At 61.6% G+C, this 56,489-nt stretch carries 52 protein-coding genes (1 of these 52 running past the window's edge); 13 read left to right on the top strand and 39 right to left on the bottom strand.

What is annotated here, in order from left to right; translation table 11 throughout:
- The 5 genes in view from JL39_RS00745 to JL39_RS00725 are tightly spaced (at most 54 nt apart) and all read right to left on the bottom strand, a layout consistent with a single transcriptional unit that may run on beyond the window.
- On the bottom strand, positions 1–738 hold the 5' portion of the coding sequence (locus tag JL39_RS00745; protein WP_037145261.1) for a carnitinyl-CoA dehydratase. The gene continues 48 nt to the left of window position 1, outside the view; 738 of the gene's 786 nt are visible here — the first part of the coding sequence; the start codon lies at positions 736–738; its stop codon lies beyond the left edge, outside the window.
- On the bottom strand, positions 735–2,792 hold the full coding sequence (locus JL39_RS00740) for an acetate--CoA ligase family protein (RefSeq protein WP_037145259.1): 2,058 nt from the start codon (positions 2,790–2,792) through the stop codon (positions 735–737). The genes JL39_RS00745 and JL39_RS00740 overlap by 4 nt, the downstream gene beginning before the upstream one ends.
- Before the next feature lie 2 nt (positions 2,793–2,794).
- Positions 2,795–3,955 carry an acyl-CoA dehydrogenase family protein gene (locus JL39_RS00735; RefSeq protein WP_037145256.1) on the bottom strand — a complete coding sequence of 387 codons (1,161 nt, stop codon included), beginning with the start codon at positions 3,953–3,955 and terminating at the stop codon, positions 2,795–2,797.
- A 54-nt stretch (positions 3,956–4,009) separates the two neighbouring features.
- Positions 4,010–5,500, bottom strand: coding sequence for a carnitine 3-dehydrogenase (locus JL39_RS00730; protein WP_037145253.1), 1,491 nt, complete (start codon positions 5,498–5,500; stop codon positions 4,010–4,012).
- A gap of 4 nt (positions 5,501–5,504) precedes the next feature.
- Positions 5,505–6,407: a 3-keto-5-aminohexanoate cleavage protein gene (locus JL39_RS00725; RefSeq protein WP_037145250.1), complete on the bottom strand. Its 903-nt coding sequence runs from the start codon at positions 6,405–6,407 to the stop codon at positions 5,505–5,507.
- Here JL39_RS00725 and JL39_RS00720 point away from each other — a divergent pair.
- Positions 6,376–7,482 carry a GlxA family transcriptional regulator gene (locus tag JL39_RS00720; RefSeq protein WP_200883898.1) on the top strand — a complete coding sequence of 369 codons (1,107 nt, stop codon included), beginning with the start codon at positions 6,376–6,378 and terminating at the stop codon, positions 7,480–7,482. The two genes, JL39_RS00725 and JL39_RS00720, sit on opposite strands and share 32 nt — an antisense overlap.
- On the opposite strand, the gene JL39_RS00715 is transcribed toward JL39_RS00720, so the two are convergent.
- From JL39_RS00715 to JL39_RS30370, 8 genes are all read right to left on the bottom strand, one after another.
- The gene (locus tag JL39_RS00715; RefSeq protein ID WP_037145247.1) at positions 7,475–8,677 is read right to left on the bottom strand and encodes an acyl-CoA dehydrogenase family protein; all 1,203 of its coding nucleotides are present in this window, start codon (positions 8,675–8,677) and stop codon (positions 7,475–7,477) included. The genes JL39_RS00720 and JL39_RS00715 overlap by 8 nt on opposite strands.
- A 10-nt stretch (positions 8,678–8,687) precedes the next feature.
- Complete coding sequence (locus tag JL39_RS00710; protein WP_037145244.1) at positions 8,688–9,842, bottom strand: acyl-CoA dehydrogenase; 1,155 nt, start codon at positions 9,840–9,842, stop codon at positions 8,688–8,690.
- Positions 9,843–10,002: 160 nt separating this feature from the next.
- Entirely contained in the window at positions 10,003–10,845 is an 843-nt protein-coding gene (locus JL39_RS00705) for a p-hydroxycinnamoyl CoA hydratase/lyase (RefSeq protein ID WP_037145241.1), read from the bottom strand.
- Between the two features lie 29 nt (positions 10,846–10,874).
- A complete protein-coding gene (locus JL39_RS00700) occupies positions 10,875–12,317 on the bottom strand; it encodes an NAD-dependent succinate-semialdehyde dehydrogenase (protein ID WP_037145238.1) in 1,443 nt (480 codons plus the stop codon).
- 217 nt (positions 12,318–12,534) lie between these two features.
- Positions 12,535–14,655, bottom strand: coding sequence for an acetate--CoA ligase family protein (locus JL39_RS00695; RefSeq protein WP_052182564.1), 2,121 nt, complete (start codon positions 14,653–14,655; stop codon positions 12,535–12,537).
- Positions 14,656–14,665: 10 nt separating this feature from the next.
- Entirely contained in the window at positions 14,666–15,529 is an 864-nt protein-coding gene (locus JL39_RS00690) for a p-hydroxycinnamoyl CoA hydratase/lyase (protein WP_081952632.1), read from the bottom strand.
- Positions 15,530–15,643: 114 nt separating this feature from the next.
- Entirely contained in the window at positions 15,644–16,372 is a 729-nt protein-coding gene (locus JL39_RS00685; protein WP_052182563.1) for an SDR family oxidoreductase, read from the bottom strand.
- 29 nt (positions 16,373–16,401) lie between these two features.
- A complete protein-coding gene (locus JL39_RS30370) occupies positions 16,402–17,193 on the bottom strand; it encodes a LuxR C-terminal-related transcriptional regulator (RefSeq protein ID WP_052182562.1) in 792 nt (263 codons plus the stop codon).
- Positions 17,194–17,332: 139 nt separating this feature from the next.
- Between JL39_RS30370 and JL39_RS00675 the strand changes: the two genes are divergently transcribed.
- Complete coding sequence (locus JL39_RS00675; RefSeq protein WP_037145236.1) at positions 17,333–17,866, top strand: VOC family protein; 534 nt, start codon at positions 17,333–17,335, stop codon at positions 17,864–17,866.
- Between the two features lie 371 nt (positions 17,867–18,237).
- On the opposite strand, the gene JL39_RS00670 is transcribed toward JL39_RS00675, so the two are convergent.
- Both JL39_RS00670 and JL39_RS00665 read right to left on the bottom strand, forming a co-directional pair.
- A complete protein-coding gene (locus tag JL39_RS00670) occupies positions 18,238–19,416 on the bottom strand; it encodes an alpha/beta hydrolase (protein ID WP_037145233.1) in 1,179 nt (392 codons plus the stop codon).
- 84 nt (positions 19,417–19,500) lie between these two features.
- Positions 19,501–20,721, bottom strand: coding sequence for an FAD-dependent monooxygenase (locus JL39_RS00665; RefSeq protein ID WP_037145231.1), 1,221 nt, complete (start codon positions 20,719–20,721; stop codon positions 19,501–19,503).
- Positions 20,722–21,177: 456 nt separating this feature from the next.
- Here JL39_RS00665 and JL39_RS00660 point away from each other — a divergent pair, with 456 nt between their 5' ends.
- The 5 genes from JL39_RS00660 to JL39_RS00640 all read left to right on the top strand — a co-directional run bounded on the left by JL39_RS00660 (position 21,178) and on the right by JL39_RS00640 (position 26,285).
- Positions 21,178–21,624 (top strand): tripartite tricarboxylate transporter TctB family protein, encoded by a 447-nt coding sequence (locus JL39_RS00660; RefSeq protein WP_037145228.1) that lies wholly within the window; start codon positions 21,178–21,180, stop codon positions 21,622–21,624.
- 3 nt (positions 21,625–21,627) lie between these two features.
- Complete coding sequence (locus JL39_RS00655) at positions 21,628–23,133, top strand: tripartite tricarboxylate transporter permease (RefSeq protein WP_037145226.1); 1,506 nt, start codon at positions 21,628–21,630, stop codon at positions 23,131–23,133.
- A 32-nt stretch (positions 23,134–23,165) separates the two neighbouring features.
- Entirely contained in the window at positions 23,166–24,152 is a 987-nt protein-coding gene (locus tag JL39_RS00650) for a tripartite tricarboxylate transporter substrate binding protein (RefSeq protein ID WP_037145223.1), read from the top strand.
- 85 nt (positions 24,153–24,237) lie between these two features.
- Positions 24,238–25,218, top strand: coding sequence for a tripartite tricarboxylate transporter substrate binding protein (locus JL39_RS00645; RefSeq protein WP_037145220.1), 981 nt, complete (start codon positions 24,238–24,240; stop codon positions 25,216–25,218).
- An 83-nt stretch (positions 25,219–25,301) separates the two neighbouring features.
- Positions 25,302–26,285 carry a tripartite tricarboxylate transporter substrate binding protein gene (locus tag JL39_RS00640; RefSeq protein WP_037145217.1) on the top strand — a complete coding sequence of 328 codons (984 nt, stop codon included), beginning with the start codon at positions 25,302–25,304 and terminating at the stop codon, positions 26,283–26,285.
- Positions 26,286–26,447: 162 nt separating this feature from the next.
- On the opposite strand, the gene JL39_RS00635 is transcribed toward JL39_RS00640, so the two are convergent.
- Genes JL39_RS00635 through JL39_RS00620 form a run of 4 tightly spaced genes read right to left on the bottom strand, consistent with a single transcriptional unit; the run spans position 26,448 to position 30,029 of the window.
- Complete coding sequence (locus JL39_RS00635; protein WP_037145214.1) at positions 26,448–28,046, bottom strand: thiamine pyrophosphate-dependent enzyme; 1,599 nt, start codon at positions 28,044–28,046, stop codon at positions 26,448–26,450.
- 29 nt (positions 28,047–28,075) lie between these two features.
- Positions 28,076–29,305 (bottom strand): amidohydrolase family protein, encoded by a 1,230-nt coding sequence (locus JL39_RS00630; RefSeq protein WP_037145212.1) that lies wholly within the window; start codon positions 29,303–29,305, stop codon positions 28,076–28,078.
- Between the two features lie 39 nt (positions 29,306–29,344).
- Positions 29,345–29,680, bottom strand: a complete 336-nt coding sequence (locus tag JL39_RS00625; RefSeq protein WP_037145209.1) for a hypothetical protein — start codon at positions 29,678–29,680, stop codon at positions 29,345–29,347.
- Positions 29,667–30,029 (bottom strand): Rieske 2Fe-2S domain-containing protein, encoded by a 363-nt coding sequence (locus JL39_RS00620; protein WP_037145206.1) that lies wholly within the window; start codon positions 30,027–30,029, stop codon positions 29,667–29,669. Before JL39_RS00620 ends, JL39_RS00625 begins: the two co-directional genes overlap by 14 nt.
- Positions 30,030–30,124: 95 nt before the next feature.
- On the opposite strand from JL39_RS00620, the gene JL39_RS00615 reads away from it, so the two are divergent.
- Together JL39_RS00615 and JL39_RS00610 are read left to right on the top strand one after the other, a co-directional pair.
- Positions 30,125–30,916 carry an IclR family transcriptional regulator gene (locus JL39_RS00615; protein WP_081952631.1) on the top strand — a complete coding sequence of 264 codons (792 nt, stop codon included), beginning with the start codon at positions 30,125–30,127 and terminating at the stop codon, positions 30,914–30,916.
- Positions 30,917–31,005: 89 nt separating this feature from the next.
- Entirely contained in the window at positions 31,006–31,497 is a 492-nt protein-coding gene (locus JL39_RS00610; RefSeq protein WP_037145202.1) for a MarR family transcriptional regulator, read from the top strand.
- A 224-nt stretch (positions 31,498–31,721) separates the two neighbouring features.
- Here JL39_RS00610 and JL39_RS00605 read toward each other — a convergent pair whose 3' ends face one another.
- On the bottom strand, positions 31,722–32,237 hold the full coding sequence (locus tag JL39_RS00605; RefSeq protein ID WP_037145197.1) for an RES domain-containing protein: 516 nt from the start codon (positions 32,235–32,237) through the stop codon (positions 31,722–31,724).
- Positions 32,230–32,601, bottom strand: coding sequence for an antitoxin Xre/MbcA/ParS toxin-binding domain-containing protein (locus JL39_RS00600; RefSeq protein ID WP_037145195.1), 372 nt, complete (start codon positions 32,599–32,601; stop codon positions 32,230–32,232). The genes JL39_RS00605 and JL39_RS00600 overlap by 8 nt, the downstream gene beginning before the upstream one ends.
- Before the next feature lie 110 nt (positions 32,602–32,711).
- Between JL39_RS00600 and JL39_RS00595 the strand changes: the two genes are divergently transcribed.
- Positions 32,712–34,313, top strand: coding sequence for a carboxypeptidase (locus JL39_RS00595; protein WP_244446805.1), 1,602 nt, complete (start codon positions 32,712–32,714; stop codon positions 34,311–34,313).
- A gap of 95 nt (positions 34,314–34,408) precedes the next feature.
- Positions 34,409–34,792, top strand: coding sequence for a VOC family protein (locus tag JL39_RS00590; RefSeq protein WP_037145192.1), 384 nt, complete (start codon positions 34,409–34,411; stop codon positions 34,790–34,792).
- Positions 34,793–34,937: 145 nt separating this feature from the next.
- On the opposite strand, the gene JL39_RS00585 is transcribed toward JL39_RS00590, so the two are convergent.
- The 13 genes from JL39_RS00585 to JL39_RS00525 all read right to left on the bottom strand — a co-directional run bounded on the left by JL39_RS00585 (position 34,938) and on the right by JL39_RS00525 (position 46,910).
- Positions 34,938–35,852, bottom strand: a complete 915-nt coding sequence (locus tag JL39_RS00585) for a DUF6282 family protein (RefSeq protein WP_037145189.1) — start codon at positions 35,850–35,852, stop codon at positions 34,938–34,940.
- 25 nt (positions 35,853–35,877) lie between these two features.
- Positions 35,878–36,792: a hypothetical protein gene (locus tag JL39_RS00580; protein WP_037145959.1), complete on the bottom strand. Its 915-nt coding sequence runs from the start codon at positions 36,790–36,792 to the stop codon at positions 35,878–35,880.
- A 20-nt stretch (positions 36,793–36,812) separates the two neighbouring features.
- Positions 36,813–37,580 (bottom strand): aldolase/citrate lyase family protein, encoded by a 768-nt coding sequence (locus JL39_RS00575; protein ID WP_037145187.1) that lies wholly within the window; start codon positions 37,578–37,580, stop codon positions 36,813–36,815.
- A 115-nt stretch (positions 37,581–37,695) separates the two neighbouring features.
- Complete coding sequence (locus JL39_RS00570) at positions 37,696–38,160, bottom strand: PaaI family thioesterase (RefSeq protein WP_052182560.1); 465 nt, start codon at positions 38,158–38,160, stop codon at positions 37,696–37,698.
- Positions 38,160–39,041: a 3-keto-5-aminohexanoate cleavage protein gene (locus JL39_RS00565; RefSeq protein WP_037145184.1), complete on the bottom strand. Its 882-nt coding sequence runs from the start codon at positions 39,039–39,041 to the stop codon at positions 38,160–38,162. The genes JL39_RS00570 and JL39_RS00565 overlap by 1 nt, the downstream gene beginning before the upstream one ends.
- Before the next feature lie 87 nt (positions 39,042–39,128).
- Positions 39,129–40,013, bottom strand: a complete 885-nt coding sequence (locus JL39_RS30365) for a helix-turn-helix domain-containing protein (RefSeq protein ID WP_052182559.1) — start codon at positions 40,011–40,013, stop codon at positions 39,129–39,131.
- A gap of 124 nt (positions 40,014–40,137) precedes the next feature.
- The gene (locus JL39_RS00555) at positions 40,138–41,361 is read right to left on the bottom strand and encodes an MFS transporter (protein ID WP_152600997.1); all 1,224 of its coding nucleotides are present in this window, start codon (positions 41,359–41,361) and stop codon (positions 40,138–40,140) included.
- A 210-nt stretch (positions 41,362–41,571) separates the two neighbouring features.
- Positions 41,572–43,083: a tripartite tricarboxylate transporter permease gene (locus JL39_RS00550; protein ID WP_037145179.1), complete on the bottom strand. Its 1,512-nt coding sequence runs from the start codon at positions 43,081–43,083 to the stop codon at positions 41,572–41,574.
- 7 nt (positions 43,084–43,090) lie between these two features.
- The gene (locus JL39_RS00545) at positions 43,091–43,576 is read right to left on the bottom strand and encodes a tripartite tricarboxylate transporter TctB family protein (RefSeq protein ID WP_037145176.1); all 486 of its coding nucleotides are present in this window, start codon (positions 43,574–43,576) and stop codon (positions 43,091–43,093) included.
- A gap of 43 nt (positions 43,577–43,619) precedes the next feature.
- Entirely contained in the window at positions 43,620–44,114 is a 495-nt protein-coding gene (locus tag JL39_RS00540) for a nuclear transport factor 2 family protein (protein ID WP_037145173.1), read from the bottom strand.
- A 15-nt stretch (positions 44,115–44,129) separates the two neighbouring features.
- Positions 44,130–44,942 (bottom strand): amidohydrolase family protein, encoded by an 813-nt coding sequence (locus JL39_RS00535; RefSeq protein WP_037145171.1) that lies wholly within the window; start codon positions 44,940–44,942, stop codon positions 44,130–44,132.
- A complete protein-coding gene (locus JL39_RS30360) occupies positions 44,935–45,786 on the bottom strand; it encodes a DUF6282 family protein (RefSeq protein ID WP_152600996.1) in 852 nt (283 codons plus the stop codon). The genes JL39_RS00535 and JL39_RS30360 overlap by 8 nt, the downstream gene beginning before the upstream one ends.
- A gap of 143 nt (positions 45,787–45,929) precedes the next feature.
- A complete protein-coding gene (locus tag JL39_RS00525; RefSeq protein ID WP_037145168.1) occupies positions 45,930–46,910 on the bottom strand; it encodes a tripartite tricarboxylate transporter substrate binding protein in 981 nt (326 codons plus the stop codon).
- A 202-nt stretch (positions 46,911–47,112) separates the two neighbouring features.
- On the opposite strand from JL39_RS00525, the gene JL39_RS00520 reads away from it, so the two are divergent.
- Positions 47,113–48,012 carry a DUF6282 family protein gene (locus JL39_RS00520; RefSeq protein ID WP_037145148.1) on the top strand — a complete coding sequence of 300 codons (900 nt, stop codon included), beginning with the start codon at positions 47,113–47,115 and terminating at the stop codon, positions 48,010–48,012.
- Between the two features lie 81 nt (positions 48,013–48,093).
- Here JL39_RS00520 and JL39_RS00515 read toward each other — a convergent pair whose 3' ends face one another.
- Positions 48,094–49,317 (bottom strand): MFS transporter, encoded by a 1,224-nt coding sequence (locus JL39_RS00515; protein WP_037145146.1) that lies wholly within the window; start codon positions 49,315–49,317, stop codon positions 48,094–48,096.
- Positions 49,318–49,854: 537 nt separating this feature from the next.
- Here JL39_RS00515 and JL39_RS00510 point away from each other — a divergent pair.
- Entirely contained in the window at positions 49,855–50,796 is a 942-nt protein-coding gene (locus JL39_RS00510; RefSeq protein ID WP_037145142.1) for a LysR family transcriptional regulator, read from the top strand.
- Positions 50,797–50,802: 6 nt separating this feature from the next.
- Here the strand turns inward: JL39_RS00510 and JL39_RS00505 are convergent, their stop codons facing one another.
- The 4 genes from JL39_RS00505 to JL39_RS00490 form a co-directional block, all read right to left on the bottom strand.
- Positions 50,803–52,041 carry a Xaa-Pro peptidase family protein gene (locus JL39_RS00505; RefSeq protein ID WP_037145950.1) on the bottom strand — a complete coding sequence of 413 codons (1,239 nt, stop codon included), beginning with the start codon at positions 52,039–52,041 and terminating at the stop codon, positions 50,803–50,805.
- Between the two features lie 70 nt (positions 52,042–52,111).
- Entirely contained in the window at positions 52,112–53,707 is a 1,596-nt protein-coding gene (locus JL39_RS00500) for an ABC transporter substrate-binding protein (protein WP_200883897.1), read from the bottom strand.
- Between the two features lie 69 nt (positions 53,708–53,776).
- On the bottom strand, positions 53,777–55,450 hold the full coding sequence (locus tag JL39_RS00495) for a hydantoinase B/oxoprolinase family protein (protein WP_037145947.1): 1,674 nt from the start codon (positions 55,448–55,450) through the stop codon (positions 53,777–53,779).
- A gap of 67 nt (positions 55,451–55,517) precedes the next feature.
- Positions 55,518–56,489, bottom strand: a 972-nt coding sequence (locus JL39_RS00490; RefSeq protein ID WP_161784725.1) for a hydantoinase B/oxoprolinase family protein, incomplete at its 5' end; no start/stop codon positions are given.

The raw sequence follows: 56,489 nt of genomic DNA, 5'->3' as shown, positions 1-56,489 counted from the left end.
GCCTTCCAGCTGGTCCTCGCTGGAATAGAGGACATCGACAGTCCTCAGCTGACGACGGGTGATGCGGTTCATCGTTGTCTGGAACTTCTCGCCTTCCGCCTCGCGCACCACTTCCTTGATCGCCGCGTAGACGAGCGGAGGGCCGCTTTCCAGCAGCCGCGCCAGCTCCCAGGCGCGCGCCATCAGCTTGTCGGCCGGCAGGATTTCATTGACGAAGCCCCAGCGATGCGCCTCCTCAACATCGAGCCAGCGGCCGGTGAGCAACATGTCCATGGCGATATGATAGGGAATGCGCTTCGGCAGCTTGATCGAGGCGGCATCGGCCACCGTGCCGGAACGGATTTCCGGCAGCGCGAAGGTAGCATGTTCGGCGGCGAGGATGAGGTCTGTCGCGAGCGCGATCTCCAGTCCTCCGCCGCAGCAGATACCGTTGACGGCGCAGATGATCGGCTTGTTGAGGTCCCGCAGTTCCTGCATGCCGCCGAACCCGCCGACGCCATAGTCGCCATCCACCGCGTCACCGGCGGCCGCAGCTTTCAGGTCCCAGCCTGGGCAGAAGAACTTTTCGCCGGCGCCGGTAATGATCGCAACGCGCAACGCCTCGTCATCGCGAAAATCGCGGAAGATTTCGCCCATGATCCGCGAAGTCTTCAAGTCGATGGCATTCGCCTTCGGCCGGTTGATGGTGACTTCGAGAATGCCGCCCTCGCGATGGGTCCTGATGGGTTGGTCGGTCATGCTATTCTCCTCCGCACCAGCGCATCCACGGCAACGACGCCCTCGCCTTCCGACAGCACCATGACCGGATTGATGTCCAACTCTTCGACGTCCGCCGCATTGGCAACCAGATAGGCTGCGACGGCGGCGACCGCCTGTTCCAGCGCGGCGATATCGCCCTTCGGCCCGCCACGATAGCCGTCAAGCAACGTCTTTATCTTGAGGCCGGATATGGCCGCGGAAATGGCCTCCGGTGACGTGGGCAAGGTGATAAGCGCGGAATCATCCAGCAGTTCGACCAGAATACCACCCGCCCCGACAGTCAGGACCGGGCCCGCAATGGGATCGCGCATCGCGCCGATGATGATCTCCGCCACCGGCTTGGCGGCCATCTTCTCGACCAGATAGCCGTTCGCGACACCCGCCATGGCGTGGGCAGCAGCGACCACCTCTTCGCGGTTTCCGAGGGTAAGCCTCACCGCGCCGGCCTCTGTCTTGTGGGCAACGCCACGACCCTTGAGCGCCACCGGAAAACCGAGCCTTTCGGCCGCATGCCCCGCCTCTTGCGGATCCATGACCACGAGCCCGTGCGGAACGGTCAAGCCGAAGGCGGAAAGCTCACGCTTCGCCTCGTCCTCGTTGAGCGTGACCGTCTCGCCCGCTCCGGCGGGAACCTTGAGCAGGGGCACAGGCGCGGGCTGCCTCCACGCCGCACCGATAAACGCAGCGGTCTCCGCCGCGGCCAGCGCCTCCTCGATGCCGAAGAACGGTACGACGCGGTCATGCCTCAGCCGTTCGGCCACGGCTTCCGGAAGGTTCTCGCCCATGCTGGCGACGACGCCGGCATTCGCCCCGGTTGCGGTCCGCGCCGCCACCACCGCGTTGACGGTTGTCAACCAGTCGGTCGCATCGCAGCGATCAAGCCGCGGGATGTCCAGCACCACGAGGTTCATCGCATAGCCACCCTGCATCATCGCGGTAAAGGCGGCCGTCTGCTTCTCCTGATTGCCCCAGACGAAGGTGTGGTAGTCGAGCGGATTGGCGAGCGCCACCATCAGCCCGAGCGTCTCGCGGAGCGGTTCGAGTTGCTCATTTCGGAGTGGCCGATAGGAAATCCTTCGCTTCATGCCGGCATCGGCCATCAGTGAGGCCTCGCCGCCCGAACAGCTCATCGAGGAAATGTCGGCGCTTTCCAGTGGTCCGTAAAGATGCAGGAGCTTCAACGTTTCCAGGAGTTCCGGCAGCGTCTGAACCCGGCCGATGCCGAGCCGTTGCAGCAGCGCAGAGGAGACGCGGTCATTGCCGGCGAGCGAAGCGGTGTGGGAGACGGCGGCGAGGCGCGCAGCCTCCGATCTGCCGACCTTCAGCATGGCGACCGGCTTCTTCAGCTCCCGCGACAGGCCGGCCAGCCGCTCCAGCGTTTCGAGACTGTCGAAGCCTTCCACATGCAGGCCGATGGCGGTGACGCGCGGGTCCTTGATGACAGTGCAGGCGAGTTCGGCAAGCCCTGTTTGCGCCTGGTTGCCGGCAGTCATCAGATAGGCAAGCGGCAATCCCCGCTGTTGCATGGAAATGTTGCAGGCGATGTTGGACGACTGGGTGAGCACCGCCACCCCTTGCTCGACCCTGAGCATGCCGTGCTGATCCGGCCAGAGGAGCGCCCCGTCCAGCATGTTGATGAAACCGTAGCAGTTCGGCCCAAGGATCGGCATGTCGCCGGCCGCCTCGACCAGCGCCTTCTGCAGGTCATCGCCATCGGCAAGCTCGCTTGCCGCCTCGCGGAAGCCGGACGCGTAACAGATTGCGCCGCCTGCGCCGCGGGCGGAAAGGTCGCGGACGATCTCTATGGTGAGTTGCCTGTTGACGCCGACAAAGGCCGCTTCCGGGGCGGCGGGCAGATCGGCCACCGATCGATAGCATCTGCGACCGAGGATTTCGTCACTCCTCGGGTGGACGGGCCAGATTTCGCCCGCAAAACCCATCTTGTGGCATTGCTCGATGACCCGCCGGGCCTCCTTGCCTCCGAACACGGCAATGGTTTTCGGTCGGGTTAGGCGGTCGAGGGAGCGGGTCATTCTCAAGCCCCTAGCGGCCGCAGAAGCTCGCGGCTGATGATGTGCCGCTGGATTTCCGACGTGCCGTCCCAGATGCGTTCGACACGGGCGTCACGCCAGAAGCGGGCAAGCGGCAGATCGTCCATCAGCCCCATGCCGCCAAAGATTTGGACCGCCTCGTCGGTGACCCGTGCCAGCATTTCCGTGGCAAACAATTTTGCCGAGGCAATTTCGCGATTTGACGGCAGGCCTTGGTCGAGCCGCCAGGCGGCCGAGAGTGTCAGGAGGTCAGCGGCGTCGATCTCGGTAATCATGTCGGCGAGCTTGAAGGAGACGCCCTGGTTGGCGCCGATCGGCCTGCCGAACTGTTTGCGCCCGGCAGCCTGGTTAAGCGCATAGTCGAAGGCTCGCCGCGCCCGGCCGACGCAGGTGGCGGCGACCGTCAACCGCGTGCCGTAGAGCCATTGGTTGGCGATGTCGAAGCCTTTGTGCACGTCGCCGAGGACCTGGGTCGGCGGCAATCGGCATTCGTCGAAGGTGAGGATGCAGTTCCGGTAGCCGCGATGCGAGACGGAACTGTAACCTTCGCGGATTTCGAAACCCGGCGTGTCGCGATCGACGAGGAAACAGGTGATGAGCTTCTTCGGTCCATGCGGGGTTTCCTCTTCACCGGTCGCGACGAAGACAATGACGAAATCAGCGATATCCGCATGCGAAATGAAGTGTTTCGTACCGTTGACGATCCAGTCGTCGCCGTCCCGTCGGGCGAAACATTTCATGCCGCGCATGTCCGAACCGGCATCCGGCTCCGTGATGGCAAGTGCATCGAACTTGTCGCCGCGCACGGCCGGCAGAAGATATTTTTCGCGCTGGTCTCCCTCGCAGGCCATGAGGATGCCGGAAGGCCGGCCGAAGAAGACTGTGAGCGCCATGGAGCCACGGCCGAGCTCCCGTTCGACCAGCGTGAACGACGTGTGGTCGAGACCGGCGCCACCCACCTCCTCCGGAAAATTGCAGCCGAAGAAGCCGATCTCCCGGCATTTTCGCGCGATTTCCCGACCGAGTTCGGGCGGCACGAAGCCGGTGCGCTCCACCTCGTTCTCATGCGGATAGATTTCCGTCTCGACGAAATCGCGGACGGTCTTGACGATCATCTCCTGTTCGCCGGTCAGTCCGAAATGCATGGGGTTTCTCCCTTTATTGATGGGGAGCGTAGCCGCCCCCCTTCTGCCCATGATCTACCTCTTCTGCCCCACCGAACGCCCGACGCCTTCCGGAATAGGTAATTTCGCATGCGCCTCGGCGATCGGCTTCAACTTCGCCAACACGTCGAAGGGCGCGGCAACCGATTTCCCGGCCTTCGAATCCACGTGCAGCATCAGTTGCTCGGCAGTGGCGAGCGCCTCGTTGGTCTCGGCATTGTAGATGGTCGTGAAGAACCGGAGGCGCTTGTCGTCGCTGGAGAGCACCTGCAGCGTCGAGTAAAGCTTCTGGCCGAGTTTTGCCTCACCAAGATGTCGGATATGCGTCTCGACCGTATAATAGCTGTGCCCGGCCTCGACATAGGCGAAATCGACCCCGATCAGCCGGAGTAGCATATCCGCCGTATCGGCGAAGACCTGCAGATAGCGGTACTCGGTCATATGGCCGTTGTAGTCCACCCAGGCGGCGCCGACCTTGGTGTCGAGCAGCCGGAGCGGAGCGGAAAAATCCGGTTCCTTCTTCGCTCCACCCCCCTGCGCCCAGAGATGTTTTTCGAACTCGGCAAGGATCTTGCCCGCCCCCCAGCCCTGTCCGCCGTCGCCGGCTTTCAGCGCCTGCATGATGCCGACGAGGTTTTCGTCGCGGATGCGTTCCAGCTCCCGGATGCCGCGGGCGCCGGACTGCGCATCCGATTGGGCAGCGATCTTGTCGATGAGCGCATCGTCGAGATCGACGACATCTGTGAGCTTCGTCCAGGGCCAGGAAAGGCAGGGGCCGAACTGCGCCAGGAAATGCCGCATGCCGGCCTCGCCGCCGGCGATGCGGTAGGTCTCGAACAGGCCCATCTGCGCCCAGCGCATGCCGAAGGAATAGCGGATCACGTCGTCCAGCGTTTCCGTGTCGCAGATGTCGTCATGGATCAGCCACAGGCCTTCGCGCCATACGGCCTCCAGCAGGCGGTCGCCGACGAAGGCCTCGATCTCCTTTTTGAGGATGACGCCTTTCATGCCGATCGGCGCGAGCTTTTCCTGCGCCGCCTTCAGCGTTTCCGGGGAGGTCTTCTGGCCGCCGACCAGTTCGGCAAGAGGCAGGAGATAAACGGGATTATAGGGATGGGCGACGAAGAAGCGCTCGGGATGTTTCATGTCCCGCTGCAGGTCGGTCGGCATCAGGCCGGAGGTGGAGGAGCCTATCAAGGCTTTCGGATCGGTGGCCGCATCAATCTGGGTGATGACGTTCCGCTTCAGCTCCAGCCGTTCCGGCACGCTTTCCTGAATCCAGTCGGCGCCCTCAACTGCTTCCTCGATGGACTTGCAGAAGGTGATTTTTCCCCTGGGCGGAAGCGGCGCCATGGTGAGCATGGCATAGGCGCGCGCTGCATTGCCCAGCACTTCGCCGACGATGCGTTCCGCTTCCGGATGCGGGTCGTACATGTCCACATCAATGCCGGCAAGGACGAAACGGGCCGCCCAGGCTCCGCCGATGACACCGCCGCCGATGCAGGCTGCTTTTTGGATGCTGCTCATGGGATCACCGCTTCATCAGCTTCAACTTCTCACGCACCTGCGCCGGCCCGATCACCTTCGCGCCCATGCCCTCGATCACGCAGGCGGCCTTTTCGACGAGCTGGGCATTGGTCGCCAACTGCCCCTTACCGACATAGAGATTGTCCTCCAGCCCGACGCGGACATTGCCGCCGGCAAGCACCGCCGCGGCCGGATAGGCGAGCGCGCTGCGGCCGATCGAGAAGGCGGAGAAGGTCCAGCTCTTCGGCACGTTGTTGACCATGGCCATGAAGGTATTGAGATCATCCGGCGCGCCCCAGGGAATGCCCATGCAGAGCTGGATCAGCACAGGGTCCTCGATCAGGCCTTCCTCGACAAGCTGCTTGGCGAACCAGAGATGGCCGGTATCGAAGGCCTCGATCTCCGGCCGTACGCCGAGTGCCGTCATCTGCCGTGCCATCTCGCGCAGCATGGAAGGGGTATTGGTCATCACGTAGTCGCCGAGCGAAAAGTTCATCGTGCCGCAATCGAGCGTGCAGATTTCCGGCAGGCATTCGGCGACGTGCGCGACGCGCTCGGTGGCGCCGGCCATGTCCGTGCCATTCGGATTGACCGGGAACGGTGCCTCGACATTGCCGAACACGAGGTCGCCGCCCATGCCGGCCGTAAGGTTGAGCACGACATCGACATCCGCCGAACGGATGCGGTCGGTGACTTCCTTGTAGAGCGCCCTGTTGCGGGCGGCGGCCCCCGTCTCCGGGTTGCGGACGTGGCAATGGACCACGGCGGCGCCGGCCTTGGCGGCGTCGATCGCCGAATCGGCGATCTGTTTCGGCGTGACCGGCACGTGGCTGGACTTCCCCACGGTATCGCCCGCGCCGGTGACGGCACAGGTGATGAAGACCTCGCGATTCATCTCGAGCGGCATGTTCCTCTCCTTGTTCGTTTTCACCATTACGAACCGGAAGAGAGGAGAATGCTTTTCATTTTCGGCGCCATTCTATACATTAGCGGAAGCGGAGGGCGATGATTGCGTGGCTGACGTTTTCTCGCGGGAGCAGCATTTCGACATTCTGGTGCTGCCGGAGATCAACCTTATTCTCGCGGCATCCGTGATCGAGCCCCTGCGCGCCGCAAACCGCATCGCCGGCCGGGAGCTTTACCGCTGGACGCTCTTTTCACCAGAGGGACAGCCGATCAATACGAAGGCGGGCATTCCCATTCCCGTCAGCAGAGCCTTCCGGCCCGGGCGGGAAAGCGATCCGCTCTTTGTTCTCGCCAGCTATAACTGGAAGCGGCATGCCACCCGTGAGCTGAAATTTCAGCTTTCCCAGACGGCGCGACACCGCACGCTGATCGCCGGCATCGAGGCCGGGTCGTTCATCCTCGCCGAGACCAGCCTTCTCGACGGTTTCTCCGCCACCACCCATTGGGAGGATTTCGAGGATTTTTCGACCGCCTATCCGCAGGTGAACATGATCCGCGAACGCTTCGTCATCGACGGCAAGCGCATCACCACCGGCGGTTCGCTGCCGACGCTTGATCTGATGCTGGAACTGATCCGCCGCGCACATGGCTATTCACTGGCGCTGGAAGTCTCGCGGCTCTTCATCTACGAGCAGGAGCGCATCCGTGGCGACCTGTTGCAGGTGCCGGCGATCGGCAATATGCGGATCGTCGACACCCGCGTTCAGACGGCAGTGAAGCTGATGGAGGAAACGGTGGAGGCACCGTTATCACTGGCTCGGCTGGCCAAACGCGCGGGCATCAGTGCCCGGCACCTGCAGGACCTTTTTCGCGACATCATGGGCGTTGCGCCACGCGAGCACTATCTCGCGCTTCGCCTCAACGCAGCCCGACGGAAGGTGATCGAGACGCGGGCGACCTTCGCGGATATCGCCGCAGCCACGGGCTTCAACTCTGCCTCCGCCTTCTCGCGCAGCTACCGCGCGCATTATCGGGAAAGCCCGAGCGACACGCGAAGGCGGTTGAAGGCTACCTGAGCAACGTCTTCGCGATGATCTCCAGCTGGATTTCATTGCTACCGCCGAAGATGCTCTGGGAGCGGGAGTTGAAATAGACGGCAGAGGCGACTTTGCGCTCTTCGTCAATCTCGCTCTCTTCCGGCAGTTCGTGCAGCGGCCGGTGTTCTTCCCAGCGCAATGCATCCGGGCCGAGGATCGAGGCGGCGAGTTCGGCGATCGACTGGCGGATGCGGCTGCGCTCGATCTTCATTGTCGACGACGGCACCGACCCCGGATTGCCGCCGGCCTGCACCTTGGACATGGCGGCCAGCTCCAGCATGTCGTTGGCGTCGACATCGGTGGCGATCTCGGTGAAGCGGGCCGCAAACAGCGGATCGTCGATCATTTTTCGTCCATCCGGCAGCGGTTCGCAAGCGAGTCGGTGGAGGCGTGTCAGCATCGCCCGCAGCACGCCGCCGGCGAAGGCCCCACCCCGCTCGAATTCCAGCAGGTATTTGGCGATGTCCCAGCCCTCGCCTTCCTCGCCGATCCGGTCGGAAACCGGCACTTTCACGTCATCGAAGAAGACCTGATTGAATTCATGCGTGCCGCAGATCGAGCGGATCGGCCGGATGGTGACGCCCGGCGATTTGAGGTCGATCAGGATGAAGGTGATGCCTTCCTGCTTCTTCCCGGTGTCGGCAGTACGCACCAGTGCGAACATGCGGGTGGCATGATGCGCCAGTGTGGACCAGATCTTCGATCCGTTGACGACATAGTGGTCGTCGTTCAGCATCGCCTTTGTCTTCAGCGATGCAAGGTCGGAGCCGGAGCCGGGTTCGGAATATCCCTGCGCCCAGACATCTTCGCCGTTCAGGATGCGCGGCAGGTAGAAGGCTTTCTGTTCGTCGGTGCCGTAGCGCATCAGGACAGGCGCGATCATCTTGATCGAGGCGCCGCGGAAATGCGGCTCGCCGGCCCGCTCGCATTCCTGATCGAAAATATAGCGTTCGGCGAGCGTCCAGCCGGTGCCACCGTATTGTTTCGGCCACGAGGGGGCGACCCAGCCCTGTTCGTTGAGCTTCGCCTGCCACTGCAGGCCTATATTCGGATCCGCGAGAAAACTTGGATTCAGCCGTTCGGCGCGTTTCAGATCGTCGTCAAGATGGGCTTCGAGAAACGCCCGCACCGCGTCGCGGAAACGGACCTCTTCTTCTGTCATCAACAGATCCATGACGTCCTCCTCAGGCCGGTTCGCGCAGTAGGCTGCCGGAAAGCACGGCGGGATCGCGGATGATCTCGCCATAGCGCTTCAGGTGGTCGGCAGTGGTGCCGAACGTGTTTTCGATCGCATAGAGCCTTCGGAACCAGGCGCCGATCGGCATTTCCTCGGAAAATCCCATGGCGCCGTGCAACTGGATCGCCTCCTGGGCAACGACGCGGGAAACCTTGCCGATCTTGGCCCTGGCCCCGGAAACGCCGCGGATGCGCATTGAACGCAGCGCATCAACGGAAAGCGTGGCGAGCAATGCCGAACCACGGGCTTCCTGGCATTTCACGGCCATCTCGGCCATGCGGTGCTGCAGCGCCTGGAAGGCGGCGAGCGGCTTGCCAAACTGCACGCGTTCCTTGGTGTAGGAAACAGTGGCATCGAGCAGCGCATCCATGATGCCGACCGCTTCGGAAGCGAGCGTGGCATTGGCGCGGTCATAAGCCGCTTCGATTTCGACGAGCGTGTTGTCGCCGTCGAGGAGAGCGGAGGCTGGCAGAGGGACATTATATAAAGAGAGATCGCAGGCGCGGCTGCCATCGACGAGCTTTGCTGTCTTGTGTGTGAGGCCTGCGGCATCGGCCGGGACGAGGAAGAGGCGGATATCTCCGTCGAGCTTTGCCGAGACGAGGAAGATGTCCGCTGCGGCTCCGCCAAGTACCAGCGGCTTTCCGCCGGAGAGCGCATAGCCGTCGCCGGTCCTCACGGCGGTCGCGGAAATATTGCCAAGGTCGAAACCGGTCTGCTTTTCCGCATGTGCGAGCGCCGGACGCGACGTGCCCGCGATCAGGCCGTCGAGGATTTCTGCCTTCTGGCTTTCCGTGCCGAGTTTTTCAATGAGACTTCCGGCAAGGATGACTGAGGCGAGGTAGGGCTCGACGACTAGCGCCCGGCCGATCGCTTCCATGATCAGCGAGATTTCGACCGCGCCGCCGCCAAGTCCGCCGTTTTCCTCGGAAAAGGGCAGCGCCAGCCAGCCGAGATCGGCCATCTCCGCCCAGATACCGGCGTCGAAGCCGTCATCGGAGGCGACGATTTTTGCCCGTTTATCGAAGTCGTAGCGCTCCTTCAGGAAGCGATCGGCGCTTTCCTTCAAGAGGAGCTGCTCGTCCGAATAATTCAGGTCCATGGTGATGTCTCTTGTTCGAGTGTGGTGGCTTGGCCAAGGCGCCCATCTCCCCTCGAGGGGAGGTCATCGCGAAGCGATGGGTAGGGGTGAAAGAGATCACCTCACACGATCATCCCCCCGGCGCTGCGTGCCGACCCTCCCCCTCAAGGGGAGGCAACCTTCACTCCTCCCGCTTGTAGGCTCCATGCCCCGGGCGATAGGTCTTCGTATCCAGGAACTGCGACAGCCCCTTCTCCCGTCCCTTTTCGGGATCGACAAACGTCGTCTGGTCGGCTTTGGCGGTCAAATATTCCGCCGACTCTTCCCAGGTCATCTCACGCACATATTTATAGGCCATTCGTGCCTGACGGAGCACGGTCGGGTTCTTTTCGAGAAGCACGCGGGCGATTTCGACGGTGCGTTCGCGAAGCTTGTCGGCCGGCACCGCCTCGTTCACCAGGCCGAGCTGTTCGGCCATCTTGCCGCCAAACTTCTCGCCGGTCATCACGTAGTACATGGCCTTGCGATCGTTCATCAGGGTCGAGATCGCCTTGGACACGACGCCGCCGGGGATGACGCCCCAGTTGATTTCCGAAAGGCCGAAAACCGCATCTTCCGAAGCAATGGCGAGGTCGCAGCAGATCAGCGGCGTGAAGGCGCCGCCAAAGCACCAGCCGTTGACCATGGCAATCGTCGGCTTGGCGTAGTGCATCAGGAGGCGCCATTGCCAGGCGCGGGTGGAACGGTAGGCGCGCATGCGCCTGACGTCCGAGACGCCGTCGGTGGCGCGGAAGAAGTCTTTCAGGTCCATGCCGGCGGAGAAGGCTTCGCCTTCGCCGGTGAGGATGATGACGCCGGCGCGGTCGTCGATTTCGAGTTCATCGAGCACGCGGATCATGTCTTCCGCCAGGCCGACGCTCATGGCGTTGCGCTTGTCCGGGCGGTTCAGCTTCACCCAGGCAATGCCGTCCTCGAATTCGACCTTGACGTTTTCGCCGCCGATATCGCTTGCTTCAATGGCCATGATTAGTGCTCCTAAAACGCTCTTTCGCCTTACGATTGGCTGGTGAATTTGGTGACGAGGTAGGCTTCCATGCCTTCCGAACCGCCCTCGGAGCCGTAGCCGCTCTGCTTGACGCCGCCGAAGGGGGTTTCGGTCATGGAAATCGCATTGTTGTTGATGCCGACCATACCAGCCTCGATTGCGTCGCTGACCATGGTCGCGGTCTTGGCCGACTGGGTAAAGGCGTAGGAGGCAAGCCCGTAAGGCAGGCGGTTCGCCTGTTCGATCGCCTCCTCGAAAGTGGAGAAACGGGCGGTGACCGCGACCGGGCCGAACGGCTCTTCATTCATGATGATCGCGTCCTGCGGCACGTCGGCAAGCACCGTCGGCTGGAAGAAATAGCCGCGATTGCTGCCGCGTTCGCCGCCGGTGGCGATCCTTGCGCCGCGGCTGACAGCATCGGCCACCATGCGCTCCATGGCCGGCACGCGGCGGTTGTTGGCGAGTGGCCCCATCTGGTTTTCCGGATCGAGGCCGTCGCCGACCTTCAGCGCCGCAGCCGCCTTGGCGAAACCGTCGACAAACTTGTCGTGGACGCTGTCATGTACGTAGAAGCGGGTCGGCGAGATGCAGACCTGACCGGCATTGCGGTATTTAGCATGCACCATGACGCGGATGGCGTGGTCGATATCCGCATCCTCGAAGATCAGCACCGGTGCATGGCCGCCGAGTTCCATCGTGGCGCGTTTGACGCCTGCCTGCGCAGCGAGGACGGCAAGCTGCTTGCCGACATTGGTGGAGCCGGTAAACGTGATCTTGCGGATGCCGTCGGAGGCGATCAGGTGTTCGGAGACTTCGGCCGGCTTGCCGTGCACGACATTCAGCACGCCGTTCGGCAGGCCCGCATCCTGGAGTGCGCGGGCGATTTCAAGCACCGTCGAGGGCGTTTCCTCGGAAGGCTTGATGACCATGGTGCAGCCGGTCGCGAGTGCTGCGGAAATTTTTCGCGCCGGGATGACGCCCGGAAAGTTCCAGGGCGTGAAGCCGGCGACCGGGCCGACCGGCTCCTTGGTGACGAACCAGCGGGCGCCCGGCAGGCGGGAAGGAATGACGCGGCCATAGGTGCGGCGGCCCTCGTCCGCCGTCCAGTCGAGAATGTCGGCGGAGATGTGGATTTCCGGAATGGATTCGGAAAGCGGCTTGCCCTGATCGAGCGTCATGCGCCGGCCGAGTTCGGCGGCACGCTCGCGCAGGATATCTGCCGCCTTGCGGATGATCCTGGCGCGGTCGTAGGCCGTCGTGATGCGCCAGGTCCTGAAGGCGCGGGAGGCCGCTGCGACGGCGCGATCCAGGTCTTCCGCCGTCGCATGCGGCAGCGCCGCGACCGGCTCGCCCGTCGCGGGATTGATGACGTCCTCGGTGACGCGGCCGTCCGCGCCAATCCATTCGCCATCGATGAAGAGCTTCAGTTCGCCATAGTATTGAATCTGCATCACGGTTTCCTCCCTCGGGACGGCTTTGAAATGTCGGAAGCGAGGACCTGAGCCCTCGCTCTTTTTCCCGGAGGTCCGCAACCTCTCCATCGTCATGCTCGGGCCTGTCCCGAGCCTCTGCCCAGATCAGACGTGGATAGATCCTCTGGACAAGCCCGAGGATGACGTCAGAAACCGACGGCGCCTCTCCAAAAAATCGCAGCGAAAGCTGAGGCTCTCAGCGCATCACGAATAGCGCGTCGAGCGCGAGAACCCCGTCCCCCTCGCCATAGACAACCAGCGGGTTGATATCGACTTCGACGATCTCCGGTGTCGAACGCATCAGAGCGCCGAGCTTAACCACCACGTCGGCGATAGCCTCCACATCGCGGGCCGGTTGACCACGGAAGGGGCCAAGCAGTTTTGCCGCCTTCAGCTTGTGGATTTCGGCAATCGCCCGTTCGCGGCTGATATCGGCCGGCAGAAGACGGGCATCCGCCAGCGCCTCGATCCAGACGCCGCCCAAGCCCACGAGAACCGTCGGACCCCATTGGTCGCGCTTGGCGCCGACCACCATTTCGAGGCCCTGCCGCGCCATGCCTTCGATCAGCACGCCGTCAAGCGTCAGGCCCGGCTTATGGCTGGCGATACTGGCATACATCTTCTCATGCGCGGCACGCACCGCCGCCTCGTCGGCGAGGTTGACGACGACACCGCCGACATCGCTCTTGTGGGCAAGCTCCGCCGCCTGTGCCTTCATGACGACCGGATAGCCGATCCCGGCGGCGATCTTCACCGCCTCATCGGCATTTTTCGCCAGAGCGCCCTTAGGCGTCTGGATGCCAAGGTCGGAAAGGATGCGCTTGCCCTCATATTCGACCACCAGGCCGGAGGCCGGAACGTCCTTCAGCCGCTTACCTTCCGGTGCACGGTCCTTCGTGGCGGCGAGCGCGGCGGCATAGTTCATGACCACGGCCATGGCCCGCATGGCGCGTTCAGGCGAGCGGAAGAACGGAATGCCGCTGTCGCGCACCGCCTTCATGAAACTCGGGTCGAGCGGATAGTCGTCGCCGATGATGTTGAGGATGACCGGCTTTTCGGCGGTCGCAGCAACCGGAATGATCGCGTCCGACTTCTTGATCTGCATCGGCGGCGAACCACCCGCATGCGACAGGAAGACGATGCCGACATTCGGGTCCTTCAGCATGGCGGCCGTCGACGTGCCGAAAATGCCGGGATTGGCAAAACCGGTCGTGCCGATGTCGAACGGGTTATCGACATGCACATAGGGCGGCACGAGCGAGGTAAGTTCCGCATGAACCTCTTCCGAAAGCGTCGCAATCGGCAGGCCGACCCGTTCGCAGAAATCGAAGCAGAGGCCGCGGATTGCGCCGGAATTGGTCACGATACCGGCCTGGCCGGCAGGCGGCAGGGGATAGCGGGCAAGGATCGCGGTCACGTCGAACAGTTCGTCGGTCGTTTCGACCAGCGCGACCGCCTCGTTGCGGATGGCCGTCTGCATGGTGGCGTGGTCGCCGGCAAGAGCGCCGGTATGCGATTGAGCCGCCGCCTTGCCGCGCTCGCTGGAGCCCGGATGCAGCATGACAATCGGCTTGCCGAGTTCGCGGGCGCGGCGAGCGACAGCCAGGAATTTTTGCGGGTTCTTCACCTGCTCGACATAGACCGCGACAGCCGCGTTATCCTTGTCCTCGATCAGCCATGCAATCAGGTCTTCGGCGGCGAGCACCGCCTCGTTGCCTGTAGCGATCACATAGGAGACCGCAATCTCGCGGGAGTGCATGGCGAAACGGATGTTGGCGGCCGTGGCGCCGCTCTGGGCGACGATCGCTACGCGCGAACGCTCGCCGACGCCGCGTAGATCGACCGGCTCGAAGGTGAGCGGAATGCCGTCGACATAGTTCGTATAGCCCATGCAGTTGGGCCCGAGCATGGCGATGCCCGCCTTGCGGCAGATCTCGGCAAGCTCGTCCTGCTGTTTACGGCCCTCCTCGCCCGCTTCTGCGAAGCCCGACGAATAGACGATGACGCTCGCCACTTCCCGCTCGATGCAGGCAAGAACCGATTCCCTGATCGCCGCCTGCGGCACGATGAGGATGACCACGTCGACGCCTTTCGGCAGGTCGCCGATCGTCTTAACGCAGGGCCGGCCGTTGATCTCGTCGCGCGAGCGGCTGACGAGATGCAGGTCGCCCGAATATTTGAAGAGTTCGAGGTTCGCCAGCACGCCGCCGCCGATCGAGGCGGGATCGGGCGACGCGCCCACGATCGCGATGGACCGTGGGCGCAAGAGACGATCGAGGTCGAACGTCTTGGGAGAGGTGGTCGTGATATCGGACATGGTCGTCTCTTTAGTCGCGGCGGTAAGCACCCAGGCCCGGGCGGAAGGACTTTTCGTCCAGGAACTGGCTCATGCCGACATTGCGGCCGTTTTCCGGATCGCGAAGCTCCGTCTGGTCGGACTTCGCCATCAGATATTCGCCGGCCTGTTCCCAGCTCATGTCGCGGGTGAAGCGACATGCGGTCTTGGCCTGGCGCAGCACGAACGGATTCTTGCCGGTCAGCGTCATTGCAAGCTTGCGGGTCTCTTCTTTCAGGTCTTCCGGGGCGACGGCCTTGTTCACCAGCTTCATCTCGGCGGCCTGCCGCCCGTTAAAGGTCTCACCGGTCATGATATAGTACATCGCGTCGCGGAAGCTCATCGTCTCGAGCACCGACTTGGTGACGATGCCGGCCGGGATGATGCCCCAGTTGATCTCGGAAAGGCCGAAGATCGCTTCTTCCGAGGCAATGGCGAGGTCGCAGCCGACCAGGAACTGGAAGGCGCCACCAAAACACCAGCCGTTGACCATGGAGATGGTCGGCTTCGGATAATACATCATCCGGCGCCACTGCCAGGCGGCATTCGCCCGGAACAGGCGTTCGCGCTGGATCGGCGGCACCTTGTCGGTGGCGCGGAAATATTCCTTCAGATCCATGCCGGCAGAGAAGGATTCGCCGGCGCCGGTGACCACCATCACCTTGCAGCGTTCGTCCTCTTCCAGCGCGTCCATGATCGCGTTCATCTCCCAGACGATGCCGGGGTTGATCGCGTTGCGCTGCTTCGGCCGGTTGAGGGTCACCCAGGCGATGCCCTCGTCGAATTCCACGGTGACATATTCGCCCCACTTGCCCATTGTCTGCTCGGCGGCGGTGGATTCGGTCTGATTTTCCATAGCAATTTCTCCCTGCTGCGGGATTGAATATCAGGGACCCGAATATAGGTCAAGCGGCTTTCTGATCTAGCCTTTACGAAAGGAAATCCGCGTGAAGATTTGCTGAAATAAGGATTAACCGCGCCCTAGGAACGGCATTTCGACCGGCAGGATGATGCTTTCATAGAGGTTCACGTCGTCCGGAAGCGTCGCCATCAACACGACGATACGCGCCACGTCGAGCGGCATCATCGTTGCCGGGCGGACCTGGTCGGTAATGCCTGGGACCAGCGAGCTCACCGTGGAGCCTGGATGCACCATCGAGACGGCGATGCCGTGTTCGCGACCGTCGACGGCGAGTGAACGGGTGAGGCCTTCGAGCGCAAACTTGCTCGCCGTATAGGCGGCGGTGTGCGGGCGCGGCACCTTTGACGACAGGCTGCCCATGTTGATGATGCGGCCGCGCTTTTGCTGCATCATCACGGTGAAGGCGGCGCGGCTGCAATAGAAGACCGAATGCAGGTTGGCGGCGATCACCTCATGCCAGCGCTCGCTGGTGAGTTTTTCGACCGCCGTGTGGTCGGCGATGCCGGCATTGTTGATGAGGATGTCGACCCGGCCGTATTTCTCCCTCACGCGGGCGAAGAGTTCGGAGACCTGTTCCTCGTCGGTCACGTCGGTCGGCACCACGAAGGCGCGGCCGCCTTCCGCCTCGATCTCGCCGGCAAGCTTTTCCAGCTTGTCGGCGCTGCGGGCGGCGAGCACGGTGATGGCGCCTTCGGCGGCGATCGCCTTGGCGATGCCCCAGCCGATCCCCGAGCTGGCGCCGGTGACGATGGCGATGCGGTCCTTGATCGAAATCATCTCAAAACTCCCCCTTAACAACTGCGCACTCAGGCGCGTGAAATTCCCTCGTAAAGCGCTTCGAGGCCTCGGCGGTCGCTGACACCGAGCTTCCGGTAAGCGCGCTGACGGTAAGTGACGATACTCGATAGCGCGAGACCCACCTTTTCGGAAATCTCCCGGTGCGTGCGGCCAAGCAACAGCCCGGCAGAGACCTCGGCCTCGCGTCCGGACAAGGCATAACCCGCCTGCAGCAGACGGCCGGCGATCTCCTGGATCGGCGGATGCAATGGCGCCGTCTGCGGCCGTCCCTGCAGCCGCACATGCTTGACCAGCATCGCCATCAGGAGCGCTGCCGCCGCCTCGATCCGTTCGACGGCGGAGATTGGAAACGGTCCGCTCTCGCGCGTCCGGTAAAGGCTGGCGAAGACCCGAGGCATGTCGGAATGATAAATGGTCAGCCGCTCCAGTACATGGGCTCGCTCATAACAGTCGCGGCGGTATTCAGGATCGCGGATACCGTTCCAGGCCTGACGCACCACCTGAACCTTGCGAGGGGTGGAAACCGCAGACAGCATCTGACGTGTCACCCGGTCACGCTGCCAATAGCGGCGGGCATAATCGAGCGAGGCACGCTCCGCAAAACCGGGGATTGTCGAGTGATAGCCACAGGCGAAAAGGTAGGTGAGCGATCCGTCTTCTTCCGCCTGGAAAGCGGAGCAGAAGTCGGTGCCCGCGAGCTTGCGGAGGATTTCCAGCAGTTTTTCGGGGAAGGCCGGCTCGCCAACCTCGTCCATCAGGGCGGCCATCATGGCAACGTTATCCGCATCAAGCGCAAGCATTGACGCCTCCCGCTGCCTTCATAAATCCGTTGTGTCCTGGTCTCTCCGAGGCATGTCCCCTCTCAAGGTGGACATCGGAGGAACGGCGAAGGCCTACCATCGACGCCAATGCAACAAGCTTGGATATGGAGGAAAGACCATGGTTGACGCACCGAAGCTTCGTAAGCTTTATCACTTTTCCTACCCCTGCCGCGACGGCGAAGAGACCAGAAAATTCTACGAGGACCTGCTTGGCCTGCCTTTGGTCAATTGCATGACCTCGGATCGCGTGCCTTCGACCGGTGAGGAAAAGCCCTACGCGCATTTCTTCTTCGAACTCGGCGACGGCTCCTACATGGCTTTCTTCGACCTCGGCGAAAACGTCATGCCACTTCCCTCGCCGAACACGCCGGACTGGGTCCAGCACTTCGCCATGGAAGTTGACTCGGTCGAAGAGGTCCTGAAGTTCAAGAAGCGGCTGCAGGATGCCGGCGTGAAGACGACCGACGTCATCGACCATGAATTCATCAACTCGATCTACTTCTTTGACCCGAACGGCCTGCGCCTTGAGATCACCGCCCGCACGGAAGAGCCGGGCTATCTGGAACAGGCCGCGTCGGAAGCCCATGACGCCATGAAGGCGTGGGTGAAGAAGAAGGCAGGCATGATCGCCAGCAAATCGGCCGCGGCGTGAGGCCTCCACCCGTTCGATGACGGGGCAACTGATGGGACGCGAAGTGGTAGGGCTGGCCGATCTCCCCCTCTGAGGGGGAGATGCCCGGCAGGGCAGAGGGGGGTGTCGCCCAGGCGCTTCAGTAACCTTTTCGCCCGCGGCACTGTCGCTATCCCCCTCTGTCACCTTCGGTGACATCTCTCCCTCAAAGGGGGAGATCAGAGGGAGCATGCGGCACCACTCGTCATCCTTATCTGCGATTGCCCCATTCCTCGAAGCGGACAAAACACACGCACCACCGATCCAGCCTGGACGGTGGTGCTTTTCACTAAAGCTCACGGTCAAACCTCCCGATGGTCCGGAGCCCGCCGCCAGCGAACTCCGGACGGCTCTCATGCCAACAATCCCTGCCGCTTGCTCCAGTCCACCACCCGATCGATGCAGGTTTTCAAGAGTTCCGGCTGGCCGAGATAGTAGTGGGTCGCATGCGGAATCGTCAGATATTCCTTGTTCGGCGTCGCGAGTGCTGCCCGGATCGCCGGATTGTGGGTCGCGGGGACCGCCTCGTCGGCATTGTTCTCGATCTGCAGCACCGGTGAGCGCTTGATCAGCGCGGCGTTCATCGGGCCCTTGGCGTTCGAGAGGTCGTAGCTCCACTGCGAAAGCCACGAACGCAGGGTGGTGAAGCGGGCAAGCCCGACCGGGCCGACATTCACCGTGCGTGGATCGCCCATGTAGCTCTTGCCGACCGGCCGGTCGTTCGGGTCGATTGTCGGATCGAACCAGCGCACGTCGCACATCGTGCGGTGGACAACAAAGGCGCGCTCCTGCTCCGGGCCGCCGCGGCGCTTGAGTTCCGCGAGCGTATCGAGCGCCCATTGGGTGATCTTGCGGTTGCGGGCGACCTGGGCGGCGCGGAAACGCTCAACGAATTCCTTCGTATAGGGCGGCTGGTGCGGGCAATCCGGCGAATAGATATCGAATTCGGGATTGCGGACGTCCGGGTTCATTTCGTCGATGACCGAAGGGTCCAGCCATTCGGTCATCGTTTCGGCGCGGGACAGATGCGCGGCGATGAAGATGACGCCGTCGGCGGGCTTCAGGCCCGCTTCGACAAGGTTCACTTCGTCGCCGGCCGGGGTGTGGGTGATCGTTGGGCTCTCCGCCTGCGCCTGGTAGAACAGCGACAGCGAACCGCCCCCCGACCAGCCTACGAGGATGACCTTTTCATACCCGAGTTCGTTGCGCGCATGGTCCAGCCACTTCCCAAGGTCGATCGCCACCTTCTCCATGATGAGGGCGGTATCGTTCTTCGGGTAGCGGCTGGCGGCGCAGAGCACATGCAGGCCCGCATCGGCGAGCGCCATCGGCATCGGCAGGAGCTGCAGCGTCGAGGTGGGGTGCATGAAGACATAGACCGTCTTCGATGGTGCATCGGCGGGCTTGAGCAACTGGCCTTCGAGGTTCACGCGCCCTGAATTGCCGGCAAAGCCATAGGTCTCGGTATATTTCGCCGTCTCCGGAAAGGAGACGATCAGCGGGATCCGCTGCCATTCCGCCCTGGTGTTCATGCTGTCCTACCCGTTATGCTTCGCCCGTCCGGCCGGCAGACCGGCGAACGGGCTTTGTGCGATTGAGCCGTGATCCGGGAGCGCCTAGGCGACAGCTTCCGGCGACCTCTGGCCTGTAGCGACCGGAACCTTGGTCGCGTCGTAGGTGAAGAGCCATTCGTAACGCTGCTTGATCTTGTCTTCCTGCCACTCGGCATTGACGTAATCTTCGGCGAGCTTGGGGTCCTTCAGCGCCGGATTGTGGAAGCGGCCGAGATTGCTTTCGGCGCCGCGCACGATCTTGCCAGTCCGCTCGACGCGGGCAGCTTCGTAGCCGGCGAAGGCGGTCTCGTAATCGCCGTTGTTCTCGGCGAGCGCGCGGGCGAGGATGAAGCCGTCCTCGATCGCCATCACCGCCCCCTGGGCGAGGAACGGCAGGGTCGGATGGCAGGCGTCGCCGAGAAGCGTGACACGCCCCTTGGTCCACTTGTCCATCGGCGGGCGCAGCATCAGCGCCCACTTGTAAGGCACGTCGATCGCCTTGATCAGCGTGTGGACATCCTCGTTCCAGCCTTCATAGTCTGCAAGGCATTCCTCCGTCGTGCCGGCGACCGACCAGGATTCGACCTGCCAATTCGAGCGTTCGACGACCGATACGTAGTTCATCAGCTCGCCGCGGCGCAGCAGGTATTGGATGACGTGGCCTCCAGGGCCGATCCAGTTGGTGGCGACCGGCCGCAGCATGCGCTTCGGCAGGCGCTCGACCGGGATGACGCCGCGCCAGGCGACGATGCCGGAAAATTTCGGATCGTCGCGACCGAACAGCGTCTCGCGAATCTTCGAATGCACACCATCGGCGCCGACCACGATATCGGACGTGGCGCTGGTGCCATCGGCGAAAGTGATCGTGACACCCTTTTCGTCCTGCTTAACGCCGACGCATTTCTTCGACAACTTGATGGCATCCGGTTTGATGCGGCGCACGCCCGCAGCCAGGACCTGATGCAGGTCGTTACGGTGAATGGTGATGTAAGGGAAGCCATAACGCTCGATGGAAAGCGGGCCGAGATCGAACAGCTTCCAGGTCTGTCCGGTGTTCCACAACCGGATTTCCTTGCCGTCCGCCTGGGCGGCAACGGACATGATGTCTTCTTCGAGCCCGAGCGCGAAGAGAATCCGCGTGCCATTGGCGCTGACCTGGATGCCCGCGCCGACTTCCTTCAATTCGACTGCCTGTTCATAGATGTCGACATCGAAACCCTGGCGGAGCAATGACAAGGCTGCCGTCAGGCCGCCAATCCCTCCCCCCACGAGTGAAATCTTCATACTCTATATCCTCTGAAATGCTGACGGATAGTCTCTCCGCGTCGCGTCCACCTGTCAACCATTTTTGATAAAGTATAATTGACTTTGTTCAAAACCAATTCCATATCGGATCGCCCGAAGCACCTTGAGATGGAAAAGCGCAACGAAAAGTTTCAGCATGTGGATCAAAAACCCGAAAGAATGTCTGGAAATTACACCTAAGATATATGGCTTCCTGATATCTTTGGGGTAAGATCGGAAAACACGGCTCGGTGTGCTATCAGATCGATAAAAGCTAGTGGCACCGGATTGACTGACAAGAGGGATGTCCTTGTATATAGTCAAATCTTGTTGTTCATAGACGAATTCAAGTCCGCGGGTTCGAGGCGCAGATTTAAATCGCATGCGTAATGACGGTTCGGTTTGTGAGAGAGTAGCGGGACCGGTTGACAGAGAAAGGTTTTCAGGGAGGAAACCATGGTAATCAAAAGTCCGCAGGACTTCGGCGCGGGCATATTGTTCATCCTCTTCGGCGCGATTGGCCTTTATGTCGGTTCGGATCTTACCTTCGGTTCGGCTCGCAACATGGGGCCGGGGTATTTCCCGATGATCATATGCGGCCTGATCGTGCTGATCGGCCTGATCGTCACGGCGAAGTCGCTCTCGCTCGAAGGTCCCCCTATCGAGCGTATCCAGTTCCGCCCGATCCTCTTCATCCTGCTGGCGATTGCCGCTTTCGGCCTTTTGATCGCGGAAGTCGGCGCAGTGATTTCGTCGATCCTGCTGATCCTTTTTGCCGCCTATGCGCGGCGGAACGTCAACTTGATCGAGACGGTGGTCTTCGCGGTTGGCACTGCCGCATTCGTCGTCATCATCTTCGTATACGCGCTTGGGCAGCCGATGCCCGTATGGTGGGGCAGGTAAGCCATGGAAGTTTTTGATCACCTCGCAACCGGCTTCATGGCGGCGGGCACGCTGGAAAACCTGCTTTTCTGTCTGATCGGTACCATCCTCGGCACGCTGATCGGTGTCCTCCCTGGCATCGGTCCCATCCCCGCGCTTGCCATCCTGCTGCCGATCACTTTCGGCCTGGATCCGCTCTCGTCGCTGATCATGCTTGCCGGCATCTATTATGGCGCTCAGTACGGCGGTTCGACCACTTCGATCCTGGTCAACATGCCGGGTGAAGCCTCTTCGGTCGTGACCTGTATCGAGGGACACCAGATGGCCCGCCGTGGGCGCGCCGGTGCAGCGCTTGCGATCGCCGCCCTTGGCTCGTTCTTCGCCGGCTGCGTCGGGACGGTGTTCATTGCCGCCTTCGGCCCGCCGCTTTCCGCGATTGCCCAGCAATTCAATTCGCCGGACTATTTCGCGCTCATGCTGCTCGGCCTCGTCATGGCGATCGTTCTCGCGCACGGCTCCGTGCTCAAGGCCGTCGCCATGGTACTCATGGGCCTCCTGCTCGGTCTCGTCGGCACGGACATCAACACCGGGCTGACCCGCTATACGTTCGGCCTCAACGGCCTGTGGGAAGGCATCGACTTCCTGCCGCTGGTTCTCGGGCTGTTCGGGATCGTGGAAATCATCCGAAATCTCGAAAACCCACCGCCGCCGCGCGAGACGATCAGCACGCGCCTGCGCGATCTCTGGCCGACCAGGAAGGAAATCAGGGAAGCCTATCCGGCGGCGTTGCGCGGCACCGGCCTTGGCTCGCTCCTCGGCATTTTGCCCGGCGGCGGCGCGGTCCTTGCCTCTTTCGCCAGCTATACGCTGGAGAAAAAGATTTCCAAAACCCCGCGCAAGTTCGGCACGGGCGCCGTCGAAGGTGTGGCAGGCCCGGAATCGGCCAACAACGCTGCCGCACAGACCTCGTTCATTCCGCTTCTGACGCTCGGGATTCCGTCGAACCCGATCATGGCGATCATGATGGGGGCGATGATCATCCAGGGCATCCAGCCGGGCGCGGCGGTCATGACCACGCGTCCAGACCTCTTTTGGGGCATGGTTGCCTCCATGTGGATCGGCAACCTGATGCTCGTCATCATCAACCTGCCGATGATTGGTATCTGGGTGAAGCTGCTATCGGTCCCGTACCGCCTGCTCTATCCGGCGATCCTGTTGTTCTGCGCGATCGGCGTTTATTCGACCAGCACCGAACCGTTCATGATGGTCTTGATGATCATCTTCACCGTCTTCGGCTACATCCTCTACAAGCTCGGCTGCGAACCGGCGCCGATGGTGCTCGGCTTCATCCTGGGCCCGCTGATGGAGGAGAACCTCAGGCGTTCGCTGGTGATCTCGCGCGGCGATCCGATGATCTTCCTGGATCGTCCGATCTCCGCGACGCTTCTGGTCGCGACGGTCCTGATGATCGGTCTGATCGTCTTCCCGCAATTCCGGAAAACGCGCGAGGAGGCGTTCCAGGAGGAGTAAATATTTCGCACCATTTTGGAAGGAGGAGCCAAATGACTGCACAACATCCGAAACTGAAGCGACGCACCTTCGTAGCGGCGGCCATGGTGGCCGCCGCTCTGCCAGGTGTCTCGCTCGCCCAGTCCAATACCTATCCCCGCGATACGGTCACCTTCGTATGCGCCTTTCCGGCCGGTAGCGGCGCGGACGTCCTGGTCCGCTATTTTTCCGAAAAGGTGGCGGCGGTTGCGAAACAGACAGTGATCGTCGAGAACAAGCCGGGCGCCAACGGCAATATTGCCGCCGAATACGTCGCCCGCGCCAAGCCGGACGGCTATACGGTCTACGTTCATTCCGGAACGTCGACTGCTGCGAACATGTCGCTGTTCAAGAAGCCGCCGATCGACGTGACCAAGGCGCTTCGTGGCGTCCAGTTCATCAACAAGCAGCCGTTCATGATCGTTGTCGCGGCCGATTCGCCGATCAAGGATGTCAATGAACTGACCCAACATCTGAAAGCCAAGGGCGGCGACGCCACCTATGGCTCGACCGCCACGTCCGGCAAGGTGCTCGCCGAGGTCTACAAGCAGCTCGCCGGTGTCGAAGCGACGGAAGTCTCCTATAAGACCGGTCCGGACTCGCTGAACGACATCGTCAGCGGCCAGCTCGACTTTGCCGCGCTCGATCCGGTTTTCGCGCTCAGCCAACACCGTGAAGGACGGGTTCGCATCCTTGCCGTCGGTTCCCCGCAGCGGATGAAATCGACCCCGGATATTCCGGCGCTCAAGGAATACGGCCTCGATGTCGACCAGCTCGGCTGGTGGGGAGTCTTCGTACCCGCCCAAACCCCCGACGACATCGTCATGAAACTGAACGCGCTGTTCAGGCAAGTGCTCGACAAGCCGGAAACGGAGGCGTTCCTGAACAAGTTCGGGGGCGACGTCTATACGGGCACGCCCAAGGAGGTCGACGAACTTCTGGCCAAGACCGTCGAGGAATGGCGCAGCTATGTGGCGACGGCGAAGATTCCGCAGAACTAGCTTGAGGACGCGGGGCCTGCCAGACAGGCCTCGCGATCTTTGCGGACAAACCTGAGGAATGAATCCGGCATCGAGGGAGGACTACATGCCGATCAATACCGATATCACACGCCGAAGTCTCATGGTTCTGGCGGCCGCCGCCGCGCTGACCCCTGCCGGCGCATTCGCACAGGATGCTTATCCGAATGGCCAGATCACCTTTATCTGCGCCTTCCCGGCCGGCAGCGGCGCTGATGTTCTTGTCCGCTTTTTCGCGGACAAGTTCGCCAAGGTTTCGGGCCAGACGGTCATCGTCGAAAACAAGCCGGGGGCGGCGGGCAATATCGCCGCGCAGTATACGGCCCGCGCCAGGCCTGACGGCTATACGATCTACGTCCACTCGGGCACATCGACGGCCGCCAACATGTCGCTCTTCAAGAACCCGCCGATCGATGTGGTGAAGGAACTGCAGACGACGTCCTTCATCAACAAGCAGGCTTTCATGTTCGTCGTTGCCTATGACAGCCCGATCAAGGACATGAAGGACCTGACGGCGATGCTGAAGCAGAAGGGCGCTAACGCCAGCTATGCGACGGCGGCAACATCCGGCAAGGTTCTTGGCGAAGTCTACAAGCAGGTCGCCGGCGTAGAGCCGGTCGAGGTGAGCTTCAAGGACGCCAAGGACTCGCTCAACGACATGCTGAGCGGAGCGATCGATTACGGCGTCCATGATCCGGTCTTCGCCCTCTCCCAGGCCAACGAGAAGCGTATGCGTATCCTGGCCACCGGTTCGCCGGTCCGGCTGAAATCGATTCCGGACATACCGACGGCCAAGGAGCAGGGTTACGATATCGACCAGCTCGGCTGGTGGGGCTCCTTCGTTCCGAAGGCGACGCCGCAGCCGATCGTCGCCAGGATCAACGCGCTGTTCAACGAAATCCTGGAACAGCCGGACACAGTAGCCTTCCTCGGCAAGTTCGGCGGCGACGTCTATATCGGCACGCCGGACGAGGGGCAGGCATTGCTCGCCAAGACCGTCGACGAGTGGAAAACTTATGTGGCTTTAGCCAAGATTCCACAAAATTAATCAACCGATTGGAAAGGCCCTCTCCGCATAGTGCCGGAGGGTCTTTCTCAGGTACCCTTACTAACCGCCATAGGAGATAAAAAATGAGAAAATGGCTTAAGAAGATCGCGCAAGCCACCGCCGCCATGGCGATGTTGGCGGTGGCGCAGATTACCCATGTCACTCCAGCCCAGGCTGCTTATCCGGACCAGACGATCACCTTCGTCTGCGCCTTCCCGGCCGGCAGCGGCGCCGATGTTCTCGTCCGGTATTTCGCGGACAAGGTTTCGAAGGTTGCGGGCGCCACGATCATTGTCGAAAACAAGCCGGGCGCAATGAGCAACATTGCCGCCGAATATACTGCCCGCTCCAAGCCGGACGGCTATACGATCTTCGTTCACTCCGGCAATTCGATCGCCGGTAACATGTGGATCATGAAGAAGCCGCCGATCGATGTCGCCAAGGACCTGATGACGATTGCCACCGTCAACAAGCAGGCCTTCATGATCGCCGTCGCCAAGGACGCGCCGTATAAGGACCTGAAGGAACTGACCGCCGCCATGAAGGAAAAGGGTGACGGCGGCTCCTACGCCGTCAACGCCACCTCGGGCAAGGTCATGGCCGAAGTCTACAAGCAGAAGGCCGGTCTCGACACGGTTGCCGTCCAGTACAAGACCGCCGCCGACTCTCTCAACGACATCACCAGCGGCGCGATGGACTTCGGTTCCTATGACCCGGTCTTTGCCCTTGCACAGCAGCGTGAAGGCCGATTCCGTCTTCTCGGCGTCGCCGCGCCGGAACGCATGAAGGGCGCCCCGGACATCCCGACGCTGAAAGAGCAGGGCTTCGATGTCGACCAGCTCGGCTGGTGGGGTGCCATGGTTGCCAAGGATACGCCGGAGGACATCACCACCAAGATCAACGGCTGGTTCAACACCGTTCTGCAGCAACCGGAAACCCAGAAGTTCCTGGGCGACCAGGGCGGCGACCCCTACATCTCCACGCCGGCCGAAGCCCAGGCCCTGATGGTGAAGACCGTCGCCGAGTGGAAGGACTACGTCGCGATCGCCCAGATTCCGCAGCAGTGAGGAGTGGTCCGGCGAAGCTGGAGAAATCGATCCAGTGAATCGATTTCAACGACGAACGCCCCGAACCTAAAAAGCGAGGGGCTGGTGCGCAGCTGAGGCCAGACAGAAGGAGCCGGCGGAAACGCCGGCTTTTTCATTGCGAGGCCTTGGATATCCTTGCTGCTATCCGTGGATGAATTTCCACGGGCTTACTTCATTTTCGATCGAAAGGGGCACTTCGATCAGCCATGGCCCGCCGCGGGTCATCGCCGTCTCGATCGCCTTGCGCAATTCGGCCGGGGCGCTCACGCGGGCGAAGTCCACGTGGAAAGCGGCGGCCAGCTTGCCGAAATCGGGATTCCTGAGCTCGGCGCCAATCAGCCGGCCGTTGAAATTCTGCTGCTGGTCGCGCTTGACGTTGCCGAAGGCCGAATTGTTGAAGACGACGGTGATGACGTCTATGCCGTATTGCGCGGCTGTCGCCAGCTCTTGCGCCGCGAACATGAAGCCGCCGTCGCCGGCGATCGACACGACCGGCACGTCCGGCCGTGTGACCTTGACGCCGAGCGCCGTCGGAAAGCCGAAACCGAGCGTGCCTTCGAAGCCCGTCGAGATGAAGGTGCGCGGCTCGTAGACCGGATAGCAGTACCAGGAGGCGAAGCCCGCCTGGCAAACCTCTTCCACCAGGATGCCGTCATCCGGCAGCGCCTGCCGGATCGCCTGAAGGTAGCCGTGATGCGGGCTGATCTCCTTGATGGCTTCAGCCGTTTCCACTCGGGCGCTGCGAATCGCGGCCTGCCAGTCCGGTGAGGCAATACGAGGCCCGATTTCTTCAAGCAGTGCAATAAGCGACGTCTTCGCCCGGCCCAGCACGCCGAGCGTGCCGGATATGCGGGTCAGTTCCTCCGCATCGATCTCCAACCGCACAACCGGGACTTCGGGCCGCGCCTGCCAGCGCCAGCTCGGCACCTCCAATCGTGTGCCGATGCCAATGATGCAATCGACGCTCGGCCAGAGCCTTCGCGCCTCGGCGATGGTGAGGCCGAGTTCATGGCGGTTGGAAACGACACCTCGGCCGGAACGGAAGCCAACCACCGGCGCATGCAGGAGTTCGGCAAGCCGGAGCACCTCGTCGCGCGACTCGAAACCGGCCGGCCCGACGAAAATCATCGGCCGCTGAGCCTTTTCGATAGCTCTTGCCGCCGCGCCGATCGCCACATCCGCGACCGGATCAGGATGCCGCTCCAGTGGCCGGACGATCTCGAACTCACCTTCTGCAGTAAACTGCTCCCAAGGCATTTCCACGGTCGCCGGGCCTGGTTTCAACGAGTGCATCTCGCGGAAGGCATGGGCGACGGCGGCGGAAACGTCCCCTGCCCTCTCGGCGCGCTCCGCGGACTTGGCGATGCCGGCAAGAGTGGCCCGCTGATCGCGCATTTCGTGCAGATGGCCACGGCCCTTGCCGAGAAAGGCGGTCGGCACCTGGCCGGTCAGGCAAAGCACCGGCTCGTTGCATCCCCAGGCTGTCAGCAAGGCGGCAGCTGTGTTCAGCACGCCGGGGCCGGGCACGACGGAATAGACCCCGGCTTGGCCGGAGGCGCGTGCATAGCCGAAAGCCATATAGGCGCAGGTCTGCTCGTGACGCGGCGTGATCACCCGCATCCCGTCGCGTTGAAGCGCATCAAACAGCCCATAGAGTTGGGCGCCCGGAATGCCGAAGACGGTGTTGACGCCATGTGCGCGCAGCGAAGCGGCGATCACATCGCCTCCGGTCATTGCCATCGATCAGATCCCCTTCCCAAGTCCCGTGATTACAATGTCTTACGCGGTGTCGGGTCGAGATTGAACAGCCTTGCCGCATTGAGGCCGAGGATATTGCGCTTGGCCTGTTCGGAGAGGAACGGCAGGTCGTAGATTTCCTGCGGCAGGTCGAAGTCGAAGTGCGGCCAGTCGGAAGCGAAGAGCAACTGCGTTTCCGCGTTGATCATGTCGAGCGTCAGTTCCAGCGCCTTCATGTTGGTCGTTTCCATCGGCTGGGTCGTATACCAGCAGCTCTCGCGCATGTATTCGCTCGGCAATTTTTTCAGTTGCGGCGCTTCGGAAGGCCGCATCAGATACTGGTCATCGAGACGCTGCATCAGGAAGGGGACCCAGGCTAGCCCGCTCTCCACCCAGATGCTTTTGAGCTTTGGAAAGCGCTCCGGAATGCCGTTGAGTATCCAGTTTGTCAGATGCACCATGTTGCACCAGACGAAGCCAAGCGCGTGCATGCCAAGGAAACGGTTGATGGTCGAAAGCGACTGATCCTGCCAGTGATAGGCGGCGTGGAAGGCGATCGGCAGATCGCGTTCCTGCAGCATCGAATAGACACGCATATAGTCGTTATGGTGGACCGGCTTGTGGCGCGTCGACGGCACGCAGAAGCCGATGACGCCGGGCTGGCCCGAAAATTCCTCGATGGTGCGCTCCGCCTCCTTGGGCACGTTGAAGGGCAGATAGGCGAGCGTCTTGATGCGGTCGTCCTTGGACAGCACCTTGTCGATCAGCCAGCGGTTATAGGCGCGGCCGAGATAGACCTCCATTTCCGGCTGCGGATGCAATCCGAGGGTCAGCATCGGCGTCGGGAAGAGAACCATGTAATCGACGCCGAGCGCGCTCATCGCTCGCCGGGTCAGCGTTACGTCCCGATGGATGCCGTCATCGACCTTTTCGCGGATACCCGCCTGATGCGGAATGCGGCCGCCGACATCCTGGTATTTCAAGCCCATGTCGCCGTTGAGGCCATAGGATGCGGTGCCCATCTTCTCGTCGTGGAAGAGCATCGCCTGATGGCGGATGACCGGATCCTCGATATATTGCACCAGTTCGTGCCAGGAGATGGTCTCGGTGTGATGCGCATCCACGTCGCAGATCAGCCAGTCCTGGAAGCCGCGCCGCTTGGCGGCCTTCTCGGCATGCGCGAGGATGTCGCGCGTATCGGTGAAGACGTCGATCTCCTGCACCGGCAGTTCGTGGACGCGATCCTTGTTCAAAACATCCATGTTCGCCTCCTCCAGCGAAAGTGAGTGTGGATTTTGCTCCTAAAGCTCGTCAGGCCGGCGCCGGTACCAGAGCGCCAGTTCCATCGGGCCGAGATGCAAGGCCCTCAGGATTTCCGACACGGCAGACAGCGCTTCGGTTGCGGTTACCGTCTCGTCGCGGGCGCCGGTGAGCGGCCTGAAAGTCCGCTCCTCGCCGTCGCTTTTCGCCACATAGAGCCGGATCGCCGCCGTCATCATCCGCGCGACCGCCTCGTCGGAAATCCGCGACGCCTCGCCGTTTTCCAAGAGTTCGGTCGCTGCCTTCTCGATCTCGGCCGTCGCGTCCTCGATCCAGCCATAAGGGTCGTTGCGCAGTTTCTGATCAGAGAACGACATAGACCTGGCCCTCCCGGATCGCGAGTTCAGCACGGTGCAGGCGGTAGCGGCCCACAGGATTCCTGCCGGTCTCGAGGTTGAACTCCCAGCCGTGCCAGGGGCAGGCAACGTGCATGTTTCCCTCATTGTACTGAAGCGTACGCACCTCGCAGTTCTCATCGACCGGCTCGACCACCTCCGGATAGATGCGGCCCTGACAGATCGGCCCCTGCCGGTGTGGGCACATATTGTGCCAGGCGTGCAGCGCGCCCTTCACCCGGAAGATGCCGATTTCCTTGTCGCCGCAAGCGACGACCTTGCGGCCGCCATCGACGATCTCATGTTCCGAACAGACCAGATATTCCGCCAAGGTTCTCCTCCCTTCCTTCGCGTGTATTTCAATATTATTGAAACAGTTCGCTTATATTGTATAAAGATGACCGCGGAGGTCAAGCGGAGCGGGATATGGATATATCGGCAGATAAAGAAACGGCCCCTAGGGGTGCGGGCATCCAGTCGCTGGAAAAGGGCTTGCGTGTGCTGACGACAATCCAGCATGCGGGCCGTGCAATGCGGCTGAACGACATTGCCGCTGCGGCAGGGATGACGCCCAGTATGGCGCATGGTTATCTCGTCAGCCTCGTGCGCACCGGCTTTGTGGTCCAGGATCGAATTTCCGGCCTCTACGACCTCGGCGATGCGGCGCTGCAACTCGGGCTTGCCGCGCTTTCCCGCACCGACTTCCTGAGCCTCGCTCGCTCGACGATTTCGGAACTCGCGGCCGTACTTGGCGAGACGGTGACGCTTGCGGTGTGGAACGGTGACGCGCCGGTCGTGGTCGACAAGATCGAAGGTCGTTCGGACAGTGTCTACGAAATCAAGGTCGGTTCACTCGTCCGCCTCTGGCCGACGGCGACGGGCCGCGCCTTCATGGCGCACCTTCCGCGGGACGAATGGGAGCCCCATCTGCACGCCATGATGCGACAGTGCGGCGAGAGCGAGACCTCGATCGAGCGATTCATCGCCGATCTTCCAGGGGTAAGCGAGAAAGGCTATGCCGCAACCTTGCCGGCCACGGTGCCGGATTTTTCCGCCATCGCTGTCCCCGTCTTCGATCATCGAGGACACTTGAAGGCGGTCCTCACCGTTCTCGGCCGGCAGGATGGCTTCGACATCACACCCACCGGCGTGCCGCTAACCGCCACGCTTCGCGCTGCGAAATCGCTTTCGCAGCGACTTGGCGCCTCAGTAAGTTGAGGGTTTCTACTCGGACCTGCTTGTGCCGCCGCACTTTCTCGGTTACCCGCTTATATAACCATTTGGAAATAAGGGATCACCGCACCAAGATGGCTGAAGACGTGAAGCCCAAAGACACACCTGCCGGCGAATGGGCGATGGACCATCCCCGCGCCATCTATTTCCTGAACCAGGCAAACCATGCAGTCCGCAGCCGGCTTGAAGCAGCACTTGCCCCCATGCAGATGACCGGCATTCAGTACACCGTGTTGAGCGTGATCGGTGCCCGCGACGGCTTGTCCTCCGCAGAACTTTCCCGCCGCTTCTTCGTCACACCGCAGACCATGAACGAATTGATCGGCAGCCTGCAGCGCCGTAACCTCATCACCCGCAAGGAAGATCCGGCCAATCGCCGCATCCTGCGCATGAGTCTGACGGCCGAAGGCAAGCGTATGATCAAAGCCTGCGATGCGGCGGCCGACACCATCGAACGCGATGTCTTCTCCTTCCTGCCGCAGGAAAGCTATCAGCAGTTCCGCGGTCTTTGCCGCCTTATTGCCCGCAACTTGCGTGAGCGCGACGAGACTGCGAAGGCAGAGTAATAAAGGCCATGTTACGCCTTGCGATTGCAGCGCCCTGCAGCTTCGCAAGTTTGAGTGCCGATATCTTACCAAACGTTAATTTGACGTAAGGTTATGCTCCGCTCTTAGCTTCCCGCCAGCCGCCATGACGGCGGTCAGAGGCTCGCATTCCTGGCTCGAGATTCGGGCCGCGAGCCTCGTCCATGCCTTGAAAGGCTAGCCCCAGGGAAACGTCGCGGTTTCCGTCATAGCCAGGATGCGGCATTCCTCGGCAGCCGCCCGTCCGGATCGATGACGATCAGGCTCGGTTCCCCCTGCCCATTCCAGCGCCAGAGCGCCACGCATGTGCCACCGGGTGACATGAAGGACGGGTAGACGACGCCGTCAAAGCCTTGGTCGACGAGCCTCTCTCTCAAGGCATGGGTCGCCGGCAACCGCCCGGCATCAAGGTCCGCCCGCCATTCACAGTGATGGATGGCTTCATTGACGCCGTGGTCCGCAAGCGCGGCCGGATCGATGAGGTTCGCCAGCCGTGCTCCTGTGAGCCGAAGCTGCGCGATCAGGGCCGGATGCTGCACGAAGCCCTGATTGTATTCGGCCCAGGCGGTGGAAAGCTCGCGGGCGGCATAGATGGTCGGCGACCCGACCGGGTTCCAGCGCCCGCCGAAGCGTGCTGCACCATCGCCGGAAAGCGGCGCATGCGCCCAGCGCGGCACATAAGCCCGCCAGAGGAACAGTGCCTCCTCTTCCGGTTCAGGCATAGACGCCGGAACGCACCGCCTCCAGATAGGCAAGCACCTTGTCAGCCTTGCCCTCGCCGACGAGGTCATAAGCCGTCTTGCCGGCCCAGCCGGGGATCGGCTGATGCTTGAACCAGATTGCGGCGCGGTTCTCGTCGCCGGCCATCTCGCTCGCCATGGCGAGAATGCGGACGACGGGAGAGAGTGCGAGGTCGACCTTGCGTGCGCCGCTTTTGGCGGTCAGCGTGTTGCGGGCGACGCCGATCAGCTTTGCCAACTCGACCTGCGTCACGCCGAGCAATTCGGAAACACGCCGCGCAGAGAGGAAAGAGGAGTGCGCCTCACTGAAGGAGGCAGCGCTCATTTCGAATGCATGTGCAGTCATTGGACCAATCCTGATACAGACTTAAGCATTTCATGCTCAATATGAGTTCAAATCGTGTCAGTTTCAAGTCTGCCCGGTCCCGCGGCGCCTCGATCAATCGGAGTTGAGTTTTGCGGATCGGTTTGCCGCTCTACATAGAGCTTCGGCTGGATCAGGCTGGCCGGGCCAAGGAGGATTTCAGTTTGCAGTTCCATCGTATCGTTATGTCTTTCGCCGTGCTGCTCGCACTTTCCGCGCCGGTCTTTGCGCAACAGGACCACGGCGGAGACGAGCGCCCTGAACGCGCCCGCCAGGCGGAACAATCGACACCCGGCGGCATTTTCAGCCTGATCCCGGCCGATTCCACGACCGAGCATGTCTTCAAGGCGCCTTCCGGCGAACTGCCCTATACAGCGACTGTCGGCACACTCGACCTTTTCGGACAGGACGGGAACCGCACAGCCAAGATCTTCTATACCGCCTATGTTGCCAAGAACCGTACCGCCGGCCGGCCGCTCACCTTCGCCTTCAACGGCGGGCCGGGGGCTGCTTCGGCCTATTTGCATCTGGGACTGATCGGCCCGAGAATTCTCGAATTCGGCGCGAGCAGCGACAACGGCACGACGCCGGAGCTCAGGGACAATCCCGAAAGCTGGCTTGCATTCACCGATCTGGTGCTGATCGATCCGGTCGGCACAGGCTGGAGCCGGGCGGCGAGTGATGATGCAGCCCGGAGTTTCTACGGTGTGCGGCAGGATGCCGAAAGCCTCGCGAAGGCGATCGCTCTCTACGTTCAGAAGACCAGCCGGCTCGATGCGCCGAAATACCTGCTCGGCGAGAGTTATGGCGGGTTTCGTGCCGCCAAAGTGGCCGCGTCACTCAGAAATACCCAAGGCATCCTGACTTCCGGCATCATCATGCTCTCGCCATTGATCGAGGGGCGTTTTCTTGCCAATTCGGATGATCCGCTCAGCGCCGCCCTGCAGCTTCCTTCCCTCGCGGCCGGCAAATTGGAGCAACGCAATCAGTTTACCCCGGAAAAGCTTGCCGAGGCCGAACGTTTCGCCATGGGCGATTATCTCGTCGCGCTGGCAGGCCCCTCCCCCGGCGGTCCGGCCGCCGATGCGCTTTACGGCCGTGTGGCCGAGCTTACCGGCATTCCGCAGGATGTGGTGGCTCGCACGCGCGGCTTCGTGGGTGATGTCTACGCCAAGCAGATGGGTGGACCTGGCAGGATAATCAGTCCCTATGATGCGTCCTATGCGGTGCCGGATGCCTATCCGGAAGACGTCAATAACCGCAACGACGATCCCATCCTCGACGGCTATACGCGCGCCTACGGCGCCGCCTTTGCGGCCTATGCCCGTAACGAACTCAAGTTTTCAACCGAGATGACCTACAATCTCCTCAATGAGGATGTGAACCGCCGCTGGGAATGGAATGGCAGCCGCGGCGGTGATAGCCGATCCCTTGCTGGTGCTTCCACCGACATCCGCGACCTGCTCTCCGTCATCCCGACCTTCCGGCTGATGATCGCGCACGGCTACAGCGACGCGCTGACACCCTATGGCGCGAGCCGCTACGTCATCGACCATCTGCCGCCCGAGCTTGCCGCCGGTCGCGCCGAGCTGAAGACCTATCGCGGCGGACACATGTTCTACACAAAGCCGGATTCCCGGAAGAGCTTTGCTGCGGATGTGAGGACGTTCTACGAGGCGAAGGCGACGGATTGAGCGGTTACCGGAGGCCGATTGTCCTGACAATCGAAGCACATCCGGTTATGATTATAAGTATCGACGCTCCACGAACTGTGACTGGGGAGGAGGAAATGCCGGAGACAACCGTGAATGTCCGCTACATCGTGGATAATGTTGAAGCGGCAATCGAATGGTACACGAAAAACCTGGGCTTCACCTTGCTTTTCAAGCACGCCCCCGCCTTCGCCGACGTCAAGCTGGGTTCGCTGCGCTTGTTGCTCAGCGGACCGAAAAGCTCGGCGGGGCGCGCAATGTCCGACGGCGAGCTCCCCCGGCCGGGCGGCTGGAACCGTATCCACCTGATCGTCAGTGACTTGCAGGCGGAAGTTACCCGGCGGCAGGCTGCGGGCGTCAAGCTGCGAAACGAGATCGTGAGGGGACCCGGCGGATCGCAAGTCTTGTTGGTCGATCCGTCCGGCAATCTGGTCGAGCTCTTTCAGCCCGCCCCGCGTTAGATCGAGACGATGCTCCCGCCGCAGGCGCCAACACCTCAATACGACCTCGCCTTCGTGTTGGCGTCGACCTTGTTAGTGGCAATACAACGACGATTGTGCGGCCCGCGGAACAGATATAAGGTCCGGTCGAACCAACCGCATGGGGTCATAGCAGGCTTGCCGCGTTGGCACCCACGAGTTTTCGGATGTCGGACTTCGGCATCTGGAGATCAAGCAGATCGTTGACGATGGCGCGGTATCCCTCGACGGGGCGCGGCATCTTCACAAGGCCGAGGTCGGAGCCGAATATGGTCATCTCGACGCCGGCCAAGCCCACCAGGCGCCGGAGCTCCGCAGCATCCCATTTGGACGGTCCGCGCTCGTTGGGGATGAACATGCAGATCGAATGTTCCATGTAGACGCCCAGCCGGCTGAGTTCGCGGATATCATCGTCCGAGCAGCCAATGACATAAGTGGGATGATTGATCATCATCTTCTTTACGCCGCGACGCTTTGCTTCCGGATAGAGCACTTTCAGCTCGTCCACCGAAAGGTGGCCGCTGGAGAGAATGATATCGCCCGCCGCGATGACCTCCAGCACCTCGTTCGTCTCTTTCGTCAGCTTGCCTTTCTCGTCCAGCACCGTGAGCGGAATGGGCGGCAGCATGGGATTGACGCTCTTGGGATAGTTCTTGGTTTCGTTTGCGCTCTTGTCGATGTGATTCGCCGCGGCAAATGTTGGCATCCAGACGATCTTGCCGCCGAGCTTGACGGCATGGTCCACCGCATGCGGATTGATGCCACCGCTGGCATTGTTGAGCGCGACGCCGGAATAGAGGCGCACGCCGGTATCCGGATAGAGCGTCTCGAGCAGCCTGGCATGCGCCATGCCCGGATAGAAATGGTCCTTATAGACGAGTGCCGAAAAGCCCGCTTCGGACGCTTCCATCATCGCTTCATAATGATCGAGCAGGCGGGGGAATACGGCCGGCCCGCTGTGGCAATGCAGGTCCACGGCGCCGACCAGAAGGTCGGCGATTTCAGCGTTTCGGTCGAGGGTGGCGGAAGAAGCTTCGGTCATGCTCAATACTCCCATAAGGGCTGGTTCAGCGCGCGAGAGTGTCCGGCGCGGGATATTCATCGGCATTCAGCACCCAGCCGGACTTGGCGGAAAAATCGGCGCGCGGCGGGCTGAAGATATCGACCAGGACATTCTTCACCGGGTCGATCGACCGCGATGTGTGAATTGCCGGTGGAGGGATGACGGCAACGGAAGGTGCGGCGCAAAGCTCGGCATCGTCCGGCCGCCAGGCATTGAGATCGCTGATCCATGGCCAGCGCAGGTAGTGGATGTAAGAGCCTGCGACGCAGAGCGAATATTGCTCGAAGTCGTCGTGGAAGTGCGGAGACATCTTGGTGATATCGCGAGGGCCGCTGCCGGGCAAGAAGTTCACCATGATCGTCGAGCAACGGAAGATGATGCCGAACCGGCCCGGCTCCGGCGGAACATCCAGACTGTAATGCCGCAGCTTGTGCCCGCCCACCGGATCGGGCCAGGCTTGGAAAGGCGGCACATTCGGATCGGAATGGATATAGGACTCCGCATTCGAGCACTTGGCGACGAGATCGTCCGCGCGCGTCGTGAGCAGCCGGATCACCTCGCCATCACCCTTGAGATGCACCTCGCTATCGCCCGCCGGCACGACGACGATGCAATAGCCGTCAACGGTGATGCCCTCGCCGTTCCAGCGGACTTCGACCGGCGTGTTCCGATTGGGAAGCAAAACCACATATTCGTCGAGCTGGTTGGTGCGAGAAAGCACCAGCCCGGCCTTGCCCCGCGTATGCGCCACAATCAGGTTCTGGCCGCGGGCATAATAGGTCTGGCTGCCATCCACCACTTCCTGCGGCGGCGCATCGTAAAAGCGGGCATATTCCGCGCCCTTATAGGCAGTGGGAGCGGGATTGGTGCGAGCCGCTGGAGTGTTGAGAGCCGATCTTGGGTCACTTGCTGCGTACATGGTCATGTCCTGTGATTGTTTCAGTTTGCGGCGGCGCTGAATTCGGCGCGGATGCGGTTGGCGCTGGCGCGAAGCAGGCCCTGGTCGGAGGAAACGATGAAGGCGCTCGCCCCTTCCGCGTGGAAGGGCCCGATCTCCTCCACCGAGCCGACCATGACGCAGATGGGTTTCCCGACATTGCGGGCTGCCGTCATGACGCGGGCGACCGCGTCCTTCACTACCGGCTCGCTTGCCGATTTGGCGCCGAGCGAAACTGTCAGGTCTCCGCGGCCGATGAAAATGCCATCGAGCCCATTGACCGCTACAATGTCTTCTATGACGTCGATCGCTTCGCGATCCTCGATCATCGCCACCACCGCGACATCCCGGTCCTGCGCCTCAATATGCGCCCACATGCCGGTCGCACCATATCCGCCGGCACGCGGCGAATTGGAGAAGCCGCGAGCGCCGCCACGATACCGGCTTGCGGCCACCACCGTGCGGGCAATCTCTGCGGAAGCGACATGCGGCACCAGCACGCCGGCCGCGCCGCAATCCAGCACCGATTGGATGGCGCTTGGAGCCGAGGAAGCAACGCGCACCAGGCCGGCGATATCGCTCGCCCTGCATCCGAGCAGGATTTGATCCGTCGTGACCCGATCGATCGGTGCATGCTCCTCGTCGATGACGACGAAATCGAAACCCGCACCGCCGAGGATTTCCGAGGCATGGCTCGTAGGTGTCTTGACGAAGGCGCCGAGCAGTTGCTGACGTGCTTTGAAGCGGGTTGCAAACTCCGTCCGCGGCATTCCTGATCCTCCCCGAATGTTCTGTTGTGCTGATTACTCTGCGGCGTCTGGCGGCCCAGGGGGAGTGTTCGCGTCTAGCCTTTTCAACGACTGAAATACAAACAGAGAAGCCTATCTAGGCCTGCGGCTTCATGAGCTTGAACACCGCCTGCAGCGAAGCAACCGCCTCCCCGTCCACCTCTGCCAGACCGTGGAGAAACACGAGGGTCCGCGTCTGCCGGGTGATCAGGCAACGACCAATCACGAAATCGGATGGCCGCACCGCTGCCAGGAACTGAACGTTGAGCTGCACGGTCACCGATCGAACCGGTGGCGCATCCGGCCCCTGCGCGCGCGACAGCGTTTCAAAAAGCGTGCTTCCAATCGCCTGATCACCGAAGGTCGCAAGGCACCCTCCATGCATCACACCCGCATTGTTGAGCATGTTGGGCGTGCAGAGCAGTCCGAGAAGGAACTGGCCGTCCTCGTATTTTTGCCAGAACGGCCCGATCATCTCGGAGAACGGGTTGGAGCGGCGCTTCGTCCACCCTGCCGCGGCAGGGTCGAAGACGGCCTTGGAAACCGGATTGAGATCGTTCATCAGGCAGCCGCCCTCGCCGCTTCCAGGGAGAGGATTTCGCGGGTTTCGGCCGGCGTCGCCGGCTCCGCTCCAAGCGCCCGGATGATTTCCACTGCACGTTTGACTAACGGCACATTGCCTTCGGACAGGACGCCATGTTCGAGAAACAGATTGTCCTCCAGCCCGACGCGGCAGTGTCCGCCGAGAATAACCGATTGTGCGACCATGGGCATCTGAGCGCGGGAAATGCCGAAGGCCGACCATTGCGTGCCCGGCGGAATGAGTGAGCGCATCAGAAGCATTGCCTCGGTCGTCGCCGGAGCGCCGCCCGGAATGCCGAGGCAAAACTGGAAGAACGACGGCTGTGGCAGGTGTCCCGCCTCCAGAAGCCGCACCGCCACACCCACATGGCCGATGTCGAACACCTCGAGCTCCGGCTTCACGCCGGCGGCCCGGATCGCCTTCGCCATCGCGATCAGATGCGGCGGCGTGTTGACGATCGCTCGGTCTCCAAAATTCATAGTGGCAACGTCCAGCGTGCAAATATCCGGCCGCAGGCGGGAAACATGGTCGGTCCGAACCCCCGGCGATCGAACCGGCGGCACGACCGTCTCATCCAGCGTCGGCGCGTAACCCGCGCCCGGTCCGGCGGTCAAGTTGACGATAAAATCGACGCCTGAGCGGCGGATGCGCTGCATCACATCCTCGTAAAGCTCGAACTGCATCGAAGGCGCGCCGGTCTGCGGGTCGCGGACATGAATATGTACCGAGGCAGCACCGGCCTTCGCCGCGGCGATTGCCTCGTTGGCGATCTGCTCCGGCGTGATCGGCACGTATTGGCTGTTTTTGGACAGTGCGCTGCCGCCCGTGACGGCACATGTTAATATCACCTTACGTTTCATGTGATTTTCCTCAAGTTGGAGGCACGTGGCCATGGCCGAGCCTGCCCTTGATCGAGCATCGTTCGGCAGATATCGGTTGATGTTGGCTCAGTAGCTGGTGCCGTGCAGGCTGCGCATATCCACCTGGATTGCGGATGCGGCCTCGACCATCGGCTGTATGACGCTTTCCAAAATGCGATCCGACGGAACCGCCGTGCGATAGAAACCGACCCCCATACAGGCCGAGCAGCGCTGCCCGTCCAGGATCGGAACGGCGACGAAATCGAAGACCCGGCGCGGCCCACCGACCCGGGCATAACCGCGCTTGCGGGTGGCCCTCAGATCGCGCAGCACGCGCGCCGCATCGAAAGGCCTGCCCTGCTCGCGGCGCTGCTGGGTGAGCGCGTTGAGAAGCAGTGCCCGCTCATCGTCGTCGCAGAAGGCCAGGTAGCACTGTCCCATCGCCGTCAGCTCCAGATCGAGGAACCGGTGCAGCACGGGAAACGGATAGGCCCAAGGGCTGATAGGCGCGGTGGTGAAGCTCACCAGGATATGAGCGTCGCGCAACGTCCCAAGGCTGACGGGCCACTTGATATTGTTGGTCAGCGCCACCGCCCGCGACCGCGCCGCCTCGATCAGCAATGGAGCGCCACTGAAACCGGAGGCGAGCGAGACGACCTTGGAGGTGACGCTATAGCCGCCGACGAAATTGTCGCGCACCACGTAACCTTCGCTGATCAGCGTCTCCAGCATCCGCACGATTGTCGATTTGGATAGACCCGTCACCTGATGCAGCGAACCGATGGTCGCTATACGCTGCGCATTCAGCGCCTGCAACAGCAACAAAACCCGGCGCGCGGACTCGACGGGGGCATAAGATGCCTTGTGTTCGTCGACGCTACCACGCAATGAATTCGCCCTACAGTGAAGATCGTTGTATTTCGGTAGCTGGGAATATTTGGCCGGCCTCTCCTTCAACTCGCTGTCAAACATTCAGAACTCCTCCCAGAATTCTTTTGCACCAGTCCTCCAACCAATGCTCACATGAAAGGTAGCCCCACCCCATCGGCGAAGCCAGAGGCTTCTTCTCACATTTCAAGGAATGAAATGAGGAAGATCAAGATCGGCGCTGGCGAAAGGCGAGCGCGATGAGGCCGGAATAGCAGGCGGCAAGCGCGGCGACGCCGACGACAGGGATGACCATGCCGACGAATGTGGCCGCCGCTCCGATGAAAAAACTCCCGACAGCCGGGCCGCCGCGGATGATCATGCTGTAGATGCCCATCACCCGCCCGAGCTTACCCGGTTCGCTTTCAAGCTGCAGCAGGGCCTGCCCGCCGATCCCCGCATACATGTTGGCGAAGGACATGCAGAAGATCGCGACGAGGGCGAAATGGAAGCTCGGCGTCAGCGCCAACACGGCGAGCGCGGCCGTGGCGCAAAGTGCGGCAAGCGCGATGCTAAGCGCCCCTTGCGCGCTCGGCGGCCGCGCAAGCGTGATCGTGCCCGATACGATCGAACCGAAGGCCGAGGCCGCCATCAGCCCGACAAAACCGTCAATACCTCTGGCAAACAAGGCGTCGGAGACGGCCGGCAGCATCTGCAGGATCCCGTTGACGCTGATGCCGGTCATCCCCATCAGCCCCAGCGTGGCAAGCAGGCTTCTGTTGCCGAGCACATACCGGAACCCATCGGTCGTACCGGCTTTTTGGACGGGATCGGCCGGCCTATCGGCCACCTTCTGCACCTGGATCACCGCAAGCGCATAGGAAAAGAAGGCGATCGCCACGGCGCTTGCGGCAAAAGTAACGCCGACATTGATCTCGCTGATCAGCACGCCCGCTATGATTGGGCCGACGAAGCGAGCCAGATTGAAACTCAGCGCATTCAGCGCGACCGCCGCATGCAGATAATCGGGCGGCACGATTTCCCGGATCAGCGACAGCCGCGCCGGCTGCTCCAGACTGCTGGATACCCCCAGCACCAAGGTTAGCGCGAACAGCACCTCGACGGTGGTCAGCCCGAACCAAGAGAGAAAGGCAAGCGCCACGGATTGCATGATGGCGACCGACTGAGCAGAACGCAGAACCTTGATCTTGTCATGCGCATCCGCAAGCGAGCCGGCGAAGCTGCTGAGAAAGATCGACGGCAGCATGTCGGCCGCGGCGATCAGCCCGAGCCAGAAAGGCGACTTGCTGAGCTCCCAGGCAAGCCAGGCGACGCCGATCTTCTGCATCCACATGCCGAGAACGGAGACGATGCTGCCGATCGCGAAACGGCGGTAATGGAGGTCCTTCAGGGCAAGCAGCGGATTGTAACGCCCAACCTTGGCGGTGCTCATGGGCGCAGCCGGCGGAAGCGGAAACTCGGCGGATGATGCAAGTTTCACCTGTAGAACATCGGGAGTGAGTGGCAGGCGACAGCGGCCGCCTCATTGTTTCATCGGTCCCGATGAGTTAGAGCGCCGGATGGTGGGAGGTCCACCTTCGCCACCCGGCGATTTCAAACCATGAAATACAGTCGGTGCCATCGGGCACCGATCGAGCGACGATCAGTCCTCTTCCGCGAACACCACCTTGCGGCGATTGCGGATCGCCGGGAACAGCACGGCGAAGAGCGTCACTGCCGAGACAATGAGCAGGCCCGCAGTGATCGGCCGATGGAAGAAGGCAAGTGGATTGCCATCCGCCAGCAGCATGGCGCGGCGCAGGTATTCCTCCAGCATTGGCCCCAGAACGAAGCCGAGAAGCAATGGCGCAGGTTCGCAATCGAGCTTTGTGAGCCCGTAGCCGACCACGCCGAACACCGCCATCACCACGAGGTCGAACGGATTGTTGCCGACGCTGTAGACGCCGATCGCCGAGAACCCGATGATGGCCGGGAACAGGAGATGATTGCGAACGGAGAGCAGCTTCACCCACAGCCCGACAAGCGGCAGGTTGAGGATAACGAGCATCAGATTGCCGATCCACATCGAGACGATAACGCCCCAGAACAGTACAGGCTTCTCGTTGACGAGGCTGGGGCCGGGCGCCACGCCCTGCAGCATAAGCGCCCCGATCATCAGTGCCATGATGGCATTGGAGGGAATGCCGAGCGTCAGCATGGGAATGAAGGAACTCTGGGCGCCGGCGTTGTTGGCCGATTCCGGACCTGCAACGCCACCAATCGCACCATGGCCGAAGCGTTCCGGATGGCGCGAGAGTTTCTTTTCCAAGGCATAGGAGGTGAAGGAGGACAGCATGGCGCCGCCCCCCGGCAGGATGCCGAGGATCGAGCCGAGCCCCGTGCCGCGCAGGATCGGCCCCGCCGATTCCTTGATCTCCCCCCAGGTGAGCATAAGGCCGGTAACGCGCGTGGTCAGCACTTCCCGCTCCTGCTCCTTTTCGTCCTCAAGGCCGCGCAGGATTTCGGCGAGCGCATAAACGCCCGAACCGAAGGCGATGATCGGAATGCCGTCAGCGAGATCGAGCGTACCGAGCGTCAGACGCATGCTGCCCGTATAGACATCCGTCCCCACACAGCCGAGCAGCAGCCCAAGCACGATCATCACCAGCCCCTTCAACACCGAGCCATGTGCCAGCGCGATCGAGGCCACGACGCCGAGCACCATCAGCGCGAAATAGTCCGATGGTCCGAAACTGAGGGCGAGCGAGGTGAGCGGCACGGCGAAAATCGCGATAACCAACGTGGCGACACAGCCGGCGAAGAAAGAGCCGAGCGCGGCAATGGCGAGTGCCGCACCCGCCCTGCCCTGGCGCGCCATCTGGTAACCGTCGATGGCGGTGACCGCGGATGTCGCCTCGCCCGGCAGGTTGATGAGAATCGCCGTGGTCGAGCCACCATATTGGGCGCCGTAGTAGATGCCGGCCAGCATGATCATCGAGGCCTCCGGCGCAAAACCGAAGGTAACCGGCAGGAGGATGGCGATCGTGCCTAGCGGCCCGATGCCCGGTAGCACGCCGACGGCGGTACCTAGCAGACAGCCGATGAAGCAGAACATCAGGTTTGAAGGTTCGAGAACCGCCCCGAAACCGAGCGCGAGATTGGCAAAGATATCCATGGCTTTTCTAACCCGTAATCAGGTCGCCCCAAAGGGGGATTGGCAGGTTCAGGAGGAAATGGAACACCGCGACGCAGAATACGGTGAAACCCACGGCCAACAGGAGCGATTGGCGAAGCGTGGCGAAACGGCTGGCAAAGCTGGAGAAGAAGATCGTTAGAGCGACCGCCGCGACGAGACCCAGCGATTGGATCGTCACCGCGAAGATGAGCGGGGCACCGAGAACCAATACCGAGGATTTGATGGAGGCGAAGCGCAGAGGCTGAGCGCCTGCCGAGATCGGCGTGAAGGCAACTGCCAAAGCCAGGAATCCCAGAACGATCGACAGCATGACCGGAAAGAAACCGGCGCCCATTTCCGCCGCCGTACCGATACTGAGCGTACGATAGGCGTAGATGCCGACGACCACGCTGAAACACACGAAAATAGCGGTAAAGGTGACATTCCGGCGACTGAGCGCGCGCTCCTGCGGCTTTCTCGTCTCGATACTCATGCTGTTCTCCTCCTCAACGGCATTTCGATCGTCTATGCGGATACTAGCTTTGATCCTCTCGAACCGGCTCTGACAACAGGCTTTGCCGCACATGCGCCGGCATGGTCGTCGTCGGCTCGTTGCCCTTGAACAGATGAGTGAAGGTCTTCGACCGGATCTTCCAGCCTTCCGCACCGCGCACCAGCACTTCGAAAACCTCCGAAATGCTGTTCGGGGCATTGACCGGCAGCACCGGCACGCCGTCTACCGCATAGATCGTCATGATATATTTGATCGTCGCCCGGTCCGCACTTTCGATCGAAACCATCGGATTGTTGATAAGATGACGCGCGACGCGATCCCCGCGACCACGGCGCCAGTCGTAAAAGGCCTTGATCTGTTCGCGGCCAACAAAGGCGGAAGGGCCGGAACCGAACACGCCATCCTCGGCAAACATCATATGGGCACGTGCACCCCAATTGGTGTCGACCTCGTTCCAGTATTCGGTGACGAGGGACAGGACTTCTGCCTTGGCGGCCACTTCTGCAAGTGCATTCATTTCCGGTTCCAGCCGTTACATGCAATAGAGTTCAAGTGCGTTGCGCCCGCCGATACGCCGCCGCATGGCAGGATCCGGCACCCATTCGGAAAGCGCCGCCATGGTCTCGCCATAGGTGACGCGGTTCTCATAGGCCGCGAATGGCCAGTCGCTCGCCCAGACAAGCCGTTCTCCGCCCGTCCGCTTGATCAACTCCCCGGCGCAGTCCGCCGCCGCCGAAGGCGGTTTGAACCGGTAGCCGGCCGAGAGCTTGACCCAGGTCCTGCCCCGGTCGATCGCCTCAAGCACCAGCCGGAAGCCGGGATCGTCCACGCCTTTTCCCGCTTCCGGCATGCCCATATGGTCGATAACCATCCGCGCGCCGGCCGCCTCGATCTCCCGCATCATCGCCGGCAGGCGGTCCGCCCGCTCGATCAGGTGGACATGCCAGCCGAGATCGGCCACCCGCCGCAACAGCCGGCGATAGTCCGGCGATGCAATGTCCGGCGCCTCGCTGAGCGTCCGCCACATCAGCCTGATACCCACGAAGCCATCATCCCGCATCCGCTCCAGCTCATAGACGCTGATCGACGGAGAGACGATGGCCGTCGCCCTCAGGCGGCGATATCTGCGCAGCGCATCGCGAACATAATCGTTGTATTCGCCATGCAGACTGGCAGCAGCAACGACCCCGAGCGCTATGCCATGCTCGTCCAGCAGCCCGATCAGTTTCTCGACGCCTGCATCTTCCGGGGGCTTGTGCGAGGCATTTGGCGCCAGCGGCAGGTCCGTCGTGTAGATGTGAAAATGCGCGTCTACCAGCGGCGGTTCATTATCGGTATCAGGCATGCAAATGCGTCCCATGCATTATTCGTTCTTCCAGACCAAGCAGCCGGCGCGGATTGTCACCGATCGCCCGCCGGATTTCTCCTTCGTCGAGACCAAGCTCCAGCCACCCCCGCAAAGCGGCGATGTAATGGCTTCGCAATGAGCCGGAAGCTTCAGCGGAATGCAGGCCGAGAATCAGCCGTTCGGGATGCGTCCGGGCAAGGCTGGCAGCCAGCATGCGGTCGCGCCCCTGGCTACTCGCCGAGATCATGATGTAAGCGCCCTGCCGCAGCATCCTATCCACATCTCCCGGTCGAGCTCCATTATTGCGCACCGGGTCTGACACCAGTAGCCGAGTCACGCCGCATACCTTCGCCGCCTCGAACAGCGCGAGCAATTCGCTTGTATGCAAGAATCCCGCCCCGAGGACGCCATCCCTTGTCGCGATAACCTCCAAGAGCTCCTTGAGCTCAGGCAGCACCCTGCCACGTGCACTCACCACACTGAGCGCGGGCTCGGCGCCATCGAACCCTACCGGCAGGCGGGAAGGCCAACGCTGGCTCCTCAGGAAATTCTCCGCCGAGAGCGTCGGCATGTGAACCACCTTGCCGGCCAGCATCAGCGTGTGTTCGACGGCATAGACATTTAGGCCGCCGACTGTCGTGTTCAGCGCAACGCTGCCGAACAAGGCGATAGGCGTGTCCTTGAAATCGGCATCCGCCAGATAGGCCGCAACCGGCGCAGTGCAGTAATCATGGGCCTGCAGCACCACGGCCCTTATTCCCAACTCCAGCGCCTGGGCACCGATTTCGATCGAATCCAGACCGGTATCCGGGTGCAGCAGGCCCTCGAGATCACAGGCCATGTCAACCGATCCGGAAAGCCAGCCGGTCAGATGGCCGGGGGGCTCATGCGATCGGGCTAGGACGCCACTCGACATCGGATACGCTCCCGGATTTTGGAATTTGGCTAGGGCCGTCATTCTCGCTCCCCGAAGAGGGAGCGGAGTTACTTGCTGCGGATATCGTACTTGGCGATGATATTCCGCCACAGCGCCTCTTCGTCGACGACGATCTTGTGGAACTCTTCCGGCGTCGTAGGCGCCGCGACCTGACCAGCGACGGCGAATTTCTGGATTGCATCGTCCGACTTCAGATATTCGGTCAGCACTTCATTGATCTTCTTGACGACAGCCAGCGGAGTGCCTTTCGGCGCCATGATGCCACCCCACGGCACGGCCACCAGATCGAGCCCCGCTTCCTTGAGCGTCGGCGTGTTCGGCAGGATTTTCGCCCGCTTGGCGGAGATGACGGCGATCGGCTTGAGGCTGCCGGCCTCGATATGTTTGATATAGGCGTCGCCGAGATAATCGACGGAAAGATCCAAGCTCGCCGACAGCATGTCGGTCACGATAGGCGGGCTGCCCTTGTAGCTGACGAGCTTGATGTCGATGCCAACCATGTCCATGATCGCTGCCTCGATCATATGGCCGTAGGAGCCGATGCCATTGTTACCGGCGCTCACCTGCGAGGGATGCTCCTTGGCATAGGCGATCAGTTCGCTGAGATTGTTGGCCGGAAAGTCTTTACGGGCCACCAGCACCATGTCACCCACGGAAAACTGGATGACGTGCTCGAAATCGGTGAGGGGCTTATAGTTCAGGCCCGGCATCGTGTTGGTGAAATTCGCCGCAGGTCCCGGATAAGCGGTCACCAGCGTATAACCGTCCGGCTTCTGGCGGGCCACGTAACCCGTACCGATCGCACCACCGGCACCCGGCTTGTTTTCGACTATGACGGTTTGCCCGATGCCCTTTTCGAGCGCCGCAGCAATCAGACGTGCCAGGTAGTCGCTGCCGGCCGCGAAAGCGTGAACCAAGGTAATCGGCTTGTCCTTAGGCCATTCACCCGCGAGGCTCGTACTACTCGTGGCGCCGACGCTGGTAAAGGCCAGCAAGGCAATACCGATGGATGTCAGTATCTTGTGCATTGTTTGTTTCTCCTCCCTCAACCGCGGCGGCGCTGACGCTTCTTGTCTCGGTCGACTAGGGATCATAATCGAAACCTTGGGCTCGGCCATGGCGACAGGTCAGCTGTTTCAACCCTTGAAATAGGTTTTCGCAATCCATGGACGCCGAACCGCATCCCCCACAGCGTGGAAAAAGCCAATCGTCTCGCAAGGGTTTCGGCCGATGTTGCTCCACCATACCAATAACGATCAAGCCGTCGATGCTTTGCTGCGCGGCGCGGTGGATCTGCATTGCCATAGCGGCCCCTCTGTCATGGGCCGCAAGATCAATCATGCCGAAGAGATCGCCGAGGCGGAAGCAGCTGGCATGCGCGCCATCCTGATCAAGGACCATTTCTATTCGGCGACACCAGTGCTGGAACTCATCAAGCGCCACCGGCCGGCCGGCAGTGGACTTGAAATCCTTTCCGGCGTGCCGTTGAACAACACGCTCGGCGGCCTCAATCCGAAAGCCGTCAAAGCAGGGCTTGACATGGGCGCGCGGCTGGTCTGGATGCCGACGCTCTCGTCCACGAACCATTTGCGCATCGCGCATTATTACAATCTGGCCGGCAAGCTCGGCATGCTGTCGCCGGAGGGCCTCAGCGTTCTGACCGTCAACGGCATTCTCCGCGACGAGGTCAAGGAAATCATCGACCTGATCGCCGAACACGACGCGGTACTCTGCGGCGGCCACCTGCATGTCAGCGAAATGTACCCGCTGTTCACGGAAGCAAAGCAGCGCGGCGTAAATCGCATGCTCGTTTCGCACCCGACCTTCTGGATCGATGCCAACCTGTCAGACCTGCGCGAACTCGCATCGATGGACGTCCATCTGGAACACTGCGCCTGCATGCTGATCGATTGTCCGTCGCGCCAGTTCACCGCCGAGGAACTGCGTGACTATGTGGAAGCCGGCGGCCTGGACCACACCATCCTCGGCTCAGATCTCGGACAGCCGACCAATCCGCGCCCGGTAGAAGGTTTCCGCTCGGTCATCAAGCTTTGCCTGGACAGCGGTTTCACGTTCGAGGAGACACGCCAAATGACCTCATCCAACGCAGCCAGACTGATCGGGCTATAGCCCGTTGGCGACTGGACAAGAAGCTTCGTCCGGTTTCGAGCTGGTCGACTATCCCCTCGATCAGCTATCATGGTGGCTTGATTATCCGCGCACCGTACGATTGCGCTTCGTTGTTGCCTGGTAGAGAAAAGGGAGCGCTGTTAGACCAGTAGCGATTACCACAATCCAATTGATCATACTCCAGCCGGCAAGGTGGATCAGCGCCCCGGCGGAGAGCGACGAGATCGCCACGAAGGCGAAGATCGAGAAATCGGCGATCCCCTGTAACAGAACCGCCCTGGGGCCGACGGCACTGCGAGCGATCATCACCGACGAGCCGGTGAAACTGAAATTCCAGCCAACTCCGAGCAGGATCAGGGTCGCCCAGAAATGCGCAAGCTCCTGACCGGACAGTGCGATGACCGCACCGACTGCAACGAGAGCGATGCCGAACAGCATGACGTTCTGATGGCCGAAGCGCTCGATCAGCCGGCCGGTGACGAAGCTCGGCGCGAACATGCCGAGGATGTGCCACTGGATGCCATGCGCCGCATCGTCGACGCTGAAGCCGCAGGCGATGATCGCCAGCGGCGAAGCGGTCATGGTAAAACTCATCGATGCATAGGAAACCGCACCGCAGATCACCGCCAGAACATAATCTTTCAGCGAGACCTTCGCATCCGATGGGGGTGCGGATGTTACAGCCCCCTTCCTCAGCGGAGTGGACATGGCCGGAAAGCGCAGCAGCAGAAGCGCCGGCAGAGTCGAGAGCGCCAGCAGCGCCTGACACAAGAAACTCAGCGCGAAAGGCGCACCGATCACCACGTTGCTGGTCCAGACGACGATCTGCGGGCCGACAACGGCCGAAACGAGACCGCCGGCCAGCACGAAGGAGATGGCCCGCGGCCGCATCGTCTCGGGCACCAGCAGCGTCGCGGCGAAACGATAGCTCTGCACGCAGGCGATGTTCAGCCCGAAAAGGAAGGCGCCCAGACAGAACAACAGGAACGAGTTCTGCAGCACTCCGAGCGTGCAGGTCAGCCCGCCGATCATCGAGACCATTGCACCGATACAATAGACAGGCTTGCGGCCTAGCAGGCGGATCAGCATGGCGACCGGGATCGTGGCTGTGCAGGTGCCGATCATGAACATGCTGATCGGCAGGGTGACGAGCAGCTCGTTGGCGGTCAGCGTCTGCCCCACCATGCCGCCGACCGAGACCATGATGGGCGGGATCGCGCCGGCAAGCCCTTGAGCAATCGTAAGTAGAAAGACCGACACGGGAAATTTCGGCCGGGCATCGAGTTCAGCGACTGCAACGCTCATTCTGTCTTCTCACTCATGCTGGGAACCCGCAGGACCAATCGCCCGCTTCCGACATGCCGAAACGTCTCCGGCGTGGGGCAGTATCCTTGCTGGAGACCATCTGCGATACGGGGCGAACCGAATGGGTTTATTGCATATTTGCACGAATGCTCCCGGCGCCTGCATCAATCTGCAATCCTTTTTTGTGCGATTGGCCGCCCAATTTATCTAAGGTAGATTCCAGCGGACTTAATCGTTTCGCTGAATGCCGATTGACTAAAAAAAATTCAAAAATCCCCATGAGCTAAAATTTGCGCAATTCGATCGGAATGGTGTATCCGGCGCCCTGAAACCTGCGGTTCGGGAGCGGGATCGTACCAATTTGTAGAATGATTTTACGCGAGCGCGGGAATGCCGCAAAAATGAGTGGCTTTCCACCGCCCATACGAAGGTCCGCAGGGAAATTTTTCCATTGTCAGCCTTCGTTCTCGCATGACACACTACCGTCACATGAAGTTGCAGGTCCCCGCAGACCTCCCAGTGCGAGAGAACGACGCAATGAACATGCACGCCATTGGCCGGGGTCAGGCCATTCTCGATATCGAGCGCATTCATCTCGTCGCAGCATTCGCTGTCGTCGCCGAGAAGTTGAATTTCGCTCAGGCGGCAAGCCTCGTCGGAGTGTCAGCCTCAACCCTCAGTCGAAAAGTGGCGAAATTGGAATCGCTGCTCGGCATGAGGCTCCTCGAACGGACGACCCGGACAGTGGCCCTCACCGAGGTCGGGCAACTCTATTTCGAGCGATGTCGCGAGATCCTCATGCGCCTTGAAGAGGCGGACGCGATGGTATCCTCGTTCAATACCGAACCACGCGGCCTCCTCCGCGTGAGTTTTCCGGTCGCTTTCGGGCGGCTGCAGCTCTCCGACATCATCGCCGAATTCATCGAGAAATACCCGAACGTGCAGATCGAGGCGAACTATACCGACCGCTTCGTCAATCTCATCGAAGAGGGTTACAATGCCGTGGTGCGCATTGGAACGCTGTCGGATTCGAGCCTGATCGTGCGCAAGATCTCCCGCAATCGCCGCGCTCTGGTCACCGCCCCTTCCTACATCGCCCAGCACGGTATGCCGCAGCACCCTGCCGAACTTGCCGACCATCACTGCCTCTGCTTCAGCCGCTATGCACGCGCCGGCAATACCTGGACTTTCAGCAGGGGCGAGGAAACGGAAGAAGTGCGGGTGGCGGGCGAATTCCGCTCCGACAGCTCGGAAGCCATCTATGAGACCGCTCTACGCGGCACAGGCATTGCGATCGTCGCGCGCTACATCTGCGGAAACAATCTCGCGAACGGCTCGCTCGTACAGCTCCTGCCCGACTGGACGATCACGCCAGAATCGTCCGTCTACATCGCCTATGCCAGCAACAAGCATCTCGTACCGAAGACCCGCGTATTCTCGGATTTCCTGGTCGAAAAGCTGCGTGACGTCCAGTGGTGAGGCAGATCAGCTCCTGAGAATTACCAGTTCGCGCGGCATTGTATTGATGACCTCGGCGCCCGTCTCGGTCACCATCACCTGATCCTCGATCATCATTGCCCCGAGGCCGTGGCCGTAGAACGGCGTCTCGAAGGCGAGCATCATGCCGGGCATGATAGGCTCCCTGTTGCCGGCGGAAATGAAGGGCCATTCTTCGCTGCCGCAGCTTGCGCCGATCGAATGGCCGAAATGGCCGCGGCAATAGTCCGGCATCCCGCGCCGGCGAGTGACCGCGAGCACCGCCGCATGCACTTCGCCGAATGTGTTGCCGGGCCTGATCTTTTCGAGCCCCGCCGCAAAGGCCTCTCCCAGCACGGAATAGATCCGCACAGCAGCCGGATCCGGTGTGCCAAAACACATAGTTCGCGTACCATCGGAGAGATAGCCGTCGATTGCCACCCCCATGTCCGCCTTGATCAGCGCCCCTCTTTCGACGCGCGCATGGCCATTCGACAGATCGGGACCAACCGCGATACCCTTGCGCAATGAGGAAGCCCGCCGGCCTTTCCGCGCCAGCGAAGCAAACACGCCCTCCTCCCAGAGCGCGTCGAGATCGCCGATCGTCATTCCCGCCCTGAGCGCCTGCGCCATATGGCGCATGCCGTCCTCGGAAGCATCGGATGCGTCGATCAGGCATTGCAGCTCGCGTTGGGACTTGATCATGCGAAGCCGCCGCAGCACATCCGATCCGTCGATGAAACGGACATTCGGCAGGGCCTCCTGCAGTGCAGCGAAATCGGCGGCGGGGACGAATTCCAGGTCACATCCGATCGTCGCCGACAACAGGCCACGCGTATCCAGAAGTTCACCCAGCAATCGGAAGGCTTCGGCGCGATCGAAACTTTCGGGCCGTGCGCCGCCAAGCCCCTGAGCGGCATATTGCCGGGCAAGTTCGGGGAACGGATCTTCTCCGAGGGCCGGCGGCAGGACGAGATAGTCGATCCAGATGCGCTGCCGCAGCACATCGACATTGCGAGTGGAAAGATCGAGGAACTGGACGGCGTGGTCAGCAGCCACCGCCCCGGTCCGCAGCCGCTTGTCCGCCGGGACGAGGGCGATGCAAGCCCCTGCCCTGCGCCACATGGCCGCCACGCCCGCATCGAGCTCGGTCGCATATCGAAAGGCTTCCGGCTGAAAAATCGCCAGCCCGTCCATGCCGGCGGCCTGCATCAGCGCCTCGGCGCGGTTTCGGTCGAGATCAGACATGCCAAGGCCTCCGTACGTATTCATGGATCGGCCGGCCGGCGGCCGATCCATTTCTGTCGGCGTCAGTAGATCAGACGATCTTCATCCGCGCCATGCTGCCTTCGAAGCCTTCGGCATTGGTCGTGTGATCGACGAGCCGCTTGTTGGCGATCGTCTGCCACGGCGACATCACCAGCGGGAGACTCGGGACTTCCTTCATGACGATGCGCTGGATCTGCTTCCACATCTCGATGCGAGCCTTCTGATCGGTGGAAACCGCGGCGTCCTCCAGAAGCTTGTCCACCTCGGCATTCTGGTAGCCGGTACCGTTCGAGAAGGCGACGCCCTGGATGATGTTCTTCGACCAATAAAGGCGCTGTACGCCGACCTGCGGGTCGAAGAGGTTGCTGATCGAGGCGAGATGAAGCTGGAACTGCCGGTCGCGATAGACGCGGGAGATCAGCGTACCCATGTCCTGGCCGCGCAACTCGATGGCGATACCGGCGCGGCTCATCGCGGCGCGCAGGAATTCGCCGAGAATGCGCTGGTCGTCGCCGACATATTCCATCGACAGCGTTAGGCGTGGAGCAGTGCCGTTCTTCGGGAAACCGGCCTCGTCGAGCAGCTTTTCGGCCGCCTTGATATCGTAGGCATAGGGGCTCGGCTCGGCGAGATGGAAGTCCTTGTGGTAGGGCACGACGGGCGAAGCCGACGGCGTCGCATACTTGTAGAACACGACGCGGCTGATCGCGTCGCGATCGATGCAATGGGCGAGCGCCTGCCGCACCTTGATGTTGGAAAGGGCCGGGTCGCGAAGGTTGGTCTCGACGATGATGATGTTCGGCGGATCGTATTCGTAACCCTTTGGGTCGAAGGCGATATGCTTCATCTTCTGGAGCGTGTCGACGTCACGGAACGGCACCGGCGTACGGTATCCGATATCTACGTCGCCAGTCTCGAAGGCGATGACGCGCGCTGACGGATCGAGAATGGTCTTGGCGACCAGCTTCTTCACCTTCGGCAGGTCCTTGTTCCAGTAATTCGGATTGGCTTCCCAGAGGACGTGGCTGCCGCGCACCCATTCCTTGAAGATGAACGGTCCGGTACCGATCGGCGCGGTATTGTTCGGATGGGTCAGCACGTCCTGGCCTTCCTTGTAGAGATGGCTCGGAACGATCGGCGTCTCCATGGAGGACATCGCCTTCAGGAGGAACGGCGTCGGCTTGGCGAGATTCAGGATGACGGTGTAATCATCTGGAGCGTCGATCTTGGTGATCTGCGCGAACGTGGAGCGGTTGCGCGAGTGGAACTGCTTTGACGTATTGATGGAAAAGACCACGTCCTTGGCAGAAAAATCCTGGCCGTCATGCCATTTGACGCCTTGGCGGAGCTTGAACGTATAGGTCAGCCCGTCATCCGAAACCTTCCACTCGGTCGCGAGAAGCGGCGACGGATTGAGCTTGTAGTCGAATTCCAAGAGCCCCTCGGTCGTACGGGCGGACCAGATGAGACTGGACGTATTGACGAACGACAGAAGCGCTGGCGCCTCCGTTGCGCCAACCATCGTCACCACGTCCTTCTGCGCCTGCGCCATGGCTACGTCGGGCCCAAGCATGCCGGCCGCAGGCAGTGCGCCCATGCCGGCGAGTACGGCCCGGCGGGAAATGCCGCGATCGTTCATTGCCATATCGTTGTTCCTTTCTGTGCCCCGGCGGCACCCTCTGTTGGGTTTTTGCGGGTTCTTTGCCCGCTGTTGTCATGCGTAGTAGCGGTAGATCTCCCGCGCCGCGGCCGGTGAGATGAGTTCGTTTTCGAGGTCCTGGCGTATCAGCGCCGGATCGCGTTTTGTGGGATCGCCCACCCCGCCACCGCCAGGGGAACTGACGAGCACGCGCAGCCCTGGCTCCACCGCGTGGATCCCCTTGCCGCCGAGGATGACACCGTTCGACAGCATCACCCGGCCCGCCGCGCCCGGGCTCCCGCCGAAAGCTCCAAGCGCCGGATACTGGATGCGTTCGAAGGAGCAGCCGAAGGACAGGGTTTCGGGTATGATGTTTTCGATCTCGATTGCCTGGCCGAGACCGCCGCGAAACTGGCCGGCACCGCCGCTGTCCCGCCAGAATTCCTTGCGCCAGACGACCGCCGTCGACATGGACTCCCAGATCTCCACCGGCCCGCCGCGAACGCCGGAGGGAAAGCCGGTGGCCGACATCCCGTCGCGATACGGAAGCGCGCCCATGCCGCCGGTCGTCACGACGCCGGCCATGAAAGTGTCGCCAAAGACCGGCGGGCTCTTCCAGGGACCGATCACCCGGAGGTTCCAGAGCACCCCGGCACCTTCAGCCGGGATCAAGTCCGGCATAGCCTGGCGCAGCGCCCCAAACACGAGGTCCGGAAGCATCAGGCCCATCAGGTGACGTGAGACGACGGCTGCGGGTTTGAGCGCATTGAGGATGCAGCCCTCCGGCGCCGAAACCGTCCGTGGCGCAAGCGAGCCTGCATTGTTCGGAATGTCGCGGACGATCGAGACGCCCAGCGCGTAGGACGTATAGGCCATCGTGTAGCAGATCGGCACGTTGAAGTTATACTTCGTCATCGGCGCCGAGCCGGTATAATCGACATGGATGCCATCGTCGGAAATCGTCAATGCCGCTTTGAGCGTGATCGCTTCGCCGCCCTGCCCGTCGAGCGTCAGCGACGAATGCCACGTACCCTTCGGCAACTTGCGTATCTTGGCGAGCACACCTTCGCGCGATGTATCGATGACGTGGTCGGCGAGTTCGTCGAGCTTCGTCAGCTCGAACTCCTCCATCATCTCCAGCAGCCGCTCGCAGCCGACGGCATTGCAGTTGATCAGCGAATAGACGTCGCCGACTGTCTCCACCGGCTGGCGGGTATTAGCCCGGATCACCGCCATCAGCGGCTCATTCATGCGCCCGCCATCGACGATCTTCAGGATCGGCAGATAGATGCCTTCCATGAAGACGTCAGTCGACGACGCCCAGTCGTTGAGACCGCCGATATCGAGGATATGGCTGTTGCAGGCAAGGAAGCCGATCAGCCTGTCCCCCTTGAAGCAGGGCGTGGTTATCGAGATATCGTTCAGATGGCCGGTCCCCATCCACGGATCGTTGTGAATGAAGACGTCACCCGGGCTCATCGTGTGCAGTGGGTAGGCATCGATCACGTGTCCGACGGCCAGCGCCATGGAATTGATGTGGCCCGGCGTACCGGTAACGGCCTGGGCGAGCATGCGGCCCTTGGCGTCGAAGACGCCGGCGGCAAGGTCACCGGATTCGCGAACGATCGTCGAGAACGCCGTACGCTGACAGACCTGCGCCTGCTCCTCCACCACCGCCAGCAGCCGGTTCCACATGATCTGCTTGTCGATCAAGCTGATCGACGGTTTGACTGACACCTTGTTCAACATGATGATTTTGCTCCGCTTCGGTCGATTGAGGCCATGGCCGTAAGGCAGCCACCGCCTTGCCTCTGTCTCAGGCGACATATCCGTAGAGGTCGCGGGCGATTTCGCTGGAGATCAGCCCGTATTCGACGTCGCGGGAGACCATTACCCGGTCGCGTTCCTTCGGATTGCCGACGCCGCCGCCGCCAGGTGAACTGACGGCGATCCGCACGCCGGCCGGAATCTCGTAGCAACCTTTGCCGGGCAGGAACTCGCCGGTCTCAAGCCGCAGCCGACCCGGCGCGCCGTTGCCGCCGCCTGCAGCCCCCTTCGCCGGATGGTCCACCCGCTCGTAGCCGGTGAAATACTGGAAGCTCTCGGGAATAATGTTCTCCATCTCGATCGCCTGGCCAAGACCACCACGGAACTTGCCGGCGCCGCCGCTGTCCTGGCGGAATTCCTTCTTCCAGACGACGAGCGTCGTCATGGATTCGAAGATCTCGATCGGCCCACCGCGGACGCCCGAGGGAAAGCCGGTCGCCGACATGCCGTCACGAAAGGGAAGCGCGCCCATGCCGCCGGTCGTCATCACCTGGGTAAGATAGCGGTTGGCGATGTTGGGAGGGCTGTCCCACGGACCCATGACGTTGATGCCCCAGAGTCCGCAGGTGCTCTCGGCCGGAATCTGGTCGGGGATTGCCTGGCGCAGGCAATTATAGACGAGGTCGGGCAGCATCAGCCCCATCTGCGCACGGCCGAAGACGGCTGCGGGTTTGAGCGCATTGAGGATGCAGCCCTCCGGCGCCGAAACCGTCCGTGGCGCAAGCGAGCCGGCATTGTTCGGGATATCCCGGACGATCGCCACGCCGAGCGCGTAGGACGTGTAGGCGAGCGTGTAGCAGATCGGCACGTTGAAGTTATACTTCGTCATCGGCGCCGAGCCGGTATAATCGACATGGATGCCGTCATCCGAGATCGTCAGCGCGGCCTTCAGCACGACCGGATCGTCGCGGCCGTCGAGTGTCAGCGACGAATGCCAGGTGCCCTTCGGCAGCTTGCGGAA

It is taken from the genome of Rhizobium sp. YS-1r, from assembly GCF_000757525.1.
Lineage (GTDB): Bacteria > Pseudomonadota > Alphaproteobacteria > Rhizobiales > Rhizobiaceae > Neorhizobium > Neorhizobium petrolearium.
Note: the sequence above shows the minus strand (reverse complement) of the source record. Positions and strands in the feature narration are given on the sequence as shown.

What these genes read in the sequence shown, in the direction of transcription:
- JL39_RS00535 (WP_037145171.1), bottom strand. Translation starts at nt 44,942, where the DNA reads ATGCCTGATACCGATAATGAACCGCCGCTGGTAGACGCGCATTTTCAC.
- JL39_RS00505 (WP_037145950.1), bottom strand. Translation starts at nt 52,041, where the DNA reads ATGTCTGATCTCGACCGAAACCGCGCCGAGGCGCTGATGCAGGCCGCC.
- JL39_RS00590 (WP_037145192.1), top strand. Translation starts at nt 34,409, where the DNA reads ATGCCGGAGACAACCGTGAATGTCCGCTACATCGTGGATAATGTTGAA.
- JL39_RS00625 (WP_037145209.1), bottom strand. Translation starts at nt 29,680, where the DNA reads ATGTCGTTCTCTGATCAGAAACTGCGCAACGACCCTTATGGCTGGATC.
- JL39_RS30370 (WP_052182562.1), bottom strand. Translation starts at nt 17,193, where the DNA reads ATGCTTGCGCTTGATGCGGATAACGTTGCCATGATGGCCGCCCTGATG.
- JL39_RS00525 (WP_037145168.1), bottom strand. Translation starts at nt 46,910, where the DNA reads ATGCACAAGATACTGACATCCATCGGTATTGCCTTGCTGGCCTTTACC.
- JL39_RS00555 (WP_152600997.1), bottom strand. Translation starts at nt 41,361, where the DNA reads ATGAGCACCGCCAAGGTTGGGCGTTACAATCCGCTGCTTGCCCTGAAG.
- JL39_RS00670 (WP_037145233.1), bottom strand. Translation starts at nt 19,416, where the DNA reads ATGAACACCAGGGCGGAATGGCAGCGGATCCCGCTGATCGTCTCCTTT.
- JL39_RS00575 (WP_037145187.1), bottom strand. Translation starts at nt 37,580, where the DNA reads ATGCCGCGGACGGAGTTTGCAACCCGCTTCAAAGCACGTCAGCAACTG.
- JL39_RS00520 (WP_037145148.1), top strand. Translation starts at nt 47,113, where the DNA reads ATGTTGCTCCACCATACCAATAACGATCAAGCCGTCGATGCTTTGCTG.
- JL39_RS00720 (WP_200883898.1), top strand. Translation starts at nt 6,376, where the DNA reads ATGAAGACCTCGCGATTCATCTCGAGCGGCATGTTCCTCTCCTTGTTC.
- JL39_RS00740 (WP_037145259.1), bottom strand. Translation starts at nt 2,792, where the DNA reads ATGACCCGCTCCCTCGACCGCCTAACCCGACCGAAAACCATTGCCGTG.
- JL39_RS00510 (WP_037145142.1), top strand. Translation starts at nt 49,855, where the DNA reads ATGAACATGCACGCCATTGGCCGGGGTCAGGCCATTCTCGATATCGAG.
- JL39_RS00495 (WP_037145947.1), bottom strand. Translation starts at nt 55,450, where the DNA reads ATGTTGAACAAGGTGTCAGTCAAACCGTCGATCAGCTTGATCGACAAG.
- JL39_RS30360 (WP_152600996.1), bottom strand. Translation starts at nt 45,786, where the DNA reads ATGGCCTGTGATCTCGAGGGCCTGCTGCACCCGGATACCGGTCTGGAT.
- JL39_RS00735 (WP_037145256.1), bottom strand. Translation starts at nt 3,955, where the DNA reads ATGCATTTCGGACTGACCGGCGAACAGGAGATGATCGTCAAGACCGTC.
- JL39_RS00690 (WP_081952632.1), bottom strand. Translation starts at nt 15,529, where the DNA reads ATGGAAAATCAGACCGAATCCACCGCCGCCGAGCAGACAATGGGCAAG.
- JL39_RS00585 (WP_037145189.1), bottom strand. Translation starts at nt 35,852, where the DNA reads ATGACCGAAGCTTCTTCCGCCACCCTCGACCGAAACGCTGAAATCGCC.
- JL39_RS00685 (WP_052182563.1), bottom strand. Translation starts at nt 16,372, where the DNA reads ATGATTTCGATCAAGGACCGCATCGCCATCGTCACCGGCGCCAGCTCG.
- JL39_RS00630 (WP_037145212.1), bottom strand. Translation starts at nt 29,305, where the DNA reads ATGGATGTTTTGAACAAGGATCGCGTCCACGAACTGCCGGTGCAGGAG.
- JL39_RS00715 (WP_037145247.1), bottom strand. Translation starts at nt 8,677, where the DNA reads ATGGATCTGTTGATGACAGAAGAAGAGGTCCGTTTCCGCGACGCGGTG.
- JL39_RS00500 (WP_200883897.1), bottom strand. Translation starts at nt 53,707, where the DNA reads ATGGCAATGAACGATCGCGGCATTTCCCGCCGGGCCGTACTCGCCGGC.
- JL39_RS00545 (WP_037145176.1), bottom strand. Translation starts at nt 43,576, where the DNA reads ATGAGTATCGAGACGAGAAAGCCGCAGGAGCGCGCGCTCAGTCGCCGG.
- JL39_RS00565 (WP_037145184.1), bottom strand. Translation starts at nt 39,041, where the DNA reads ATGAAACGTAAGGTGATATTAACATGTGCCGTCACGGGCGGCAGCGCA.
- JL39_RS00665 (WP_037145231.1), bottom strand. Translation starts at nt 20,721, where the DNA reads ATGAAGATTTCACTCGTGGGGGGAGGGATTGGCGGCCTGACGGCAGCC.
- JL39_RS00615 (WP_081952631.1), top strand. Translation starts at nt 30,125, where the DNA reads ATGGATATATCGGCAGATAAAGAAACGGCCCCTAGGGGTGCGGGCATC.
- JL39_RS00515 (WP_037145146.1), bottom strand. Translation starts at nt 49,317, where the DNA reads ATGAGCGTTGCAGTCGCTGAACTCGATGCCCGGCCGAAATTTCCCGTG.
- JL39_RS00675 (WP_037145236.1), top strand. Translation starts at nt 17,333, where the DNA reads ATGGTTGACGCACCGAAGCTTCGTAAGCTTTATCACTTTTCCTACCCC.
- JL39_RS00600 (WP_037145195.1), bottom strand. Translation starts at nt 32,601, where the DNA reads ATGACTGCACATGCATTCGAAATGAGCGCTGCCTCCTTCAGTGAGGCG.
- JL39_RS30365 (WP_052182559.1), bottom strand. Translation starts at nt 40,013, where the DNA reads ATGTTTGACAGCGAGTTGAAGGAGAGGCCGGCCAAATATTCCCAGCTA.
- JL39_RS00580 (WP_037145959.1), bottom strand. Translation starts at nt 36,792, where the DNA reads ATGTACGCAGCAAGTGACCCAAGATCGGCTCTCAACACTCCAGCGGCT.
- JL39_RS00640 (WP_037145217.1), top strand. Translation starts at nt 25,302, where the DNA reads ATGAGAAAATGGCTTAAGAAGATCGCGCAAGCCACCGCCGCCATGGCG.
- JL39_RS00645 (WP_037145220.1), top strand. Translation starts at nt 24,238, where the DNA reads ATGCCGATCAATACCGATATCACACGCCGAAGTCTCATGGTTCTGGCG.
- JL39_RS00695 (WP_052182564.1), bottom strand. Translation starts at nt 14,655, where the DNA reads ATGTCCGATATCACGACCACCTCTCCCAAGACGTTCGACCTCGATCGT.
- JL39_RS00710 (WP_037145244.1), bottom strand. Translation starts at nt 9,842, where the DNA reads ATGGACCTGAATTATTCGGACGAGCAGCTCCTCTTGAAGGAAAGCGCC.
- JL39_RS00550 (WP_037145179.1), bottom strand. Translation starts at nt 43,083, where the DNA reads ATGGATATCTTTGCCAATCTCGCGCTCGGTTTCGGGGCGGTTCTCGAA.
- JL39_RS00655 (WP_037145226.1), top strand. Translation starts at nt 21,628, where the DNA reads ATGGAAGTTTTTGATCACCTCGCAACCGGCTTCATGGCGGCGGGCACG.
- JL39_RS00570 (WP_052182560.1), bottom strand. Translation starts at nt 38,160, where the DNA reads ATGAACGATCTCAATCCGGTTTCCAAGGCCGTCTTCGACCCTGCCGCG.
- JL39_RS00610 (WP_037145202.1), top strand. Translation starts at nt 31,006, where the DNA reads ATGGCTGAAGACGTGAAGCCCAAAGACACACCTGCCGGCGAATGGGCG.
- JL39_RS00730 (WP_037145253.1), bottom strand. Translation starts at nt 5,500, where the DNA reads ATGAGCAGCATCCAAAAAGCAGCCTGCATCGGCGGCGGTGTCATCGGC.
- JL39_RS00650 (WP_037145223.1), top strand. Translation starts at nt 23,166, where the DNA reads ATGACTGCACAACATCCGAAACTGAAGCGACGCACCTTCGTAGCGGCG.
- JL39_RS00540 (WP_037145173.1), bottom strand. Translation starts at nt 44,114, where the DNA reads ATGAATGCACTTGCAGAAGTGGCCGCCAAGGCAGAAGTCCTGTCCCTC.
- JL39_RS00635 (WP_037145214.1), bottom strand. Translation starts at nt 28,046, where the DNA reads ATGGCAATGACCGGAGGCGATGTGATCGCCGCTTCGCTGCGCGCACAT.
- JL39_RS00700 (WP_037145238.1), bottom strand. Translation starts at nt 12,317, where the DNA reads ATGCAGATTCAATACTATGGCGAACTGAAGCTCTTCATCGATGGCGAA.
- JL39_RS00725 (WP_037145250.1), bottom strand. Translation starts at nt 6,407, where the DNA reads ATGCCGCTCGAGATGAATCGCGAGGTCTTCATCACCTGTGCCGTCACC.
- JL39_RS00705 (WP_037145241.1), bottom strand. Translation starts at nt 10,845, where the DNA reads ATGGCCATTGAAGCAAGCGATATCGGCGGCGAAAACGTCAAGGTCGAA.
- JL39_RS00605 (WP_037145197.1), bottom strand. Translation starts at nt 32,237, where the DNA reads ATGCCTGAACCGGAAGAGGAGGCACTGTTCCTCTGGCGGGCTTATGTG.
- JL39_RS00660 (WP_037145228.1), top strand. Translation starts at nt 21,178, where the DNA reads ATGGTAATCAAAAGTCCGCAGGACTTCGGCGCGGGCATATTGTTCATC.